Origin of the sequence: Nonomuraea salmonea, from assembly GCF_042428605.1 — a bacterium.
GTDB classification, from domain to species: Bacteria; Actinomycetota; Actinomycetes; order Streptosporangiales; family Streptosporangiaceae; genus Nonomuraea; species Nonomuraea salmonea.
Window position 1 is genome coordinate 111,452 of the sequence record NZ_JBHMCF010000041.1, and the last position, 45,646, is coordinate 157,097.

45 protein-coding genes (1 of these 45 only partly in view) are annotated in these 45,646 nt (G+C 72.1%); 18 read left to right on the forward strand and 27 right to left on the reverse strand.

The window, feature by feature from the left end; translation table 11 throughout:
* On the reverse strand, positions 1-78 hold the 5' portion of the coding sequence (locus ACFFR3_RS37925; RefSeq protein WP_364382084.1) for a carbohydrate ABC transporter permease. The gene continues 900 nt to the left of window position 1, outside the view; 78 of the gene's 978 nt are visible here — the first part of the coding sequence; its start codon is at positions 76-78; its stop codon lies beyond the left edge, outside the window.
* Positions 79-213: 135 nt separating this feature from the next.
* On the opposite strand from ACFFR3_RS37925, the gene ACFFR3_RS37930 reads away from it, so the two are divergent.
* The 3 genes from ACFFR3_RS37930 (at position 214) to ACFFR3_RS37940 (ending at position 2,634) form a co-directional block, all read left to right on the forward strand.
* Positions 214-993, forward strand: coding sequence for a DeoR/GlpR family DNA-binding transcription regulator (locus tag ACFFR3_RS37930; RefSeq protein ID WP_345385133.1), 780 nt, complete (start codon positions 214-216; stop codon positions 991-993).
* A gap of 162 nt (positions 994-1,155) precedes the next feature.
* Positions 1,156-2,274, forward strand: coding sequence for a chymotrypsin family serine protease (locus ACFFR3_RS37935; protein WP_345385132.1), 1,119 nt, complete (start codon positions 1,156-1,158; stop codon positions 2,272-2,274).
* Between the two features lie 51 nt (positions 2,275-2,325).
* Positions 2,326-2,634 (forward strand): hypothetical protein, encoded by a 309-nt coding sequence (locus tag ACFFR3_RS37940; protein WP_364382089.1) that lies wholly within the window; start codon positions 2,326-2,328, stop codon positions 2,632-2,634.
* A 104-nt stretch (positions 2,635-2,738) separates the two neighbouring features.
* On the opposite strand, the gene ACFFR3_RS37945 is transcribed toward ACFFR3_RS37940, so the two are convergent.
* The 3 genes from ACFFR3_RS37945 to ACFFR3_RS37955 form a co-directional block, all read right to left on the reverse strand.
* Positions 2,739-3,971, reverse strand: a complete 1,233-nt coding sequence (locus ACFFR3_RS37945; RefSeq protein ID WP_379484695.1) for a cytochrome P450 — start codon at positions 3,969-3,971, stop codon at positions 2,739-2,741.
* Between the two features lie 408 nt (positions 3,972-4,379).
* Positions 4,380-5,387: an aldo/keto reductase gene (locus ACFFR3_RS37950; RefSeq protein WP_345385129.1), complete on the reverse strand. Its 1,008-nt coding sequence runs from the start codon at positions 5,385-5,387 to the stop codon at positions 4,380-4,382.
* A gap of 85 nt (positions 5,388-5,472) precedes the next feature.
* Entirely contained in the window at positions 5,473-5,853 is a 381-nt protein-coding gene (locus tag ACFFR3_RS37955; RefSeq protein ID WP_364382096.1) for an SgcJ/EcaC family oxidoreductase, read from the reverse strand.
* Between the two features lie 101 nt (positions 5,854-5,954).
* Between ACFFR3_RS37955 and ACFFR3_RS37960 the strand changes: the two genes are divergently transcribed.
* Together ACFFR3_RS37960 and ACFFR3_RS37965 are read left to right on the forward strand one after the other, a co-directional pair.
* Positions 5,955-6,551, forward strand: a complete 597-nt coding sequence (locus ACFFR3_RS37960) for an NAD(P)-dependent oxidoreductase (protein ID WP_345385127.1) — start codon at positions 5,955-5,957, stop codon at positions 6,549-6,551.
* 18 nt (positions 6,552-6,569) lie between these two features.
* Complete coding sequence (locus tag ACFFR3_RS37965) at positions 6,570-6,890, forward strand: hypothetical protein (protein WP_345385126.1); 321 nt, start codon at positions 6,570-6,572, stop codon at positions 6,888-6,890.
* A 114-nt stretch (positions 6,891-7,004) separates the two neighbouring features.
* On the opposite strand, the gene ACFFR3_RS37970 is transcribed toward ACFFR3_RS37965, so the two are convergent.
* Entirely contained in the window at positions 7,005-7,316 is a 312-nt protein-coding gene (locus ACFFR3_RS37970) for a hypothetical protein (protein ID WP_345385125.1), read from the reverse strand.
* Between the two features lie 183 nt (positions 7,317-7,499).
* Here ACFFR3_RS37970 and ACFFR3_RS37975 point away from each other — a divergent pair, with 183 nt between their 5' ends.
* On the forward strand, positions 7,500-8,141 hold the full coding sequence (locus ACFFR3_RS37975) for a response regulator transcription factor (RefSeq protein ID WP_379484696.1): 642 nt from the start codon (positions 7,500-7,502) through the stop codon (positions 8,139-8,141).
* Positions 8,142-8,151: 10 nt separating this feature from the next.
* Here ACFFR3_RS37975 and ACFFR3_RS37980 read toward each other — a convergent pair whose 3' ends face one another.
* The 4 genes from ACFFR3_RS37980 to ACFFR3_RS37995 form a co-directional block, all read right to left on the reverse strand.
* Positions 8,152-10,809, reverse strand: coding sequence for an AAA family ATPase (locus ACFFR3_RS37980; RefSeq protein WP_379484697.1), 2,658 nt, complete (start codon positions 10,807-10,809; stop codon positions 8,152-8,154).
* Positions 10,810-10,904: 95 nt separating this feature from the next.
* Positions 10,905-11,507: a TetR/AcrR family transcriptional regulator gene (locus tag ACFFR3_RS37985; protein WP_364382115.1), complete on the reverse strand. Its 603-nt coding sequence runs from the start codon at positions 11,505-11,507 to the stop codon at positions 10,905-10,907.
* Positions 11,504-12,961 carry an FAD-dependent oxidoreductase gene (locus ACFFR3_RS37990; RefSeq protein ID WP_364382118.1) on the reverse strand — a complete coding sequence of 486 codons (1,458 nt, stop codon included), beginning with the start codon at positions 12,959-12,961 and terminating at the stop codon, positions 11,504-11,506. Before ACFFR3_RS37990 ends, ACFFR3_RS37985 begins: the two co-directional genes overlap by 4 nt.
* Before the next feature lie 83 nt (positions 12,962-13,044).
* Entirely contained in the window at positions 13,045-13,488 is a 444-nt protein-coding gene (locus ACFFR3_RS37995) for a CBS domain-containing protein (protein ID WP_345385121.1), read from the reverse strand.
* Between the two features lie 169 nt (positions 13,489-13,657).
* Between ACFFR3_RS37995 and ACFFR3_RS38000 the strand changes: the two genes are divergently transcribed.
* From ACFFR3_RS38000 to ACFFR3_RS38015, 4 genes are all read left to right on the forward strand, one after another.
* Positions 13,658-14,293, forward strand: a complete 636-nt coding sequence (locus ACFFR3_RS38000; protein WP_345385119.1) for a TetR/AcrR family transcriptional regulator — start codon at positions 13,658-13,660, stop codon at positions 14,291-14,293.
* Entirely contained in the window at positions 14,286-15,191 is a 906-nt protein-coding gene (locus tag ACFFR3_RS38005; protein WP_345385118.1) for an ABC transporter ATP-binding protein, read from the forward strand. The genes ACFFR3_RS38000 and ACFFR3_RS38005 overlap by 8 nt, the downstream gene beginning before the upstream one ends.
* Before the next feature lies 1 nt (position 15,192).
* A complete protein-coding gene (locus tag ACFFR3_RS38010) occupies positions 15,193-16,755 on the forward strand; it encodes an ABC transporter permease (protein WP_379484698.1) in 1,563 nt (520 codons plus the stop codon).
* 103 nt (positions 16,756-16,858) lie between these two features.
* A complete protein-coding gene (locus ACFFR3_RS38015) occupies positions 16,859-18,085 on the forward strand; it encodes a cation:proton antiporter (protein WP_345385115.1) in 1,227 nt (408 codons plus the stop codon).
* On the opposite strand, the gene ACFFR3_RS38020 is transcribed toward ACFFR3_RS38015, so the two are convergent.
* The 8 genes from ACFFR3_RS38020 to ACFFR3_RS38055 all read right to left on the reverse strand — a co-directional run bounded on the left by ACFFR3_RS38020 (position 18,080) and on the right by ACFFR3_RS38055 (position 25,877).
* Positions 18,080-19,279, reverse strand: coding sequence for a glycosyltransferase (locus ACFFR3_RS38020; protein ID WP_379484699.1), 1,200 nt, complete (start codon positions 19,277-19,279; stop codon positions 18,080-18,082). The two genes, ACFFR3_RS38015 and ACFFR3_RS38020, sit on opposite strands and share 6 nt — an antisense overlap.
* Positions 19,276-19,728 (reverse strand): GbsR/MarR family transcriptional regulator, encoded by a 453-nt coding sequence (locus ACFFR3_RS38025; RefSeq protein ID WP_345385112.1) that lies wholly within the window; start codon positions 19,726-19,728, stop codon positions 19,276-19,278. The genes ACFFR3_RS38020 and ACFFR3_RS38025 overlap by 4 nt, the downstream gene beginning before the upstream one ends.
* Before the next feature lie 45 nt (positions 19,729-19,773).
* A complete protein-coding gene (locus ACFFR3_RS38030) occupies positions 19,774-20,724 on the reverse strand; it encodes a cyclase family protein (protein WP_345385111.1) in 951 nt (316 codons plus the stop codon).
* Positions 20,725-20,742: 18 nt separating this feature from the next.
* A complete protein-coding gene (locus ACFFR3_RS38035; RefSeq protein ID WP_379484700.1) occupies positions 20,743-21,969 on the reverse strand; it encodes an FAD-dependent monooxygenase in 1,227 nt (408 codons plus the stop codon).
* Positions 21,966-22,538, reverse strand: coding sequence for a TetR/AcrR family transcriptional regulator (locus tag ACFFR3_RS38040; protein ID WP_345385108.1), 573 nt, complete (start codon positions 22,536-22,538; stop codon positions 21,966-21,968). Before ACFFR3_RS38040 ends, ACFFR3_RS38035 begins: the two co-directional genes overlap by 4 nt.
* Before the next feature lie 68 nt (positions 22,539-22,606).
* Positions 22,607-23,596, reverse strand: a complete 990-nt coding sequence (locus tag ACFFR3_RS38045; protein ID WP_379484701.1) for an alpha/beta hydrolase fold domain-containing protein — start codon at positions 23,594-23,596, stop codon at positions 22,607-22,609.
* A gap of 129 nt (positions 23,597-23,725) precedes the next feature.
* Positions 23,726-24,901, reverse strand: a complete 1,176-nt coding sequence (locus ACFFR3_RS38050) for an FAD-dependent monooxygenase (RefSeq protein WP_379484702.1) — start codon at positions 24,899-24,901, stop codon at positions 23,726-23,728.
* A 25-nt stretch (positions 24,902-24,926) separates the two neighbouring features.
* Positions 24,927-25,877 carry a hypothetical protein gene (locus tag ACFFR3_RS38055; RefSeq protein ID WP_379484703.1) on the reverse strand — a complete coding sequence of 317 codons (951 nt, stop codon included), beginning with the start codon at positions 25,875-25,877 and terminating at the stop codon, positions 24,927-24,929.
* Positions 25,878-25,949: 72 nt separating this feature from the next.
* On the opposite strand from ACFFR3_RS38055, the gene ACFFR3_RS38060 reads away from it, so the two are divergent.
* Positions 25,950-26,585: a TetR/AcrR family transcriptional regulator C-terminal domain-containing protein gene (locus ACFFR3_RS38060; protein ID WP_364382152.1), complete on the forward strand. Its 636-nt coding sequence runs from the start codon at positions 25,950-25,952 to the stop codon at positions 26,583-26,585.
* Positions 26,586-26,592: 7 nt separating this feature from the next.
* On the opposite strand, the gene ACFFR3_RS38065 is transcribed toward ACFFR3_RS38060, so the two are convergent.
* Positions 26,593-27,627: an amidohydrolase family protein gene (locus ACFFR3_RS38065; protein WP_345385100.1), complete on the reverse strand. Its 1,035-nt coding sequence runs from the start codon at positions 27,625-27,627 to the stop codon at positions 26,593-26,595.
* 152 nt (positions 27,628-27,779) lie between these two features.
* On the opposite strand from ACFFR3_RS38065, the gene ACFFR3_RS38070 reads away from it, so the two are divergent.
* Positions 27,780-28,397, forward strand: coding sequence for a TetR/AcrR family transcriptional regulator (locus ACFFR3_RS38070; protein ID WP_364382158.1), 618 nt, complete (start codon positions 27,780-27,782; stop codon positions 28,395-28,397).
* Between the two features lie 2 nt (positions 28,398-28,399).
* On the opposite strand, the gene ACFFR3_RS38075 is transcribed toward ACFFR3_RS38070, so the two are convergent.
* The 4 genes from ACFFR3_RS38075 to ACFFR3_RS38090 form a co-directional block, all read right to left on the reverse strand.
* On the reverse strand, positions 28,400-29,335 hold the full coding sequence (locus tag ACFFR3_RS38075; RefSeq protein ID WP_345385098.1) for an esterase/lipase family protein: 936 nt from the start codon (positions 29,333-29,335) through the stop codon (positions 28,400-28,402).
* Positions 29,336-29,481: 146 nt separating this feature from the next.
* Positions 29,482-29,688, reverse strand: a complete 207-nt coding sequence (locus ACFFR3_RS38080; protein WP_345385097.1) for a hypothetical protein — start codon at positions 29,686-29,688, stop codon at positions 29,482-29,484.
* 26 nt (positions 29,689-29,714) lie between these two features.
* Positions 29,715-32,018 carry an ABC transporter permease gene (locus tag ACFFR3_RS38085; protein WP_379484704.1) on the reverse strand — a complete coding sequence of 768 codons (2,304 nt, stop codon included), beginning with the start codon at positions 32,016-32,018 and terminating at the stop codon, positions 29,715-29,717.
* Positions 32,015-32,713, reverse strand: coding sequence for an ABC transporter ATP-binding protein (locus tag ACFFR3_RS38090; protein ID WP_345385093.1), 699 nt, complete (start codon positions 32,711-32,713; stop codon positions 32,015-32,017). Before ACFFR3_RS38090 ends, ACFFR3_RS38085 begins: the two co-directional genes overlap by 4 nt.
* A 117-nt stretch (positions 32,714-32,830) precedes the next feature.
* Between ACFFR3_RS38090 and ACFFR3_RS38095 the strand changes: the two genes are divergently transcribed.
* Both ACFFR3_RS38095 and ACFFR3_RS38100 read left to right on the forward strand, forming a co-directional pair.
* Complete coding sequence (locus tag ACFFR3_RS38095) at positions 32,831-33,751, forward strand: sensor histidine kinase (RefSeq protein ID WP_345385092.1); 921 nt, start codon at positions 32,831-32,833, stop codon at positions 33,749-33,751.
* Positions 33,748-34,434 (forward strand): response regulator, encoded by a 687-nt coding sequence (locus ACFFR3_RS38100; protein ID WP_345385091.1) that lies wholly within the window; start codon positions 33,748-33,750, stop codon positions 34,432-34,434. The genes ACFFR3_RS38095 and ACFFR3_RS38100 overlap by 4 nt, the downstream gene beginning before the upstream one ends.
* Here the strand turns inward: ACFFR3_RS38100 and ACFFR3_RS38105 are convergent.
* Positions 34,431-35,693 (reverse strand): cation:proton antiporter, encoded by a 1,263-nt coding sequence (locus ACFFR3_RS38105; protein WP_364382169.1) that lies wholly within the window; start codon positions 35,691-35,693, stop codon positions 34,431-34,433. The genes ACFFR3_RS38100 and ACFFR3_RS38105 overlap by 4 nt on opposite strands.
* A gap of 222 nt (positions 35,694-35,915) precedes the next feature.
* On the opposite strand from ACFFR3_RS38105, the gene ACFFR3_RS38110 reads away from it, so the two are divergent.
* The gene (locus tag ACFFR3_RS38110) at positions 35,916-37,907 is read left to right on the forward strand and encodes a carbamoyltransferase family protein (protein WP_379484705.1); all 1,992 of its coding nucleotides are present in this window, start codon (positions 35,916-35,918) and stop codon (positions 37,905-37,907) included.
* Here ACFFR3_RS38110 and ACFFR3_RS38115 read toward each other — a convergent pair.
* Genes ACFFR3_RS38115 through ACFFR3_RS38130 form a run of 4 tightly spaced genes read right to left on the reverse strand, consistent with a single transcriptional unit; the run spans position 37,904 to position 42,338 of the window.
* Entirely contained in the window at positions 37,904-39,307 is a 1,404-nt protein-coding gene (locus ACFFR3_RS38115; RefSeq protein ID WP_364382175.1) for an acyl-CoA carboxylase subunit beta, read from the reverse strand. The two genes, ACFFR3_RS38110 and ACFFR3_RS38115, sit on opposite strands and share 4 nt — an antisense overlap.
* A gap of 6 nt (positions 39,308-39,313) precedes the next feature.
* Positions 39,314-39,553 carry an acyl carrier protein gene (locus tag ACFFR3_RS38120; protein ID WP_345385088.1) on the reverse strand — a complete coding sequence of 80 codons (240 nt, stop codon included), beginning with the start codon at positions 39,551-39,553 and terminating at the stop codon, positions 39,314-39,316.
* Between the two features lie 40 nt (positions 39,554-39,593).
* Positions 39,594-41,507 (reverse strand): ABC transporter ATP-binding protein, encoded by a 1,914-nt coding sequence (locus ACFFR3_RS38125; RefSeq protein WP_379484706.1) that lies wholly within the window; start codon positions 41,505-41,507, stop codon positions 39,594-39,596.
* Between the two features lie 33 nt (positions 41,508-41,540).
* Complete coding sequence (locus ACFFR3_RS38130) at positions 41,541-42,338, reverse strand: alpha/beta fold hydrolase (protein WP_345385087.1); 798 nt, start codon at positions 42,336-42,338, stop codon at positions 41,541-41,543.
* A 234-nt stretch (positions 42,339-42,572) separates the two neighbouring features.
* Between ACFFR3_RS38130 and ACFFR3_RS38135 the strand changes: the two genes are divergently transcribed.
* The 3 genes from ACFFR3_RS38135 to ACFFR3_RS38145 all read left to right on the forward strand — a co-directional run.
* Entirely contained in the window at positions 42,573-43,787 is a 1,215-nt protein-coding gene (locus ACFFR3_RS38135; RefSeq protein WP_345385086.1) for a cytochrome P450, read from the forward strand.
* A gap of 96 nt (positions 43,788-43,883) precedes the next feature.
* On the forward strand, positions 43,884-44,096 hold the full coding sequence (locus tag ACFFR3_RS38140) for an MbtH family protein (RefSeq protein WP_345385085.1): 213 nt from the start codon (positions 43,884-43,886) through the stop codon (positions 44,094-44,096).
* Between the two features lie 134 nt (positions 44,097-44,230).
* Positions 44,231-45,646, forward strand: a 1,416-nt coding sequence (locus ACFFR3_RS38145; RefSeq protein WP_379484707.1) for a condensation domain-containing protein, incomplete at its 3' end; no start/stop codon positions are given.

Consider the following 45,646-nt stretch of genomic DNA (forward strand, 5'->3'; position numbering starts at 1 on the left):
CTGCCCGGTGTCGTCAGGCCGGCGGGCGCTGACGGAGAGTGCCGATCCCGATTCGAGATCGCTGACTCCACTGCTCACGGGCTACCACCCATCGCGTCGGGAACGAACGTGTGCCGACTTTACTGGCGGTTAAGTGCTCGATTCTGGTCATTTGGTGCCTAATCTGTGACCATTGCGCGAACGTTTCCATCACATGTGCAAGGGTGTCAGCAGATGTCGAGCGTGTTTCAAGGTCGTGCCTTCGACCGTCAGCAGCGCATCCTCGGTTACGTCCGCAGCGAGGGCCGTGCCGTCGTCTCCGAGATCGCCGACATGTTCGCGATCTCGCCCGCGACCCTGCGCAGGGACCTGCGGGCGCTGGAGGCGCAGCGGCTGATCGTCCGCTCGTACGGCGTCTTCTACCCCACCGACATCGGCCGGTACGAGACGCCGCTGGAGCACCGGCACAAGGCCAAGACCCAGGAGCGGGTGGCGATCGCGGAGGCGGCGACCGCGATGATGGCCGACGTCGGGACCGTGTTCATCGACGAGGGCGCCCTGCCGGAGGACCTGATCGGGCCGATGCGCCGGCTCAACAGGATGACGGTGGTGACCCGGTCGGTGACCGTCGCCGCCGAGCTCGGCCGGCACTCCGACCACGACGTCATCATCGTCGGCGGGCGGCTGCGCCCGGCGACCATGGGCACCGTCGACAAGTGGGCCACGGCGATGCTCGCCGAGCTGAACGTGGACCTCGCCGTCATGGGCACCAACGGCGTGTCGATCGAACGCGGGCTGACCACTCCCGATCCGACGGTGGCCGCGGCCAAGACGGCGGCGCTGCAGGCGGCCCGCCAGTGCGTGCTGGTGTGCGAGCACACCAGGTTCGGCGTGGCCAGCTTCGCCAAGTTCGGCGAGCTCGACCAGGTGACCTGGGTCGTCACCGGCAAGCAACTGCCCAGGGCGGCGGCGCAGCGCTACGGGGAGGCCGGCCCCAAGATCCTGCGCGTCTGACCAGGACCCGCCCCGGACACCTGAGGGCCGCGGACTAGGGATAACCCTGGGCCGGGCCCTGACGTCGGGCCGGTCGTACGGGAGGACACTGAGGCCCTCAGCGGCCCGGTAGGGGTGGCCGGGCCGTCCCCGTCAGCGGAAACCGGCCGAATCGAGGCAACGATGCCGAACGAAGAGTTTCTCGCGCCCTCAGGACTGCCCGAGCCCTTCCCGTCCGTCGCCGACGACGTCATGGCCCGCGCCGCCGGCGCGGTCACCGACGCCGCGCTGCGGGACGTGACCAGTCCCATCCGCGACGCGCACGGCGAGCTCGAAGACGCGCTGATGCGCATCCACCGGGAAGGCCGTCCCGGGGCCCAGGACGTCGACAGCTTCCTGCGGCCCAGCGGCGCCGTCCAGGCCGTCGCCATCGGGCTCGGCGAGCCCGGCTCGGCGTTCGCGCCGGGGGAACCGGCGCTCACCGTCTACACCGCCGAGCCCACCGAGACGAGCACGGCACGCGAGATGGTGGTGGACGGGCTCGGCGTCTCCTCCGCGCGCGACGTCCCCATGATGGTGCGCCACGGCGTCTTCGACGCGCAGCCGCACCGCTTCCGCATCCGCCCGGCGCCCGGCGGCGTCTCCACCGGCCACACCGCGGTCACGGCCGGCACGCTCGGCTGCCTGGCCGTCGGCCGCAGCGCGCCGCGCAACCAGCGGCTGATGCTGCTCAGCAACAACCACGTGCTCGCCGACGAGAACAAGGCGTCGCTGAACGACCCCATCGTCCAGCCGGGCTCGTTCGACGGCGGCACCTCGCCGGCCGACCAGATCGCGGTGCTCGAACGCTTCCGCCCGATCGCCTTCGGCGGCGCGCCCAACCTGGTGGACTGCGCGGTCGCCTGGTGCTGGCCCGAGCGCGTACGCCGTGAGCTGACCTACGTCTGGGGCGGCGGCCAGGCGTTCTTCCGCATCTCCTCCGCGCCCGTCGCGCCGGCGTTCAACATGGTCGTCGGCAAGACCGGGCGCACCACGCAGCTCCGGCAGGGGGTGATCAACGGCCTGGCCTGGTCCGGGTTCGTGAACTACGACAGCGGTCCCGCGTTCTTCACCAACCAGATCGCGATCAGGCCCATCGGCGCGCCCGAGTTCAGCGCGGGCGGCGACTCCGGCTCGATCGTGTGGGCGTGGAGCGGCGCGCTCCCGCCCGTGGGCCTGCTGTTCGCCGGGAGCACGTCCCAGACGCTGGCCAACCCGATCCGGCTGGTTCTGGACGCGCTCGACATCAACCTCCACACCTGACGCGGCCGTACGATGCCGGGGTAGGGGAGGCGTCTTCCTGAGGAGCCGCTCATGGCCGATGACCAGAACTTCGAGCCCCCTGGGCAGGTGGAGGGCGGGCTGCCGGAGCACACCGTGTTCACCGCGGACCTGCCCGACGCCACGCCCATCGCCGCAGCGGTCGAACGGGTCGCCGAGAAGTGGCTGGGGGTGCGCGGCGTCGAGGCGGTCACGCACGTCCAGGGGCCGGGCGGCGCGGACGTCGTCCAGGTGATGGTCCGGGATCAGGCGGCACTCGACCGGCTCGCCTCCCGCCTGCCGTCGGACGTGGACGGCTTCCCCGTCACGGTGGAGATCAGCGGCACGTTCCGCGCTCAGTGACGGCTCAGTGACGGCTCAGTGACGGCTCAGTGACGCCTCAGTGACATCCGGGGCCGGGCCCTCGCCCGGCCCCGGCCCACTGGCCCGGCGGCTGACCTCCGCACTCAGGTCCAGGCGACCGGTACGCTCACCGGGCCCGCGATGATCTGGCCGGTCTTGCGCTGGAGATCCTCCGCCGGTACGGCGAGCCTGAGGGTGGGCAACTCGCGGAGCAGCACGCTCATGGCCGCCGATATCTCGGTGTGGCTCAAATGGCGTCCGATGCAGTGGTGGGCGCCGTGGCCGAAGGACAGGTGGCGGTTCGGGGCGCGGGTGAAGGTCATGCGGTGCGGGTCAGGGAAGACGCGGGGATCGTAGTTCGCCGTGACGTGGGACGGGATGACGAGGTCGCCCGCTCGTAAACGGGCTCCGCTCGGCAGAACGGTGTCGCGGGTCGCGCGGCGCGGCAATGCGTCCGCCGCGGCCGTGGTGAACATGCGTTGCAACTCCACCAGCGCGGGCTCCACGCTTTCGGGATGCTCGGCCAGATAGGCGTAGGCGGTCTCGTGATCGTCGTACGGGTGGGAGAGCAGAACCTGCGTGAACGTGCCGATGCTGCTGGCCGTCGTCTCCCAGCCGCCCACGAGCAGCGCGAGCGGTAATTTGAGCAATTGGTCGGGAGGCAGAGCCGCTCCCCGCGCGGCGATCGTCGACAGCAGGTCGTCTCCGGGCCTGGAGCGCCGTCGCTCGATCAGGGTCGCGAGGTAGCCGACCATCGCGAGCTGGGCGTCGGCGGCCTCTGACCGGCTGAGGGCGCTGGTGGCCAGGAACGCCTCACCCCAGGCCCTGAACCGCGACCTGTCCTGCGCCGGCAGGCCGAACAGGTCGCTGATGACGTTCAGCGCGTAGGGCAGCGCGTACGACTCCATGAGATCCGCCGGCTCGCCCGCCTCCAGCAGGTGTGCCAGCTGCGCCGAGGCGGCGGCCTCGATCCGCGGACCGAGCCGGCGCACCGCCCGCGGCGTGAAATGGTCGGCGACGACGCCGCGCACGGCGGCGTGCTCGGCGTCGTCGAGACCGAGAATGGTGCCGTCGAGGTCGATGTCGTCCTCTTCGAGCGCCTCTTTCCGGGAGAAAGTCGCCTGATCTCTGAGCACGGTCAGCACATCGTCATAACGGGTCACCAGGAATGCCGGGGAACCGTTCGAGCGGACGACCCGATGCACGCCGTTTTCGGCCTCACGCAGCTCGTGATAAAGGGCGTGAGGATATAGGCCGGGACGATTGACCCCGTCGGGACCGAGGTCCAGCGGATGGGTGATCGGGCAGGCGGGCACGTGCGAGTTCGCTGCGGTCATCGCCGGAATTCCCCTGTTCTCGGACGGCCGCCGAGGCGGATTTTCCCGCCTGCGGCAAAAACCCCTACACGTCCGGCTCAGAATAAGAACGTGATCGCGATGACACATGTAGCGTCACGGTTGTATCGAACGAACCCTCCCGGCAAAAGCGCCCCACAAAGCTGACGACATTCGAAAATGCGCGCCGAAACGGTTCATCAGAGCGGACGGCGCACGCGCTCCACATCGGCGCGGGCGGTCCTGGCCAGGGTCTGCTGCCGGCCTGTCACGGCTGCCATGCGCCGGCCGGAGGACCCGGCGGCCCTGCCGCAGCGGGTCGAGGCCGCCTTCAGCCGTCCCGACGGCCTGGCAGGACAGCGGCGACCCCTCCGGCCCCGAGCGGGCCGAAGGGGTCGAGGTGCGTTGAGGTCAGGCGCCGGCGGTGGCGAGGCGGGCGAGCTGGTCGTCGGTGAGCTTGACGTCCAGGGCCGGTAGCGCCGCCTCGTACTGCTGAAGGGTGCGCGGCCCGATCAGCGGGACGATGCTCGGCGCGCTCTGGTGCATCAGCCACGCGAGGACCAGCGCGTTCGGCGTCACCCCCGCCTCCGCGGCCACCTCGGCGACCGCGGCCAGCCTGGCCTCGGCGTCCGGGCCCTCGTACGGGTCCATCGCCCAGTGGCCGCGCCGCTTGGCCGGGTCGTCGTAGATGCCCTTGAGGATGGGGGAGTAGGCGACCAGCGTGAGGTCGTCGTGCGTCTCCAGGTAGTCGAGCTGCTCGTCGTCCACGATCGAGGCGTGCCGCAGCCCGGCCCGGCGGCGCAGGTAGGAGTGCTGCTGCTGGAGCGCGACCGGCGCCGGCCAGCCGTGCTGCGCGCAGAGCTGCCTGATCCGCTCCAGCCGCCAGGTCCGTACGTTGGACCAGCCGATGTGGCGGGCCTTGCCGGCCTGGACGATGCCGGCCAGCGCCTCCAGCGTCTCCTCAAGCGGCGTGGCCCGGTCGTCGACGTGCACGTAGTACAGGTCGACGTGGTCGGTGCCGAGCCGGCGCAGGCTGCCGTCGATCGCGTCGCGCAGCGTCTTGGCCCCGGCGCCGACGAAGGTGCGGTAGGCCGCGTCCCAGTCGGGCCCTTCGTCGGTCCAGACGGCGTCCAGGTCGCGGACGACGGCGCTGCCCTTCGTGGCGAGGAACACGTCGTCACGCTTGCCCGACCGGCGCAGCCAGCGGCCGATCAGTTCCTCGCTCTCGCCGCCGAGACTGCCCCGGTTCTCCCACCAGCAGTAGCAGTCGGCGGTGTCCAGGAAATTGCCGCCGGCCGCCACGTACCGGTCGAGCATCGTGACGGACTCGTCCTCCGGCGTGACGGTTCCCATGATCATGCAGCCCAGGGCGAGCCTGCTGACCTGCTCGCCGGTACGTCCCAGCTCTACGGTCTTCACGCGACTTCTCCTGTCGTCGGTGACGGTCGGATGCCCGCGGCGCCTCACGGTGAGATCGAGGCTAGGAGCTGAAGTGCGCTCCAGGTCAAGGCGTGCTCACCCGGGTGTTCTGGAAGGAGGCGAACCGCCACCCTTCTGGGGTGCGGACGGCGGTGAAGGAGACGGTCGAGCTGCGCAGCTGCCCGCCGACGGCGGTGCCGCCCTTGGAGACCACGAGTACGGCCCCGTCGGCCAGCCGCTTGAACCGGGGCTCGGCGGGGGCGGGCATGGTGGAGCCCTTGAGCGGCCCGTCGAACAGCCACCGGTGCGCGGCCTCGATGGCCGCCCTGCCCTCGGTGTGGGTGCCGTCGAAGGTGATGTAGTCGGCGTCCTCGGTGAAGAGGGCGGCGTAGGCGGTGGCGTCGCCCGCGTTCCAGGCGTCGGCCAGGCGGGTGAGCAGGGCGGTGATCTCGGCGTTCTCGGACATGGTCGCGGCTCCTTCTCTGGCGCCCCTTCATTATTGCGATTTGCACTATAACCTGATCGTATGGCTATAGTGCAAATCGCTATAAGGAGAGGTGCCATACCATGAAGATCCTCGTCATCGGCGCGACCGGCCGTACCGGAAAGCACGTCCTGGCCCAGGGCGCCGCGCGCGGCCACGAGATCACCGCCTTCGCCCGCCGCCCCGAGCTGCTCACCGACCGCGGCGGCCTCGCCGGCGTGATCGCGGGCGACGCGCACGACCTCGCGACCATGCGCGCGGCCGTCCAGGGGCAGGACGCCGTCATCTCCGCGGTCGGCGGCAGCGGCATCGCGCGCACGCTCATCACCGCCATGCGCGAGGCCGGCGTGCGACGGGTGGTGATGACCAGCAGCAGGTCGGTGCCGGCCACCCGCCCCAGGCTCGCGGTCACCCTGGCCTGGCTGTTCTTCCGCGCGGCCTACGTGGACCTCGCGCGGGCGGAGGGCATGCTGCAGGTCAGCGGGCTCGACTACACCATCGCCCGCGCGACCATGCTGAACGACAAGCCGCCCGCAGGACGGGTGCACATCGACTTCGCGGACAACGCCACGGGCGGGGCGGCGCAGCTCGCCCGCGCCGACTACGCGATGGCGCTCCTCGACGCGGCCGAGGATCCCGCGCTGGCCGGCCGGGCCATGGGCATCTGCGGCCCCAAATGACGCCTTAAGGTATCGATCATGATGAGCCCGGATGAACACTTCCAGCAGGTCGGCGCCGAGCTGGCCGACCTCGGCGTACGGATCTCCACGATGATGGGCAGGCCCGCGCTCAAGGACCAGGCGGGCAAGGTGTTCGCGAGCCTCCAGCGCGACGGCGCGATGGTGTTCCGCCTGGTCAGGGACACTCCCGAGTACGAAGACGCGCTGGAGCTGGACGGTGCGTCCCTGTTCGACCCGATGGGGCAGGGCAAGGTGGTGAAGGACTGGGTGGTCGTGCCGCCTTCCGCGTCCGAGCGGTGGACGGACCTCGCGGAAGCCGCTTTGAGCCGCCCGCGCTGACCCGTTGCGACGAGGACGATCCGCTGGCGGCCGGGCACCTTCGCCCCAAGGCGCTCGTGGGGGAGCCGACGGGGCTCAGGCGGCGGCGCGGCGCTGACGCGGTGAGGAGAAGCGCTAGCGACGACGTTGTTCCTCCTTCTTGAGCGCCTCGATCAGACCGTCGAGAAGGAGCCCGCCGGCCTCGACGATCTGCTGCCAGAACTGACCGTCCTTGAGGTCTTTCCGGATGTCCTCCGTCGAGATCGTCTCTACCGACTCCCCCTTCTGCAACGCCATCGCTCTGAGCCGGATCACGTCGCTGATGGCTCCCGTGACGGTCCTCGCGAGTTCCAGCGGAAGCTCTCCGACCAGCTCAGGTTGCCCGGGCTGTGCCTGCCAGGGCCCGTCCTTGGCCAGCAGGGCGTAGTGCGGCGGTCCGGCGACCATGACGACCTCCTCCGCAGGGATCATCCTCGACGCTAAGGAGCGTTCGCGCCGCAGGTCCACGAACGGGTATGGTCGCGAACCTGACGGCAGGCGGCAGGGATCCGCCAGGAAGCGGCACACTCGTGAGCGCTCGGCGATCTCGGTGTCTAGGCTCGAGCGATCCAGAAGGGATTCCTGTCAGCGGTGGCCGTCCACGTCGCGGTTGTCGACCCCCTGCCCATGTTCCGGCAGGGGGTCGCCACCGTGTTGTCCGCCGCGGGTCACGACGTCGAGACCCCTGCCGACGTGCTGGCATGGGTGCGTCGCGGACAGCGTCAGGTGGTCCTGCTGACCCTCGTGGGGGAGCCCGACTGGGAACTCCTCGGACGGCTGCGTGACGCGGGCGGGACGCACGCCGTGATCGTGCTCATAGGTGCGGACGACCCCGGCGCGCTCCTCGGAGCCAGGGCGGTGCGCTCCGGTGCGCGCTCGGTCCTGCCACGCGAGGTGACGCCGGGAGCGCTGCGCCGTACGGTCGAGGCGACGTACGACGGGCAGGCGGTGATGCCCGCGGCGGTGGCGAGCGCGCTCAGCTCAGCACCGAGGGCCGACGCCGTCCCGGAGTTCCTCGGTGCGCGGCGACTGTCGTGGCTGCGGCAGCTTGCGACCGGAATGACGGTCGCCCAGCTGGCCAGGCGGTCCGGATACTCCGAACGCGCGATGTTCCGCATGTTGCAGGCGCTCTATCAGGAGATGGGCGTCTCGACCCGCATTCAGGCGATCGTCCGTGCCCAGGCGGAGGGCTGGTTGCGGGCCGACGCCGACGCGCCGGGATCGCGCGGCTGAACGGGCGGGCTCAGGCTCCGGTGGGACGCGCGCCGGCCGTGCGCAGATCGTGAATGACCGGCTGCAACCGGCCCGGCGTCGCGCTCCGCCGATCGAGTAGCTCGATCATGGCGATCAGGTGGCCGGCCCGGTTCGGCGCGGGCCGCAGGGCCATCTTCTCGCGTGCCGAACGGAACGCCTCGATGGCGTCATCCGCGCTGAAAGCCAGACCACACCTGGCGAACCCGAGGTAGTTCCAGGCCGAGACGTCGTCGTCATCGCGGCCGATCCGCTCGCCGGCCTCTTCGAGGAGCTGCGTGAAGCGCGCGCGGGCGTCATCGGCGCCCGGTGCGACCAGCGCTCGGAGCGCCGGGACGAGGAGCGGGCCCCCCGGCCGCCGGTACCGTGCCGCGCTCTCGATCTGCCGGGTGGCCTCGGCCACGTCGGCGGTCTCTCCCAGCAGGTACGCGTAGGACAGGCTCGTCCGCGCCCGGAGCAGGGTCAGCGGGTCGCCGAACGCCAGCGCGTCGTCGACCGCCAGATTCGCCACCGCTCTCGCCTCGTGGAAGAGCCCCCGCAGGAGGTTGATCCCGGCGGCTTCCGCGTAGTAACGCGCCCAGAGATCGGCCCGCTGCCCGCCCTTTGGTTGCCGGATCCGTATCTCCGTCCTCGCGATGGCCAGGAGGCCGTCGGCCTCCTTGTCCTCGGCGAGTTCGCTGTGCCAGCGGGCGAGCTTCAGAGCGAGGTCGACGCGCCGCCCGGCGGTCCGTTCGCCTTCCGCCGTGTGCGGATACGCGGGGTCGTCGGGCTCGCCCATGGCCTGACGGGCCAGATCCAGAGCCTCGTCGTAGCGTCCATGGTGCCGATGGCAGTCTGCCATCCCCTCAAGGGCCCCCATCCGCACCGGCCGGAGCTCTGGATCGTCGCGGATGATCGCGTCGCAGTCCTTCCTGGCCTTGTCGTACGTGGTGAGGGCCTTCTTGACGTCGCCCTGCCACCAGGAGGATCCGGCCAGGTTCACCTCGATGCGGATGCGGTTGGGCTCGTCTTCCAGAGCGTCGGCACGGAGCATCGCGTTGCCGTACGCCTCGATCGACTCGGTGAAACGTCCTTGCGCGGCATAGAGATGCCCGAGCGCGTTCTCGTTCTGCTGCGCCCAGATCGGTTCGTCGAGCCGTCCCCTGAGCGCCTCGCGCTGCTCGGTGAGCAGGAACTCGCAGTTCCAGACGCTCAGCTTCGCATCGAGGTACTCGATCAGCTTGTACGCGTGGAAGAAGGTCACGCCCGTACGGAGATGGGCCCGCACACCGGCGAAGTCGACGCGCAGGTCCTCGATGCCGCTGGGATTCCGAACCCGGCGCTTGTACAGCTGATTGGCGCTGTCGAACAGCAGGATGCTCTGCCGCGCTTCACTGAGCCGGACGTCCGGCGCGCCGCGTCCGAGCCAGTCGGCCCCGGACGGCGGCAGGTGGTATTGGCCGTCCGGGGTGGTCTGGACGACGCCCTTCGCCACCAGCGTCGACAGCATCTCCTTCACCTCGTCCTCGGGACACATGTCCTTGAGGACGGCGCACACCCCGGCGGCGTCGATCGCCGTGCCGAAGGCGTCCAGGGCTTCCAGGACCCGCCGTGCGGTCAGGCCGAGCACGTCGGCCAGCTCGTCGACGAGGGCCCATGACAGGCCGTCGGCCCCGGGGTCCAGCAGGACGGCGTTGAGCCTGCGTCCGTCGCACGCGGGGGAGGCGAGGATCGCGTGGGCCAGCTCGGCGTGCCGCGGGTTGCCGTGCAACCGCTCGTACCGGGCGGTGAGGAGGCCGGCCAGGTCATGCCCCGTCGCTTTGTCCAGCTCGTCCAGGTAGCGGGTGAAGTGCTCGACGGGGAGCGCGCCGATCTCGAGCGAGGCCGCCATGGCCGGCCAGACGTGTCGTTCGGACGCCTTCGGCGCGGTCCGGGTCACCAGAACCGCGTGGACCCGGTGGCCCGGCGTGGTGGCGAGGATCTCGAACGCCTGATTCAGCTCGTCGCTCGCGATCTCCCCGGTCCCGGTGTCCATCAGATGCTCGGCGTTCTCGACGACGATCACCAGGGGTCGTTCCCCGAGCGCCTCCACCGTCGCTCGGAAATGGTCGGGCGGAGCCGCGCCGTCTGGAAGGTGCTCCCATGCGATGGCCTGGACCCCGCTCAGCCGTTCCATGTCTTCGACCAGCGCCTTCAAAGGTAATCGCCGGTCGGGAGCGGCCTGGTAGGAGATGATGTGCGGGCGTGCCGGTGATCGACGCCTTTTCCGCAGCTCGTCCAGGACCGCGTTCACGAGCCGCGACTTCCCGGCGCCGCCTGCACCGCTGACGATGACCACGCCACCCGGCTTGCCGAGCAGCCGCTCCCGCAGGGCGGTCTGCTCGGCCTTCCGGCCCTGCATCGGCATGGCCGGGGCGACCGTCTCGACAGGAGGCAGGGCGGCGGGACCGACTCGCGGCGGCGTGCCGCGCTCGACGTGCCCGGCCTCATTCGCGGCCCGGGCCGGGGCCTGCTCGTGGCGGGTGGTTCTGTTCTGGAGGAAGAAGAGGAGGAACGCGACCGCCGGGCCCAACGCGCCGGCCACCCAGCCCGCCTGGTCCACCAAGCCGTTCTCCTGGGGATTGACCAGCAGCGCGACGGTAAATGGTGTGACCGCTATGCCCCCGGTCAACACCCACCGTCGCCACCCGTCTGGCCCCACCCCGTCATCATCGCGCCATCGACATCACCGAAAAAGTCAGGTTTCTGCCACCTTTTCGTGCTCCGTCACCGGGGGTACAGCCCGATCTGCCGGTAGACGCTCTTGAGGTAGTCGAGCATGCCGTCGGCATCCGGTGGGTCGGGCTGGAGGACGCGCCAGGTGACGGCTCCGGCCATCATGTCGATGAGCACGTCGAGGTCGGCGTCCTCGGCCACCGTGCCGTCCTGCTGGGCGCGGCGGAGCATGGCGGTGGCCAGTTCGCGGCGGGGCAGGACGTGGTGCCGCCAGTAGACGGCCATGAGCTGCGGGTGGCTGACGGCCGCGCCCATCATGCGGGCGACCAGCGCGCGGAAGGCGGGGCTCGCGGTCGTCTCCGCCGCCGTCTTCAGCCCGGCCTCGATGATGTCCTGCGGCGCCAGCGCCCGCACCTCGCCGGTGGTGGGCACCATGTCGGCGCTGACGAGCTGCTCGACCGCCTGCGCGATCAGGTCCTCCTTGGTGGTCCAGCGGCGGTAGACGGTGAGCTTGCCCACCCCCGCGCGCTTGGCGATCTGCTCGATGCTGGTGCCCTCGACGCCGCGCTCGATGAACAGCTCCAGCGCGGCACGCAGGATGGCGGCGTCGGTCTCGGGGTCGCGGGGGCGTCCGCGTCCTCGGGCTGCGGTCAAGCGAGTGCTCCGTCCAGCCAGCGGGTGATCTCGGCGGGGCCGCCCTTGCAGGCGAGGTGGGCGTCCGGGCGTACGAGCATAGTGGGCGCGGGGCCGGTCGGCCGCAGGTGGACCACGAGGTCGCCGAGCCGCCGGCGGGCCGCGTCGAACGCGGCGCCGTCGCCGAGCACCGCCCAGCGGCCGCGCAGCTCGGCGTGCAGCCGGGTGGGGGTGCCGTCGGGGCGCGTGCAGTCCAGGTCGGGGATCCGGTCGCCGGGACGTGGCCGCCGCCCGCCGCCCCCGAGCGGCCCGCGCCGGTAGCTGACCCACAGCTGGGACGTCGTGTACGTGACCCGCCGCTGCAACCAGGCGATGTTGAGCACGGGAACGAGAACCCGGTCGCGCAGGAAGCGGCCGAAGGGCCCGGAAGCGATGTTGACCTTGGTGGTGGCGCTGCTGCCGCGCAGCACCTGGGTGGCCAGCGGGCGCCGCTCGGCCTCGTACGTCTCCAGCAGCCGCTCCCCGGCCCCGCCCCGCACGACGAGGGCCAGCTTCCACGCGAGGTTCTCGGCGTCGCCGACGCCGGTGAGCATGCCCTGCCCGCCGAACGGCGCGTGCACGTGGGCCGCGTCCCCGGCCAGCAGGACGCGCCCGCGCCGGTAGGTGTCGGCCAGCCGGCGATGCACCCGGAACAACGACGCCCACGACGCGTCGAGCAAGCGGATGTCCCGCAGGCCCGTGCGCTCGGGCAGGATGCGGCGCATGCGCTCGACGATCTGCTCCTCGCCCGGCTTGTCGTCCTGGAAGGCGGGGTCGTAGGCGAGCAGCCGCCAGTGCCCGCCCGGCATGGGCATCGCGCCCAGCATGCCTTCCTGATGCACCCAGCCGCTCGTTCCCGAGCGGTCGAGGGCGGTGTCGAGGCGGGCGTCGACGAGCAGGAAGCGTTCGCTCAGCTTGACGCCGGGGAAGCCGATGCCGGCGAGCTTGCGTACGGTGCTGCCGCTGCCGTCGCAGCCGACCAGCCAGCGCGCCCGCACGGTACGCCCGTCGCCCAGCACGGCGGTGACGCCGTCGGCGTCCTGATCGGCGGCGACCAGGGCGGAGCCCCACTCCGGTGCGCCGCCCAGCTCGGCCAGGCGGTCGCGCAGCCGCGCCTCGACGCGGGCCTGGGAGATCACCATCGGGGGAGCGGCGGTCTTCATGCCGGGGTCGCCGAACCTGATGCGCATGATGGCGCGGTCGCCGGCGTAGGTGGTGATCGTCATCGCCCTGACCGACTCCTCGGGCAGGCCGCTGAGCGCGTCGAGCCGGTCGAGCACCTCGGAGCCGCGCGCGTGGACGAAGTTGGCCCGCGACGTGGTGGCCGGGGCCGCGGCCCTGTCGATCACGCGTACGGAGACGCCGTGCTGCAGGAGAGCACACGCCAGAGCCAGGCCGACCGGCCCGGCACCCACTACGAGAACGTCGGCGTCCATCGCCACCCCCTCAATAATTAACGGAACGGTATCGTAAACAAAATAGAGCGCCGCTGTCCATGGCCCTCCGCGTCAGAGAACCGTCAGTCCGCGACCGCCCAGTCCATGAGCGCCTGCAGCGTCACCGCGCCGATCAGCCGCCCGTCCTCCACCACCGCCACCAGCGGGCTGTGCGTACGGGCCATCAGCGCCGCCATCTCCAGCACGGTCGCGCCCGGGTCGGTGATCGGCAGCTCGCGCGGCTGCTCGGGAAGGGCGTCGCGGACCGTGCGGCCGGTCAGGGAGCGCAGGAAGCGGTCGGCGTGCGCCTCGTCCACCACTCGCGCCAGCGCCGGGTCGTCCTGGCAGTACGCGGGCACCGCGAGCCGCAGCACCTGGGTGCCCGGAAGGATGCTCAGTGGCCGGCCTCGCTGGTCGAGCACGATGAGGCCGGGCAGCTTCTGCTCGGCCAGCAGCTTCGCGGCCTCGTGCACGGAGGCGTCGAGCGTGACGGTGGGGAAGGGCGCGGTGAGATCGCGGGCGCGCATGCGAGGGGGCCTCTCATGATCGACGGTTACGGCATCGCCGACCAGACTTCCCGGCACACCGACCACGAACGTACCAACAAGGAGCGGTCCGGCGTGGTGAATTCGATCAGCGGCGAAAAACTCGGCCGGTATCTAGATATGGGAAACCATATCTGTATATGGTCGCGGCATGAAGGACAGCAGCGAGAGACCGCTCGACGACCTGACGGCGCGCGCCAGGATCAGGGACGCCGCGCTGGCCCAGTTCGCCGAGCGCGGCGTCAAGGCCGCCCGGCTGCAGGACATCGCCGCGGCAGCGGGCGTGTCCGTGGGGCTGGTGCAGCACCACTACGGCACGAAGGACGGGCTGCGCGACGCCTGCGACGCGTACGTCCTCGACCGGCTCGTCGGACGCTCGAAGGACGAGGTCGCCAAGCCGGACCCGGGCGGACTGGCCGCCCTGTACGACGGCAGCGAGCCGATGGCCCGCTACCTCGCCCGCGCCCTGGTGGACGGCAGCCCCGCCGCCGACGCCTTCTTCGAGGGCGCGGTCCGGGTGACCGAGGAGTTCCTGACCGGCACCTGGCCCGACCGCTTCCCCGCGGGCTCGGCCAAGGCCCGCGACGCGGCCGCCGTGATGAGCGCGATGCATGCGGGCACGATCGTCCTGCACGGCCACCTCGGCCGCAGGATGGGCGTGAACGTGCTGTCGGGCGAGCACGCCACCGCCATCGGCGCCGCCATGGCCGACGTGTACGCCGCCATGGGCGACTTCGTCCGCTCGCCGGCCGGCCGCCGGATCACCGGGGAGCACGACGATGACTGACCCGATCGAGATCACCGGCCTGGTCAAGACGTACGGCAGGACCCGGGCCCTGGACGGCCTGGAGCTGTCCGTCCGCCAAGGAGAGGTGCACGCCTTCCTCGGCCCCAACGGCGCGGGCAAGACCAGCACGCTGCGCATCCTGCTCGGCCTGCTGCGCGCCGACGCCGGCCACGTCCGGCTGCTGGGCGGCGACCCGTGGCGGCAGACCGTCGAGCTGCATCGCCGGCTCTGCTACGTGCCCGGCGACGTGCGGCTGTGGCCGGGCCTGACCGGGGGAGAGGTCATCGACGTGCTGGCCAGGCTGCGCGGCGGCGTCGACCCGGCCCGCCGGGCGGAGCTGATCGAGCGCTTCGAGCTTGACCCGGGCAAGAAGACCCGCGCCTACTCCAAGGGCAACCGGCAGAAGGTGGCGCTGATCGCCGCCTTCGCCTGCGACGCCGAGCTGCTGCTGCTCGACGAACCGACCTCCGGCCTGGACCCGCTGATGGAGGCCGTCTTCCGCGACTGCGTGGCGGACGAGCGAGCGCGCGGCAGGACGATCCTGCTGTCCAGCCACCTCCTGGCCGAGGTCGAGTCGTTGTGCGACCGGGTGACGATCATCCGCGCCGGACGCACGGTCGAGACCGGCACGCTCGCCGACCTGCGCCGGCTGACCCGCACCGCGATCACCGCCCGGCTGCCCGGCCCGCCCGGCGGGCTGGCGGCGCTGCCCGGCGTGCACGACCTGGCCGTGGACGCGGACGGACAGGTGCGCTGCCAGGTGGACACCGGCGAGCTGCCCGGAGTGCTGGCCCGGCTGGCGGCACTCGGCGTCCGCGAGCTGACCGCCGGGCCGCCCACCCTGGAGGAGCTGTTCCTGCGCCACTACCAGGCGCCGCTCTCCGGCAGGGCGGGCTGACATGGCCGGGACGACCGCGCTGATCCGGCTGATCCTGCGTCGCGACCGCGTCTGGCTGCCGCTGTGGCTGCTCATGGTCGCCGGCTTCGCGTACGCGACCGTCGCCACCATCGAGACCCTGCTGCCGACCCTGGAATCGCGCCGCCAGTACGCCGAGCAGATCGCCGCCAACCCCGCCGTGCTGCTCATGCAGGGCCCCGCCTACGAGCTGAGCGTCGGCGCCATCGCCGCCCAGCAGCGCGCCGCCGCCACGATGATCTTCGCGGCGCTCGGCAGCGTGCTGTTCCTGGTCCGCCACACCCGCTCCGACGAACAGGCCGGGCGGCGCGAACTCCTCGGAGCCGCGCCGGTCGGCCGGCACGCGCCGCTCACCGCCGCGCTGACCGTCGTTCTGGCCGCGAACGCCGTCCTCGCCGTCCTGATGGCCGCGCTGCTGACGGCGGCGGGCGTGCCGGCGGCCGGCTCGCTGGCCTGGGGCCTGGTCGCGGGCTGCGGCGGCGCCCTGGCCACGGGCATGGCCGCCGTCGCCGTGCAGCTGACGCGCGGCGCCCGGCCGGCCGCGGTGGGCACGCTCACCCTGTTCTTCGCGCTGTACCTGGTCCGCGGGGTCAGCGAGCTGACGGGCGCCGCGTGGCTCGGCTGGCTGGTGCCGACCGGCTGGCTGCTGCGGGCACGACCGTACGCCGGCGAACGCTGGTGGGTGTTCGCCGCGGCCGCCCTGGTCGCCGCCGGGCTGGTGGCGCTGGCGTACCGGCTGGCGGAACGCCGTGATCTCGGCGCCGGGCTGCTGCCCGATCGCGCGGGCCCGGCGACGGCGGCGGCCTGGCTGCGCACCCCGCCGGCCCTGGCCTGGCGGATGCAGCGCGCGGGGGTGGTCGCCTGGCTCGCCGCCGCCGTGCTGTTCGGGCTGGTGCTGGGGTTCGGCGGGCAGGAGGCGATCGAGCGGTTCGGCCGGAGCCCCGGCCTGGCGGTGTGGGCGTCCAGGATGGGCGCCGCCGGCGCCGCGGAGGTCTTCTACGGGCTGGTGATCTACGTCTTCGGCGCCTACACCGTCGCGCTCTGCTCCCTGCTGATGCTGTCCAGGCTGTGGCGGGAGGAGGCGGACGGCAGCGCCGAAGCCCTGCTGGCGGGGCCGACCGGGCGGCTGCGGTGGGCCTCGGGACACGTGGTGATCGCCCTGGCCGTGCCCGCGCCGCTGCTGGCTGTCGTCGGCGTGCTGTGCGGGATCGGGGCCGGTGACGTGCCCGGCATGCTCGGCATGACCATGGCGCTGCTGCCCGCCGTCTGGGTGCTCACCGGTCTCGCGACCGCCGCTTACGGGCTGCTCGGCCGGGCCGGAGCCGTCGCCGCGTGGGCGGCCTTCGCGCTGGTCGTGCTCCTGGAGTTCGGCTGGGAGATCGGCGTGCTCGGCGACGGCGTCTTCCGGCTGTCCCCGTTCGCGCACGTGCACTACTCGGCGCTCGCCGACCCGGGGCCGGTCACCATGGCCGCGCTGAGCGGCGTCGCCGCGGCTCTGCTGAGCGTGGGCCTGGCGGCGCTGCGGCGGCGTGACCTGATCGGGTGAACACCGGCGAATCGGGTGCTGTTACGGTAGGTCCCGGTGTGCCGGGAAGTCTGGTCGGCGAAAATCTCCAGCTTCGGATGTCGACCGGAGGTCTCCGCCCCCCATGCTCCTGACAGCGTTCGCTCTCCTGCTCCTGCTGGCCGTGCTGCTGTCCAGCCTCGCCCACCGCACCATCCTGTCCACGGCGGCGCTGTTCCTGGTCGCCGGGTTCGTCCTCGGCGACGGGGCCCTGGGCGTGGTCTCGCTGACGGCGGCCGACCCGCTGGTGGCCACGCTGGCCGAGCTGGCGCTGTTCGCGGTGCTCTTCACCGACGGCATGCGCGTGGGCTGGCAGGATCTGCGCAGCGCGTGGCGGCTGCCCGGCCGTGCCCTGGGCTGGGGGCTGCCGCTCACGCTGGTCATCACCGCGGTCGGCGCGCACTACCTGCTCGGGCTGGGCTGGATCGAGGCGCTGCTGGTCGGGGCGATCCTGGCGCCCACCGACCCGGTCTTCGCCGCCGCGCTGGTCGGCAACGAGAAGGTGCCGCCCCGGCTGCGGCAGCTGCTCAACGTCGAGTCGGGTGTCAACGACGGGCTCGCGCTGCCGTTCGTGCTGGTGTTCCTGGCCATCGCCGCCGGCTCGCACGACCTGCACCTGGGGGAGCTCGGTCTGGAGCTCGGCCTCGGCGTGCTGATCGGCGTGGCCGTGCCGTGGCTGGCCATCAAGCTGGAGCAGACCCGCTGGTTCGCCGCCTCCACCCAGTACGAGCCGCTCAACGCCCTGGCCATCGGCCTGCTCGTGCTCGCCATCGGCAAGGCCACGCACGGCAACCTGTTCCTGGCCGCCTTCTCCGCCGGCATCACCGTGGCCACCTTCGGGCCGCGGCAGCGCGAGTCGTTCGAGCATTTCGGCGAGCTGATCGCCGAGCTGTTCAAGCTCGCGGCGCTGCTGGTGTTCGGCGCCCTCATCACGCCCTCCCTGCTCGCCGTGGGCTGGCAGGGCTGGCTGTTCGCGCTGGGCGCGCTGGTGCTGGCCAGGCCCATCGCCATCTGGGTGTCGTTCCTGCGCGCCGGCCTGTCGATGCGCGAGCAGGCCGCGGTGGCCTGGTTCGGCCCGAAGGGCTTCGCCTCGGTCGTCTACGGCCTGCTCGTCCTGGCCTCCGGGATCGGCGCCGCCCAGCAGGTGTTCCAGATCGTGGCGGTGACCATCGTGGCCTCGATCCTGCTGCACTCCTCGACCGACATCGTGGTCGCCCGCTGGTTCGACGACGAGCGCGAGCTGCCCGCCTGGTACGGCGTCGCCCGGCGGATCCGCGGCTCGAAGGAACGACGCGACGAGCCGGCCTCATGAGGTGATGCGGGCGATGGCCGTCGCGACGCCGTCCTCGGCGGTCACGCGGGCGGCCAGCCCGACGGCGGCCGGGGCCAGCGGGATCGCCGCCTCGATCGCGGTGGCCAGGAGGTCGGGGGTGAGGCGGCCGGTCACGGGGGCGGGTGCGACGCCGAGCCGGTGCAGGTGGCCGGCCCAGAACGGCTGGTCGCCCAGGAACGGGCGCACCACCTGGGGGACTCCGGCGCGCAGGGCGGCGGCCACCGTGCCGATGCCGCCGTGGTGGACGGCGACCGCCACGCGCGGGAACAACCACTCGTGCGGCGCCTCCTCGATCACCAGGACGCCGTCCGGCTCGCCCTCGGGGCGCAGCGCGCCCCAGCCGGTGGACAGGACGGCGCGGCGCCCGGTCAGCCGTACGGCCTCCAGCACCGTGGCCGTCAGCGTGCCGGGGTCGCCGCCGGCGGAGCTGCCGAAGCCGACGTAGACGGGCGGGTCGCCGTCGTCGAGGAAGCGGGCCAGCCGCTCGGGCGGCGTCCAGTCGCCGGTGGGCAGGGACCAGAAGCCGGTCGGCCGGGCGGCGGCGGGCCAGTCGGCGGGGGCGGGCAGCAGGTGCGGGCTCCACGCGTGCAGGACGTCGCCCGCCTCGACCAGTGCCGTCACCGGCCTGGGCGTGCCGCGCAGGCCGAGCTTGTCCGCCCGCCAGCCGCGTACGGTGCGCCGGTACGGCGCCTCGACGGCCCCCGAGATCCGCCAGCTCGCCCGGTTGAGGCCGCGTGGCACCCGGAAGGGGAGGATCGGCGAGGGGAAGGCGGCGGTGGGCAGGTAGAGCGGCACCAGCAGGCCGGCCAGGGCCGGGACGCCGAGCTTCTCGGCGATCGAGGGGCCGCCGAGCGATTTCGGGTGATATATCACGACGTCGGCCGGCTCGGCGGTGAGCGCCGCCTGGTCGTCGAGCATCCGGCGCAGCATCGGCTTGACCGAGCGGGCGGCGGTGATGGCGGCGCGCACGCCCTGCCCGCGGACGGTGTCCTGCAACCCCAGCATCTCGTCGTTCAGCGGCGCGAACTCCACGCCATGGGCGGCGGCGAGCGGCGCGAAACGGCGCGGCGCCGCCAGCAGCGGCCGGTGCCCGGCGGCCCGCAGCCCGAGGGCCAGCGCGAGGTACGGCTGCACGTCGCCACGGCTGCCCACGGTGATGAGTAAGGGTCTCATCGGCGGTCCTTGAGCTCGTCCCACTCGTCGAGCAGCCGGGGGAAGCGGTCCATCATGAACGCGTACATGTCGCGCATGAGCTCCAGCCGCCGCCGCCGGACCGGGTCGTCGCCCACCGCGCGCAACCCCTGCTCGGCCAGGGCGCGGAAGCCGTCGAACTCGGCCAGCTTCGCGCGGAAGGCGCGGGCGAAGACGTCCTCCGCCAGGCGGTGGCGGTCGCGCCGCTCGCCCCTGACCCTGAACCGCTCGATCAGCCCCGCCTGCTCCAGCTGCCGCAGGGCCACGCTCATGCTGCTCTTGGCCACGCCCAGCGCCTCGGCCAGCTCCGGCGCGTCGGCGCCGCCCGAGTCGGTGGTCAGCAGCAGGCCCATGACCCGGCCGGACGTGCGGCTCAGCCCGAGCCGCTCGTAGAAGAGGCCGGCGTCCTCCACGAACTCATCGACGCTCATGCCCCGATGCTATCGCTTTGTTCGGGTTGATCCGAACAAAGCGAATCAGAAGGTGGCGATCGGGTTGACGGGGCTGCCGGAGGTGCCGGCGAGGCGGAGAGGGGTGAGGGCGAGGTGGAAGTCCCACTGGCCCAGCTCGGCGGCCGTGGCCGCGCACGCCTCCAGGTCGCAGTTGTCCAGGAGCCACAGGCCCATCGCGACGAGGGCCACCGCGTGGACGGGCATCAGCACGTCGTCGTAGCCCGACGGCTGGACCTCCTGCGGCGTGTCGGCGCCGATCAGGGCGACGCCGCGCTCGTGGAGCCACGGCAGGCAGGAGGCGTGCCAGCCGGCCTGCGTCCAGCCGTTGTCCGACGCGCCTTCGTGGCGGGCCCGGCCCTGGCCGGTGCGCAGGAGCACGGCGTCTCCTGGGCGTACCCGGACGTCCTGGCGGCGTTCTGCCGCCTCCAGGTCTTCGGGGAAGACGCCCTGGCCCGGCTCCAGCCACGGCACCTCGCGGACGGCCGCGACGTCGAGCAGGACGCCGCGGGTGACGATGCCGTTCGCGGCGGCCGTGACCGTGCCCCACCCCGACCCCGTGGCGGCGTCGACCAGCTCGTGCGACCGCCCGTTGTAGAGCTTGCCGTCCCAGAAGATGTGGCACGGCGCGTCGAGGTGGGTGACGGTGTTGCCGTGGAAGGTGAGGCCGAGCCGCTCGGTCGAGAAGCCCCAGCGCCGGTCGTTGGCGAACGTCGGCGACGGCATGTTCGCGGCGCCCGGCATCTCGGCCGCGCACGGGCAGGCCATCGTCGAGCGCTCCATGTCACCGGGCGCGGCGACCTCCCACGCGCACGACACGCTCCTGCCGTGCCGCACGGCCCGCGCCGCCGCCAGGCGGACCTCGTCGGTGATGTGGTTGAGCGTGCCGAGCTGGTCGTCCTCGCCCCAGCGCCCCCAGTTCGACAGCGTGTCGAAGTAGCCGAGCACGTCGTCCTGCGTGCGTCGCTGCGTGGTCATGCGGGCATCCCTCCGGCCTCACGCGGGCGTCAAAGGCACGCTACCGCTCACCGGGCCGAGCGGGCGATCACCGGCGCGGCGCAGGACGTCGGCGAGCGTGACGTCCTTGCCCGTGAGGAGGGTGGCCAGGCGGTCCATCACGAAGGGCACCCGGCTCAGCCTCAGCATGAGGCGCCGGATCCGCAGGTCGGCCGGGGTGGCGGGCAGGAACCAGCGGGCCAGCGAGCGGGCGTTGCGCTGCCGTTCGGCGACGACCGGCCGCCACAGCCGCTCGAAATCGGCGAAGGCCGCCTCGATCGACGGCACGCGCACGAGCCGGTCGGCCAGCAGGTACGCCCCCGCGATCCCCAGCGACGCGCCCTGCCCGGCGATCAGCGACACCGCGTACGCGGCGTCCCCGAGCAGGACGACCCGGCCCGAGCTCCACCGCGGCAGCTCGATCTGCGCGACCTGGTCGTAGTAGATCTCCTCGGCCGGCGGGCACTGTTCGAGGGCGCGCGGCGTCACCCAGCCGAGGCCGGCGTAGGCCCGCCTGATCTCCGCCCGAGGGTCGCCGGGCAGCGCGGGGTCGGCGCTGCGGTGCACGGTGAACGCGGCGACGCGGCCGTCGCGCAGTGCGTAGAAGCCCATCTGCCGGTCGACCGAGTCGGTGAGGCGGAACGCGTGCTCGGTGGCGGCGTGCACGTCAGGCGCGTCGAAGGTGAACGCCGCCGTGTGCAGCCCCAGGTGGCGCAGGTAGCGCTCCTCGGGCCCGAACACCAGCCGGCGCACGGTCGAGTGGATCCCGTCGGCGCCCACCAGCAGGTCGGCGTCGAGGACGGTGCCGTCCGCGAGCGTCGCGGAAACGCCGTCGGGGCGCTCGGTCACGCCGGTCAGCGCGGTGTCGTAGTGCAGCTCGACCTCGGCGGGAAGGTGCTCGGCCAGGACGGCCTCGATGTCGGGGCGCATCATGCTCATCAGCCGGCCGCGCGCGAAGCTCTTCGTCAGGACCGTGGCCCTTGGCCGGCCGTCCGCGCCGACGAGATGCCCTTCCTCATAGTGGTACGCCGCCCGCTCGAACGCGGGCAGCAGCCCCATGGCCTCGACCGCCTCCAGCCCGGGACCGAAGAAGTCGATCATGTACCCCTGGGGGCGGCGCCCGGGAGCCCGTTCGACCAGCACCACCTCGCCGCCCTCGGCCGCGAGCCGATGGGCCAGGGCCAGCCCGCTGATGCCGGCTCCGCAAATCACTGTGCGCACGGTCATTCCTCCTTGGCAGGGTCGGTGAGCAGCCTGCGCAGCACCGCCGAGGTGTCGTCGGCGGTCAGGCCGAGGCCGCGGTGCAGCAGCAGGCCGTCCACGCAGGCCGCGAGCACGGCGGCGGTCGCGTAAGGGGCGGGCACCCCGTGCCGCTCCAGCGCCGCGCCGAACCGCTGACGGAACCCGGTGATCAGCGCGGCGATCCGCTCACGCAGCTCGTCGTCGCGGGTGCTCGCCAGGTAGGCCTCGACGAACAGCAGCGAGGTGGGGTCGGTGCCGGTGTAGGCGTCGATCGAGGCGAGCATCGTCCCGATCGCGGCGCCGGGCTCGGGGGTGCTCGCCAGCAGCCCGTCCATCTCGGCGAGCATGGCGCTCATCCTGCTGATCGCGGCCTCGTTCAGCAGGCTCGCCAGCGAGGGGAAGTGGTAGTGCACCACGCTGGGCGTCACCCCGGCGCGCTCGGCGAGTGTCCGGGTGCTGACCGCCGTCCAGCCGCGTTCGGGGATGAGCTCGGCCGCCGCGTTCAGCAGGCGTTCCCGTACGGCGCGCCCGCGCTCAGCCGCCGGTGATCTCATGGCACCTCCGAATCAGGGCAGTCGTCCTGTACGACTGCCCTGATTCTACGCACGCCCGGCGCAGAAGCTCAAGCCGGGCCTGGTTCGCGGGGGCGTTCGAGGAGGAAGTGGCGCTCGGGCGCGTCGTAGGCGGCACGCAGGTGCCGGCCGATCATCGTGATGGCCGCACGCGCGGTCTCCACCGGCCTGACGTGGGTGAACCCGTGATCGGAGCGGGCGAACTCGCGGTGCTCGACCTTCGCGCCCCGCGCCCGCGCCCGCTCGGCGAACGCGCGCATGTCATGCCTGAGGGCGTCCAGGCCGCCGGTGAGGACGAGCAGCGGCGGAAAATCCCCGAGCCTCGGGTACGCGGCCGGCGACACGACGGGATCGGCCAGGTCGGCGCCCGCGAGGTAGGTCGCGCGGACCATCCGCGGTATCCAGGCGCCGATCATCGGGAACCGCAGCGGCGACGTACGGCTCTCGTCGGGCAGCGTGAAGTCCGACACCCCGTACTCCAGGCTCGCCGCCACCGGCGCGGGCCTGCCGTCCTGCAACGCCTGGACGATCACGCTCAGCGCGAGCTTCGCGCCCGCGCCCGCCCCGCCGGCCGAGACCCGGCTCTCGTCCCAGCCCCACACGCCCGCCTGGCCGAGGATCCACGCATAGACGTCGTAACACTGCTGCTCGGCGACCGGGAAGCGGACCTGCGGAGCCACGTCGTAGTCGGGCAGGACGACGTAGCAGCCCACCTCGCTCGCCAGGTACCTGGCGACGTTGTCCGCCTGCTCGGGACGGCGGGCCATGAACGCGCCGCCGTGCAGGAGCAGGTGGACGGGCGGCCGCCGCCCGGCCGTCCGCTGCGCCTCGATGTCGGCGGAGATCGGCCGGTACAGCAGGGCGCCGACGTCGCCGTGCCGGGTCGGGATCGTGATCCTGGCCGGCACGGTGAGCGGTTTCGTGGCGAAGCGCAGCTTCGGCGACTCCAGCAGCACCCGGCTCAGGATCGGGAAGCCGGCCTGGAACGCGCGGGCGAGCAGCGCGGGCCGCCAGGCGATGGCCGCGTCTTTGAAGGGCATCGAAGAAGCTCCTGGTGTCGGGAGGGCGGCCGGCTCGCCGATGGCGCCGAAGGGGCTGCACCGGCGAGCCCGAGGGGGGTCAGCCGAGCCGTCGCGCGCCCGGATGGGGCAGGCGTGCGATCACGGCCGTCATGCCGCCCGTGCCTCCTTCGCCCGTGCCTTGGCGAGCCTGCGCTCGCGCATGGCGCAGGCCAGCCGCACCGCCACCGAGCGGACGACCTCGATGGGCACGTTCGACGGCACGAACAACTGCCCCTTCACCCGGGCGAGGTGCTGATGCCGGACGACGGACGGCCGCAGCTCCGACTCCCAGGCGGTCAGCGCGGCGTCGAGGGAGTCAGGGTGCTCCCGCAACGCCCGGCCGAGCTCGGCCCCGCCCCGCAGCGCGTACGTGGCCCCCATGCCCGAGTAGAGGTTCAGGCACCACGCGGCATCGCCGGTCAGCATCACCCGCCCGCTGCTCCACCGGGGCATCTTCACCTGGTGCACCGAGTCGAACAGGAAGTCGGGCGTCTCCTCCAGGGCGTCCAGGGCGTGCCGCACCACGGGGTCGTCCATGTCGGCGAACACCTCCCGCAGCCGCTCGACCCTGGACCCGGCGAACTCGGCGTCGACGTCCGAGGTCCGGTACGTCAGCAGCACGGTCGGCGGCCGGTCGGCGAACCCGAACACCCACGCGGCCCGGCCCGCACGGGCGACCGTGATGCTGTCGGCCTCCTCGAACGACGGCACCTGCTCCTTGAGCTGGAACGCGCAGATCATGGCGTTCCACCCGACCATGTGGTCCTCGTGCGGCCCGAAGACCATGCGGCGCACCTCCGAGCGCAGCCCGTCCGCGCCGACCACCAGGTCGAAGCTCTCCCGGCGCACCTCGCCCGTCGCGGTGTCCTCCAGGAGCACGCGCACCTCGGCGCCGGTGTCGTCGATGGTCAGCGGCCTCGTGCCGAACCGCACGGGAACGTCCCCCTGCACGCCCTGCCAGAGCGCGGCCTCGATGTCCCCGCGGACCACCGCCGCCGGGTCGCCCGGCTGGTGCAGGAAGCCGAGGCCGGGTTCGAGGTCGCCGCGCCGGGTCAGCGACCACGCCTTGCCGCCGCCCGGCGGGTTGCGGGTGTGCAGGTGGTCGCGGATGCCGAGGTCCGTGGCCGCCTGCCGGCCCTCCGGCATGAGGCCGACGAAGTAGCCGCCCCGGCGGCGTTCCGGAGCCCGTTCGACGATGACCGGCTGCCAGCCGGCCTGCCGCAGCCCGATCGCCGCCGCCATGCCGGCGATGCCGAGCCCGGCCACCAACGCGCGTCTCGCCATGTTGGATCTCCCTTTCCGTGCGGCCTCAGCCGGGGACGACGACGGCGCGGGTGCGGCCCTGGTGCGCCCACGCCTCGCCGACGCGGCTGAGCGGGTAGGCGGTGTACGGCGCGTCGAAGGTGCCGTCCGCGAACCGGGTGATCATCTGGGGGAACTCGGTGATCATGTCGGCCTTGGAGACCGAGCCGAGCCCGCTGCCGGTGACCCGGAACCGCCGGCTGCGCAGCAGCGCCGCGGGCAGCGCCGTGTCGTTCCCGGCGAGCGAGCCGATCTGCACGTATGAGGTCGTCTCGCCGTCCTCGTCGGGGCGGAAACCGGCCAGAGCGCCGAAGGCGGCCTCGGCCACCCAGCCCCACACGAAGTCGAGGATCAGCGTGGGCTGCGTCTCGGCGAGCACGGGGGCGAGCGCGTCCAGGGCTCCGTCCTGGGTGAGCGGGACGGTGAGCGCGCCTACGCCGGCCAGCGGCTCCAGCGCCGCGCGGTCGCGGCCGGCCGCGATGACCTGCTTGGCGCCGAGCGCCACCGCCGCCCGTACGGCGAGGCCGCCCGACATGCCGGTGGCCCCGAGCACCAGCACGGTGCCGAGCCCGCCGGTCTCCTCGCGGTGGGCGGCCAGCGGCATCCAGCCGGCCGACGCGGGGTTCATGCCGGCGGCGACGGCGAGCGGGTCGGCCCCTTCCGGCACCTCCACCTCGAACGGGGTGACCATCGACTCGGCCATCGTGCCCCAGGGGCCGCGAGGCAGGCCCGTGTAGACCAGCCGCCCGTCCTCGGTCCTGGCGACCGCGTCCACGCCGGGGACGAGGGGGAAGGCGTCGCCGCTGCGGTAGTGGCGGCCGGTGGCCATGCCGCGGACGACGTGGTGCAGGCCGGCGCCCACGAGCCGGACGGGCGCCCGGCCCGGCTGGGGCTGCGGCTCGGGGAAGTCCGCGCACACGGGGGTGGCGTCGGGAGAGGTGACAACGGCAGCACGCATGACAGCGCCTCCTGAACTAAGTTCAATTCTGGACGCCGTCAACGGTGCCTGAACTTTGTTAAGGTGTCAACCGTGGCGAAGGGCATCACTCGGGAGCGGATCGTGGCGGCGGCCCTCGACCTGCTCAATGACAAGGGCATGGACGCGCTGACAGTCCGTGCGCTGGCGTCCAGGCTCGGCGTGGGGGCACCCGCGCTCTACTGGCACGTCCGCAACAAGCAGGAGCTGCTCGACGAGATGAGCACGTTCGTCATGCGCCGGGTGATCCAGGCGCTCTCGGAGATCGATCCCGGCGCGGGCTGGCGGGACGCGATGGCCGCGTACGCGCGCGTCCTGCGCTCCGAATACCTCAAGCACCGCGACGGCGCGCGCATCTTCAGCGGCACCCGCTTCTCCGATCCCTCGGTGGTCACGGCGAAGGATCCGTGGCTGGAGAGCCTGACCGGGGCGGGGTTCTCGCTGGCCGAGGCGGACGACGCGATCGATCTGATCACCGCGTTCGTGGTCGGCTTCGTGATCGAGGAGCAGGAGCGCAACCGGCCACGCGACGACGACCCCGAGCGCTACTCGCTGGAGGGGCGCGACGAGTGGCTGGGGGAGGGCGCCGACCTGGTCAAGGCCGCCGGGCATCTGCGCGACGACGGTGACCAGCGCTTCGAACGGCAGCTCGGCGTCGTCCTCGACGGGCTGGCGGCCCGGTTGCGCTGATGCTCGGCTACGCGCCGTTCAGGCCGAACAGACGCTCGGCGTTGCGGTGGGTGATCTGCTCCCGCTCATCGGGGGTGAGGCCGAGCCCGTCGATGAACTCACGCGTGCCGTCGAGCCGCAGGAAGGGGTAGTCGACCGACCAGATCACCCGGTCCAGCCCCACCACGGCGCGGACGAAGTCGAACTGGGGCCGCTGGTACATGCCGCTCGGGGTGACCCAGACGTGCGAGCGGTAGGTCTCGGTGATCGTCCGCGACAGGCCGGTGTCGCCGGGGGAGAGCACGTCGTCCAGGCGGCTGAGGTAGAAGGGCACCATCTCGCCCCAGTGGCCGCTGACGACCTGGAGGCCGGGGAGGCGGTCGAAGACGCCGGCGAGGACGAGCCGCAGCACGTGGATCCCCGCCTCGTGGTGCCAGCCCCAGCCGGCCAGCGAGAACTCGGTGGTCACCTTGTCGCCGAACCCGGCGTAGTAGGCCTGCTGGACCTGCGGCACCGGCGCGTACGGGTGCAGGTAGAGCGGCACCCCCAGTGCGGCGATCCGCTCCAGGGCTGGCAGGTACGCCGGATCGTCGAGGAACCGGGCGCCTGGGCGTCCCATGATGAGGACGCCGCGCAGTCCGAGGCCGGTCACGGCGCGGTCCAGCTCGTCCACGGCGGCGGCCGGGTCCTGCCACGGCAGCGCCGCGAACCCCTGGATCCGGTCGGGACGGGCGGCGGCCGCCTTCGCCAGCCGGTCGTTGGCCGCCCGGCACAGGGCGAGCCCCCGGTCGCCCGGCACGAGCTGCACCGGGTTGGTCCAGGAGACGATCTGCAGGTCGATGCCGTGCTCGTCCATCAGTCTGACGCGTCCTTCGCCGAGGTCGGCCCCGAGCTCGAACGCCTCGTCGATGTCCACGGCGGGCCGGCGTCCTGGGCCGGGACGCACGGGCGAGTCGCTGCGGCTCTGCAGACGCATGTACGGCGTCTCGCGGGCGATGGCCGGGCCCGCCGCCGCGGCGATCACCGGATCGACCGCGTGTTCCTCGATGCAGATGAGTGTCATGGATGGTCCCCGATCTCAGGCCCTCGTCGCGCGGTCATGCGGCTGGGTCTGGTGTCGATTTGCCTGGTCGGAGCGGTCGTCACCATCATGGTCGGTGGTTTCGACCAGCCAAGTAAACTCTACTGTACCGTTTACTTTTTAGTGAGGGTGGCATGGCCCGACGCGGGCAAGAGTTGCGCGAGCACATCCTGGAGACGGCGAAGTTCGCGTTCCTGGAGGACGGCTTCGAGCGGACTTCGATGGACGCCGTCGCCGCGCGGGCGGGCACGTCCAAGCGGTCCCTGTACGCGCACTTCCCGACCAAGGACGTGCTGTTCCACGCGGTCGTGGAGCACATCCGCGGCTCGTTCGGCGGCCGGATCCGCACCCCCGCCACCTACTCCGACGACCCGCGCGAGGCGGCCGTGCGCTACTGCGGGCGGTTCGTCCAGCTCCTGCACTGGTCGGCGGCGGCCAGGATGATCAGGCTCGGCATCGCCGAGGCCGACCGCCTCCCGGATCTGGCGGCCGGCCTCTACGACGTCCTCTTCGGCACCACGGCCGCGGACCTGGCGGCGTACCTGACGACCGCTCTGGACCTGACGCCCGGCCGGGCGGAGGCGATCTCACACGAGTTGTTCGGCCTCGTCCTGCATCCGACGCTGCCGCGCCTGCTGTTCGGCCTGGAGCCCCTCGTGGACGAGCTGCCTGACGAGTCCACGCTGGCCTCCGACGTGGACCTCGACAGGATCAGGCGGCTCCTGCGCGAGGTCCTGCCGGCGGAGGCGTGAGGCTACTGCGCCTGCTGGTCGTACAGGCCGTCCATCATCCGGACGAGCGGGGCCGCGTACGTCGAGCTCTCGCCCTCCTCGCTCGCCGACCCGCCGTACTCCACCTGCCAGTCGCCGGTCGAGGTGTTGCGGATGGAGGTGTGGCTCAGCGTGCCGCCGCTCGCGTTCTCGTCGTACAGGGCCCAGTGGTGGGCGGTGCGCTTGTTCGTCGCCGAGTCGACGCTGACGGTGTCGTCATGCCGCGAGGCGAGGAAGGTGTAGTCCGTGCTCATCTGCGACTGCGGCTGCTTGCCCAGCCAGCTGATGAAGCCGCTGCCGGGACGCATGTCGCTGCACTGCTCGTGGGTGATGGCGCACGCGGTCACCAGCGCGCTGCCGATGCCCTGGTGCGGGGTGGCGAAGGTGACCATGTCCTCGATGTAGAGGAACGGCGGCCAGTCACGAGGCCAGTCGGTGGCGCCGATGTCGTCCGGATCGACGGTCAGCCCGCTGATGTCGGGCGGCGTCTTGCCCACGCCGTACCTGTTGACGCCCTCGATGGCCGCCTTCGCGACGAGGCCGCCCATGGAGTGCGTCACCACGTCGATGGCGATGTCCTTGCTGGAGTACAGGTAGTAGACGGTCCACGCGAACTGGCGGCCGACCTCCTGGATGCGCGTGTCGGTCGTGCCTCTGAGCCTGAGGTCGCAGTTGGTGGCCTTGTTGTAGTAGCCGAAGGTGACGACGTCGCCCCAGCCGTTGCCGTTCAGCAGGTTCCTGGCGCTGTTCCACGCGCCCGAGCAGCTGATGTCCGCCTCGCGATCGAACCCGTGCACCATGACGGTGACGCGGTGCCCGTCGGCCCGTGCGGGCGCGGCCGACGCGGCCGTTGCGGTGGCGATGAGGGTGGCCGCGACGATGGCCCCGATCAAGGACAGGGATCTGGCTAACTTGTGCATCCACGGTCTCCGTTCCGTTGAGCCGGAGGCAGAGTAACGCGTGGACGATCATGGCGAGCCGCAGTTGAACGCGGCACCGGCCATGGGAAGGCCCGCCGCCACGGCGGCAGTTGAACACGTCCCCGCCGCACGCGGCGGGGACGTGTTCAGGGGATCGTGCCGTAGGCCAGCAGGTCCTCCAAATACGCCACGTGCGCCGGGGCGAGCTCCAGCCGGTACGTCTCGCCGTTCGCCGGATCGGTGATCGTCAGCACCGTCCGCGGCGCGTCAGGGCTGCAGTCGTGCACGCCGTCGACCAGTTCCTCCTGGAGGGTGAGGGCCAGTGACTGCGCCGCCGTGTAGGGGGTGTCCATCGGTCAGGAGTCCCGTCTCCGTCCGCTCATTCGGTACGCAGCGCTTCCGCGATCGTCAGGGTGGCCGCCGAGCGGGCGGGCAGGAACGCGCCCAGCATGGCGATGGCCACGCCCGCCACGACCAGCGCACCCAGGGCCGCGGCCTGCCAGACGTCGAGCAGGATCGCGGGCGCGTTGAGCCCGACGGCGTCGAGCATGGCCTGCACGATGACCCGGTGCGAGGCCATGCCGATCGGGATGCCGACCAGGCCCCCGATGGCCCCCAGCGCCGCCATGGACGTGATCATCATCAGCGTCACCTGGCGCGGCGTCATGCCGATGGACTTCAGCATGGCGAGGTCGCGGCGGCGCTCGCGGGTGTTGAGCACGACGGTGTTGAAGACGCCCAGGGTCGCGACCGTGCCGAGGAGCAGCGTGAAGAGCGAGGCCGCGCCGATGATGGCCACGCTGTTCTGGTCGACCTGGGACTTGGCCTGCGGATAGAGGCCGGGGTCGGCGGCTTTGACGGCGGCGTTGAAGGTGTCGACGTCGGTGCCGGGGGTGAGCTGCACCTCGTACTGGGTGGCGCGGGCGCCGGGGTCGATCGCGGTCAGCGTGGGCCAGCTCACCATGATGAGGTCGTTGGAGGCGTCCATGACCTCGCCGACGATCGTGGCCTGGGTGCGGGCGGCGCCGAGCGCGATCGTGAGCCGGTCGCCGACGCGCAGCCCGAAGCGTTTCAGGAACGCCGAGGGTGCCGCGACCTCGTTGGGGCCGGAGAAGTAGCGGCCCGACACGACCACGTCGCCGCGGGTCGAGGCGTCGCCGCGCAGGAACTGCGCCTTGCTACGGCTGGTGTGGCCGGGCAGCTGCACGTCGATCCAGGCGTCGGCGGTGACGTAGCGGACGCCGGGCTGGGAGCGCAGCAGCGCCTCGATGGCGGCGTCGTCGAGCTTGGGCCTGACCTGGTCGGGGCGTCCGACATAGACGACGGAGTGGACGTGGCCGACGCGCTGCGCGGTGTCGCCGTACGCGGTCATGGTCTGGAACAGGCCGGTGGCGAGCGTCACCGCGGCCACGCCGAGCACGATGGCGGCGAGCGTCAGCGCCGAGCGACCCGGCCGGGCGAACGGCATCCCCAGCCCGAGGCTCATGCTGCGGGGCAGCCGGGTGCCGGACAGCACGCGCTGGATCGCCTGCCCGCGGCCCGCCCTGGGCGCGCTGCCGGAGCGGATGGTCTCGGCGGCCGACAGCCGGTGCGCGCGCGAGGCCGGGATGAGCGCGGCCAGCACGACCACGGCCGGCACGCCGAGCAGCGCGGCGAGGTAGACCCACCAGCTGACGCCCAGGCCGATGGACGCGCCGATGCCGGCGAACACGCGATCGAGCAGCGGCTGCGAGATCAGCGCGCCGAGCCCGGTGCCGACGAGGCACCCGGCGAACCCGGGCAGCAGGACCATGGCCAGATAGACCGCCATGACCTGGTTGGGGGTGAAACCGAGCGACTTGAGCACGCCGATGTGCCGCTGCCCCGCGACGACGGCGCCGCTGATGACGTTGGCCACGATGAGCACCGCGACCAGCAGCCCGAGCAGCCCGAACCCGGCGAGGAACGGCAGGTAGGAGGTGGCCGCCCTGGAGACGTCCTGCTTGACGGTGAGGTACGGCTGCTGGTTGAGCACGCCGGCCGGCGGCAGGTCGGCGGTGACGTTCGCGGTGGCGGCGCGCACGTCGTTCTCGGTCTCGGCCTTGGTGAACCGGTAGAGCATCTGGGCGGTCGTGGGTTTCATCGCCTGCATCTGCGCGGGCGTGACCCAGGCCTCGGCCGTCCTGGTGACGCTGGAGGCCAGGCCCACGATGGTGAAGTTCAGCCCTTCCCTGGTCTGGACGGCGGCGCCGACCATGTCGCTGAAGAGCGGCTCGACCGGCCGGTTGACCACGATCTCGCCCGGCTTGGCGGCCCAGCGGCCCGCCCACAGATCGACCTGGTCCACCGGCCCGCCGGGGCCGGGCCGCCCGACGACCGTGAGCGGTCCCGACGGCAGGCTCTGCCGGGTGTCGGCGACGGTGAGCACGCTCTGTCCGTACGGCCCCGCCGCCGCCTCGACGCCCGGCTTGGACGCCGTCTCCGCGAGCCGCGCGTCGGGGACCTCGGCCCGGTCGAAGGTGACCACGACGTGGGGCCCGCGCTGCTCGGCGAAGGTGCGGTCGAACGGCCCCGACGAGGCCTCCAGCAGGCCGAGCGCCACGACGATCGCGACCGTGGAGCACAGGACCACCACGGCGAGGATCGTGCTCTGCAGCCGGCGCCGCCGCACCGCGGCCAGCGCGATGCGCATCACCACGTTCATGGGGTCCACTCCAGCGTGCGCTCCGCGGTGACTCGGCCGTCGGCCAGCTCGATCACCCGGCCGGCGCACCGCTCGGCGAGCCGCTCGTCGTGGGTGACCAGCATCAGGGTCTGCCCGATCTGGTGCAGGTCGAGCAGCAGGTCCATGACCTGCTCGCCGGAGTGGCTGTCGAGCGCGCCGGTCGGCTCGTCGGCCAGCAGCACGGCGGGCCGGTTCATCAGCGCGCGGGCGACGGCGACGCGCTGCCGCTCACCGCCGCTCAGCACCGCCGGGTACATGCGGGCGCGGTCGGAGATGCCGAGCTCGTCCAGCAGCTCCATGGCCCGCCTGCGTGCCTGGGCGGCGGGCGTGCCGGTGAGCTGCGCGGCCAGCGCCACGTTGTCCAGCGCGGACAGGTCGTCGAGCAGGTTGAAGAACTGGAAGATCATGCCGATGCGGCGCCGCCTGAACAGCGCGAGCCCCGTCTCGTTCATCCCGGTCAGGTCCTCGCCGTGGACGACGACGCGCCCTGCGGTGGGCCGGTCGAGCCCCGAGATGAGATTGAGCAGGGTCGACTTCCCGCAGCCGGACGGCCCCATCACCGCGACCGCCTCGCCGGCGCGGATCTCCAGCGAGACGCCGCCGAGCGCCACCGTCTCGCCGTATTGCTTGCGTACCTGATCAAGTTGTACGACGATCTCGGTTCCGGTTGTCATGAGAAGGAGGCTACAAACGGCGCGGGAGGCCGGTCATCCTTCCCCGGATGTAGATCCGCACCGATGTCATCCTGTGGATGTAGTGCGGATCTCCACGTCGTTTGCCAGGGTGGAACGGTGGGCGGAGTCTGGGCGTACGCCTTGGTCGTCGTCGTGGTGGTGCTGCTGGGAGTGACGCTGGCGCTGAGCGTCGCCCTCGTACGAGCGCAGCGGCGGCACCGCGCGGCCATCGAGGAGCAGGGCAGGTTTCTTGAGCGGGAGAGCGACCGGGCCGCGAGGGCGGCGGTCGACGCCGAGCGGGCGAGGATCGCCAGGGAGCTGCACGACATCGTCAGCCACAACGTCAGCCTCATGGTCGTCCAGGCCAGCGCGGCCCGCGAGGTGATGACCCTGCAGCCGGAGGCGTGCGCGGAGGCGCTCAAGGCGGTCGAGAACGCCGGCCGGTCGGCGATGTCGGAGCTGCGCCACCTGCTCGGCCTGCTCGCCCCCTCGCCCGACGGCGTCGAGGACCCCATGGAGGACGCGCTGGTGCCGTCGCCGAGCCTGAGCGGGCTCAACCCGCTGATCGACCGCTTCGCCTTCGCCGGGCTCACCGTCGAGACGCGCATCCTGGGCGAGCCCAGGCCGCTGCCGCCGGGCATCGACGCGACCGTCTACCGGATCATCCAGGAGGCGCTGACGAACGCGCTCAAGCACGCCGAGCCGGACACGAAGGCCGAGGTGACGATCCGCTACGCCGACAACCAGATCCGCGTGGAGGTGCTCAACACCGGCCCCAGCGCGCTCACCGCCGACCAGCCGCCCGAGCGGGGCCGCGACGTCCCGCAGGACCGGCAGCGCAAGGGCGACGACGGGGCCGGGCGCGGCCTGCTGGGGCTGCGCGAACGGGTCGCCGTCTACGGCGGCGACCTCGACGCCAGGCGCCGGCTCGGCGGCGGCTACCGCATCCGCGCCCGCATCCCGCTGAACGCGCCGCAGGCCGGCGACCCGCAAGGCCCGCCCGGTGCGGGCGCCGCACTCCGACAGGACGGCCGATGACCCCCGAGCCCTCGCCCCGCGTGCTGATCGTCGACGACCAGGCGCTCATCAGGACCGGGTTCCGGCTGATCCTCACCACCCGCGGCATCGACGTGGTGGGGGAGGCTGCCGACGGCGTGGAGGCGGTGACGGCCGCGCGGGAGCTGCGGCCGGACGTCGTGCTCATGGACATCCGCATGCCGAACCTCGACGGGCTGGAGGCGGCCAGGCGGGTGCTGGCGCAGGACCCGGACTGCCGGGTGCTCATGCTGACCACGTTCGACCTCGACCGCTACGTCTACGCCGCGCTGGCACTCGGCGCGAGCGGCTTCCTGCTGAAGGACGTCACGCCCGAGCATCTGGCCAACGCCGTGCGGCTGGTCACCACCGGCGACGCCCTGCTGGCCCCGTCGATCACCCGCAGGCTCGTCGAACGCTTCGCCGCGCAGGACCAGGCAGGGGGTGCCACGGCCACGAGCGTGCCCGCCGACCTGGCCGTGCTGACCGCGCGCGAGCTGGAGGTGCTGACGCTGGTGGGGCGCGGGCTGTCCAACGCGGAGCTGGCCGAGGCGCTGACGCTGAGCGAGACCACGGTGAAGACCCACGTCGCGCGCATCTTCACCAAGCTCGGCCTGCGCGACCGCGCCCAGGCCGTGGTGGTCGCCTACGAGAGCGGGCTGATCAGCGCGGGCTCCGCCGGTTAGCCCGCCCGGCCGGCGGCGGCCCCCTCTTCGGCCCCGGCGGTGGTCCCGGCCGCGGGCGCCCGCTGCTCGGCCGGGTGCAGCCGGTTCAGCAGAGGGCCGGTGAGCGCGGTGGTGACGACGGCCATCACCACCATGAGCGCGTAGAGGCGTTCGTCCAGCACGCCGAGCTCCAGCCCGACGCCGAGCACGACCAGCTCCGTCAGCCCGCGCGTGTTCAGCAGCGCCCCCAGGGTGACCGCGCCGCGCGCGTCCAGGCCGCCGATGCGGGCCCCCGCGTACGCGCCGGCGAACTTGGCGGTCACCGCCGTGACCAGGATGACGGCCAGCTCTCCCCACTCGCCCGCGCTCAGCCCCGACAGGTCGATCGTGAGCCCTGCCATCACGAAGTAGACGGGCAGCAGCAGCGTCCCGCACAGCGGCTCGACCCGCCGGATGACGCACGCGCGCACCTCGTCGCCGCCGGACGTGGACAGCAGCACGCCGAAGAGGAACGCCCCGAAGATGTAGTGCAGCCCCAGCCAGTCGGTGAAGGCGGCCGACAGCAGCAGCCCGGCCAGCACGACCGCGAAGAAGAGCCCGCCCCCCGCCTCGCCGTTCCCGCGCAGCCGGGCCGCGCGGCGCAGCAGCGGGCGCACGAGCGTGACCATCACGACGACGTACGGCACGAGCAGCAGCAGCCACCACTGCAGGCGGGCGCCGGTGGCGAGCGCGACCACCAGCGCGAGCAGCGCCCAGGCCAGCACGTCGCAGACGGCCGCGCAGGTCAGCGCGGTCGAGCCCATGCGGGTGCCGGTGAGCCCGCGGTCGGCGATGATCCGCGCGAGGACGGGGAACGCGGTCACCGACATCGCCACCGCGAAGAACAGCACGAACCCGGCGGCCGACCCCCTCTGGTGCCCCGCGAGCAGCGTCGCGGCCAGCAGCGCGCCCAGCGCCAGCGGCACCGCCGTGGCGAACAGCGAGGTCCACACGGTCACCCGGCCGCCGCCCCGCAGCGCGCCCACGTCCAGCTCGGTGCCGACGACGAACATGAACAGCGCCACCCCGACCCCGGCCAGCGCGCTCAGCACCGGCCGCACCTCGACGGGGAAGATCACGGCCGTGACGGCGGGGCTGAGCAAGGTGGGGCCGAGCAGGACACCGGCCACGATCTCGCCCACGACGGCGGGCTGGCCGAGCCGGCGGGCGAGCCCGCCCATGACCTTCGCCAGCACCACGACGAGCGCGAGATCCAGCAGCAGCATGTGCGTGGGAAACACGGGGAAACCCATTCTCGGAGTGACGCCGCATTGATTGCCGGGCGCCGACTCTATCCGGGTCGCCCGCCGTCCGTCTGCGTTCAACCGGGGTGCGGAGGCGGTTGAACGCGCCGCCCTCCGAAAATAGGCTCCGGGCGGCCGCTGAATGCCCTTTCACCGAGGTGTGCCGGCCGGAGATGTCGTCCGGCGACACGGCGGGAAACAACGGTTACCGTGACGGGCATGCTGGTACTGGGGCTCAGTGGAAACTTTTCCGACGGGGACGTCGATCTCGCGTCCCGCATGAACGACGATTTCTTCCACGACGCGGCAGCCTGCCTGATCCGGGACGGCAAAACCATCGCGGCGGTGGAGGAGGAGCGGTTCAACCGCATCAAGAAGACCACCAAATTTCCGACCGAGGCGATTCGCGCCTGCCTTGACCTGGCCGGTGTGACGCCGTCGCAGATCGACGCCGTCGGGCACTATTTCCAGGAGATCTTCGTCGACCGGGCACTGCACGAGCTGTATCTCCAGCACCCGGAAGCGCCCATCCGCTATTCGCGGGAACTCATCACCGACCAGCTCGGCGCGGAATTCGGCATCGAACTCCCGGCCGAGCGGCTGGTGTACGCGGAACACCATGTGTCGCACGCCGCGTCCTGTTTCCTGCGCTCGGGAATGAAGGACGCGCTCGTCGTCGTCATGGACGGCCGCGGCGAAATGCATTCGACGACCGTGTTCCGCGGCGGGCGCGGCGGGCTGGAGCCGCTCGCGACGTACGGCATCGACAAGTCGCTCGGGCAGTTCTACGAGGCGGCGACCCATCTGCTCGGTTACCGGATGGGCGACGAGTACAAAGTCATGGGGCTCGCGCCGTACGGCGACGCGAACGTCCACCGCGACATCTTCGACTCCCTCTACACGTTGAAGAGCGGCGGCGACTTCGAACTGCGGCCGATCACCGGCGCGTTCTTCGTCAACGGCTTCGTCCCGCGCAGAAAGGGCCAGGACTTCACCCGCGAGCACATGGACTTCGCGGCCGGCGTGCAGCGCACGCTGGAGCGGATCGCCATGCACGTGCTCGGCTACTGGGCCGACTACACCGGGCTGACGAAGCTGTGCTTCGTCGGCGGCGTCGCGCACAACAGCAGCCTCAACGGCGTGATCCTGCGCTCGGGAAAGTTCGACGAGGTCTTCATCCACCCCGCCGCGCACGACGCCGGCGCCGCCGAGGGCGCCGCGCTCGCCGCCGCCACGCAGCTCGGCGAGGCGCCCGCGCGCCGGTCGCGGCTGTTCAGCGCGAGCCTCGGGCCCGCGCTCGGCGACCAGGAGGACGTCCAGCGCGAGCTGGCCTCGTGGGGCGACCTCGTCCTGTTCGAGCGGCCCGCCGACATCGTGGAGTGCGCCGCCGAGCTGCTGGCCGGCGGCGCCGTGCTGGGCTGGGCGCAGGGCCGCTCCGAGTTCGGGCCGCGGGCGCTCGGCAACCGCAGCATCCTCGCCGACGCCCGGCCGGGCGAGAACAAGCACCGCATCAACTCGATGGTGAAGAAGCGGGAGGGCTACCGGCCGTTCGCGCCGGTGGTGACGGAGGAGGCCGCCGGCGCCTACTTCGAGCTGCCGCCCACGCGCGCCAACTACGACTTCATGTCGTTCGTCGTCCAGGTGCGCGAGGAACGCAGGGCGGAGCTCGGCGCGGTCACCCACGTGGACGGCAGCGCCCGGCTGCAGATCGTCACCCAGGAGGCGAACGAGCGTTTCCACCGGCTCGTCCGGCGCTTCGGCGAGCTGACCGGCACCCCCGTGCTGCTGAACACCTCGTTCAACAACAACGCCGAGCCGATCGTGCAGACCGTGCAGGACGCCGTGACCTGCTTCCTCACCACCGAGCTGGACTACCTGGTGATCGAGGACTTCCTGATCAGGCGGCGGTGGGGCCACTGGCTGGGCCTCGACGGCCTGGTGCCCAGGCACCGCCCGGTGACCAGGCTCGTCAAGCGGGTCCGCACCACGCCGGCCGGGCACCGCGACGTCGTGCACGAGATCTTCCTCGACTACACGAACGGGCCGCGCGCGGAGATCTCGCCCGCCGCCTTCGCGGTGCTGGAGGCGGCCGACGGGAAGCGGACCCTGGAGTCGCTGGCCGGTGACGCCGGGGTGAGCGACGACCTGCGCAAGGAGCTCCACCTGCTGTGGCAGGGCAGGTTCTTCGTCCTGGCCCCCACCGGCCGTTAGAGCGGGATGTTGGCGTGGTGCCCCCGGCGTGGTGCGGCCTCGGCGATCACCTTGGCGATGGCCTCGCGGCTCTTCGCCGGGTCGATGACCTCGTCCACCACGCCGAGCCGCACGGCCGCGTCGAGACTGCCGGTCTCCTTCTCGTGCTCGGCGGCCAGGGCCGCCTCGAGCAGCGGGCGCTCCTGCTCCGGCGCGGCGGCCAGGGCCTGGCGGTGCAGGATGCGCACCGCCGAGACCGCGCCCATGACCGCCATCCGCGCCGTCGGCCAGGCGAGGACCCGGGTGGCGCCCAGGGCGCGGGAGTTCATCGCGATGTACGCCCCGCCGTACGCCTTGCCCACCATCAGCGTCACCCGGGGGACGCTGGCCTCGGCGAAGGCGTGCAGCAGTTTCGCGCCCCGCCGGACGACGCCGTCCCACTCCTGCTTGACGCCGGGCAGGTAGCCGGGGACGTCCACCACGACCACCAGCGGCACCCCGAAGGCGTCGCACATCCGCACGAACCTGGCGGCCTTCTCGGCTGACGCGGCGTCCAGGCAGCCGCCCAGCCTGATCGGGTTGTTGGCCACCACGCCGACCGTGCGCTCGCCGAGCCGGCCGAGCGCGGTGACCACGTTCGGGGCCCAGCGCGGGTGCAGCTCGGCGCCCGGCTCGTCCAGCAGGCCGTCGAGCAGCGGATGCACGTCGTACGCACGCTTGGGGTTGTCGGGAAGCAGCGCGGCGAAGTCCGTCCCCGCGGTCTCCGGCATGCGCGCGCACCCCTGGTGCCCGAGCAGGGCGGCCAGGCGCCGCGCCGCGGCGACCGCCTGCGCGTCCGTCGTGGTGACCACGTGCGCGACGCCGCTGCGCCGCCCGTGCACGTCGGGGCCGCCGAGCCCGGCCATGTCGACGTCCTCGCCGGTCACCGAGCGCACCACGTCGGGGCCGGTGACGAAGATGCGGCCCTGGCCCGACAGGATGACGACGTCGGTCAGCGCCGGCCCGTACGCGGCGCCGCCCGCCGCGGGCCCGAACACCGCCGAGAGCTGCGGCACGACCCCCGAGGCCCGCGTCATCGCCGCGAACACCAGCCCGACCGCGTGCAGCGAGCCGACGCCCTCGGCCAGGCGGGCGCCGCCGGACTGCCACAGCCCCACGACGGGCACCCGGTCGTGCAGGGCGCGGTCGTAGGCGCGCACGATCCGCTCGCACCCCTCGGCGCCCATCGCGCCGCCCTGGATCCTGGGGTCGCTGGCGAAGGCCACGACGGGCGTGCCGTGGACGCGGCCCACACCGGCCAGCACGCCGCTGCCGTCCGCGGGCCCCAGCAGGCACAGGCTGGAGTCGTCGAAGAACGACTCCAGCCGGGTACGCGGGTCGCGCGCGTCGGGCACGCGCACCCTGTCGAGATCGTCCAGCACCGGTCCCTACCCCCGGATGAAGGCGACGGCGTCCTTGACCGTGCGCAGCTCCTTGAGGCGATCGTCCGGGATCTCCACCCCGAACTCCTCCTGCGCCGCCAGCGCCACCTCCACCATGGACAGCGAGTCGATGTCCAGGTCGTCCACGAAGCTCCGCTCGGGCGCGACCTCCGCCGCGGGGACGCCGGTGACCTCCTCGATGATCCGCCCCAGCCCGTCGAGGATCTCTTGCTCGGTTGCCGTCATGACAGTGCGCTCCCATCGGTGTTCGGTGTGGACGAGCCGGTCAGGCCGGCTCGGGCCGGGGCGCGGCGTTCACCGCCGGCCCGGCGAACTGCGTGCGGTAGAGGTGCGCGTAGAGCCCGCCGGCGGCCAGCAGCTCCTCGTGGCGGCCGCTCTCCCTGATCCGGCCCGCCTCGACGACCAGGATCTGGTCGGCCTCCCTGACCGTGGACAGCCGGTGCGCGATCACCAGCGAGGTCCGCCCGGCCAGCGCGCTCTTGAGCGCGCGCTGGATCGCGGCCTCCGACTCCGAGTCCAGGTGCGCGGTGGCCTCGTCGAGCACGACGATCGGCGGCGACTTGAGCAGCAGCCTGGCCAGGGCCAGGCGCTGCTTCTCGCCGCCCGACAGCCGGTAGCCGCGGTCGCCGAGCACGGTGTCCAGGCCGTCGGGCAGGCTCGCCACGACCTCCCAGATCAGCGCCGCCTCGCACGCCTCGACCAGCTCCTTCTCCGTCGCGTCCGGGCGGGCGTAGAGCAGGTTCGCGCGGATGGTGTCGTGGAACATGTGCGCGTCCTGGGTGACGACGCCGACCGCCTCGCGCAGCGAGGCCAAGGTCAGGTCCCGTACGTCGTGGCCGCCGATGCGCACGGCCCCTTCCGTGACGTCGTACAGGCGGGGCACGAGCTGGGTGATCGTGGTCTTGCCCGCCCCGGAGGGCCCCACCAGGGCCGTCAGCCCGCCCGCGGGGGCGGTGAAGCTCAGGCCGGACAGCACCAGGCTCTCCTCCCCGCCGTTCCGGCGCAGGGCCGGGGGCTCCAGCGAGGCCAGCGAGACCTCCGCGGCGGCCGGGTAGCGGAAGGAGACCCCGTCGAACACGATGTCCAGCGGGGCGCCCCCGCTCACCGCCGGCAGCGGCCGTGCTCCCTTGCGGTCCGCGACCAGCGGTTCGAGGTCCAGCACCTCGAAGATGCGGTCGAAACTGACCAGCGCCGTGAGCGCGTCCACCTGCAGGCTCGACAGCTGGTTGATCGGCCCGTACAGGCGGAACAGCAGCGCGACCATGGCGACGAGCGTGCCGATCTCCAGCCCGCCGCCGATGACCAGGCCGCCGCCGACGCCGTACACCAGGGCCGTGGTGAGCGCGGTGAGCGCGGTGACCACGATGTGGAACAGCTGGCCGTAGACGACGCTCAGCACGCCGACGTCCCTGACGCGGCCCGCCTTCCTCGCGAACAGCGCCTCCTCCTCTGCGGGCCGCCCGTACAGCTTGGCCAGCAGCGCGCCCGCCACGTTGAAGCGCTCGTTCGTCAGCGAGCTCAGCTCCGCGTCGACGTTCATCTCCTCCCTGGCCAGCCGCTGCAGGCGGCGCCCGACGAGCTTGGCGGGCAGCAGGAAGAACGGGATCATCACCAGCGCGGCGAGCGTGATCTGCCACGACAGGTAGAGCATCGTGCCGATCACGATGACGAGCGTGATGACGCCGGAGGTCGCGCGGGTCAGCAGCGAGGTGACCGCCTGCCTGGCGCCCATCACGTCGGTGTTGACGCGGCTCACCAGCGCCCCGGTCTGGGTCCGGGTGAAGAACGCGACCGGCTGCCGCTGCACGCGGGCGAAGACCTCCGAGCGCAGGTCGTAGACCAGGCCCTCGCCGACCTGGCCGGACGAGCGGGCCTCGGCGTACAGCGAGAGCGACTCCAGCAGCGCCAGCCCGACGATCGCCAGGGACAGCGTCAGCACCACCCCGGGCCGGCCCGGCACGATGCCGTCATCGATGATCATCTTCAGCAGCAGCGGGGTCGCCGCGGTGATGGCCGCCGTGAGCATCGTGCTCGTCAGCAGCATCGCCAGCGGCCTGCGGTAGCGCCTGACGTACGGGACGATGCGCCGCACGGTCCCCGGCCTGACCCGCTGTCGGGTGATCGAGTCGTCGTCGAACGACACCTTGGCCATCATTTCCGGACCGCCCACAGTGGCCACGGCCGTGTCCCTCGCTTTCGGCAGGAGATCGGGTCAGTGCTTGTCGAGAAACTCGATGAGCGCGAGATTGACCTCCTCGGGGCGCTCCAGATAGCCCATGTGGCCGCAGTCGCGGATCTCCACGTAGTCGCAGTCCGGGATGCCGTCGGCCACCTCCGCGCACAGGTGCGGCGGGCAGATGAGGTCGTCGGTGAAGGCGATCACCCGGCAGGGCGCGGTGATCGAGCGGAGCCGGTCCCTGCGGTCGCCGACCGGGTCCACCCACGCCTGCCCGCCACCGCCCGCGCCGCCGGCCAGCTCGAAGATCTCCAGCCACGAGGAGACCGCGGCGTCGTTCCTGAGCGTCGCGGGCGACAGCATCTCCATCACCGACCGGGTCGCCGCGTAGCCGGGCGGCACCGTGACGCCGCTGTCCAGCAGCGCGTGGTCGGCGACGGCCAGAGCGCGCCTGAACACGTCCTCGCGCCCGCGCGTCGCGATCAGCGCAGCGCACCTGACCAGGTCGGGCCGGTCGATCGCCACCTCCTGGGCGATCATCGCGCCCAGAGACGTCCCGACGATCCGGCACGGGCCGAGCGCCAGCGCCTCGATCAGGCCCACGGTGTCGGCGACCATGTCGGCCAGCGCGTACCTGCCCGGCGGCACGTCGGACGGCGGGATGCCCCGGTTGTCGAAGACGATCGTCTCGTAGCCCGCCCGTTGCAGCGCCGGCGTCTGGTACGTCGTCCAGACGCGCCCGGCCGCCGACGACCCCATGATCATCAGTACGGGCTCTCCCTTGCCGGAGCGCTCGTAGGCGAGTCGGATTCCGTTGGCTTGAACAAAAGGCATGATCCGTCCGCGCTCTTCGTATTCACCACGCCGCATGACGGCGAAAGGCCCCGGTCGAACGCTCACTATGGCAGCGGGGGAGCGGCCCGGCAATGCGCGGACCGGCGGCCGTTCAACTGCCGCCGGGCGTCGGTTGACCACCCCCCGGCGGAAAACCTTGACCCCGGCGCCGCGCATTCCGCTGAATTGAACGTGCTTTCACGCGGCCATTTCTGAATACGGTGAGGTAATCGAATGCCCGACGGTACGCCGCGGATCAATCTGGTGGACCCCGAACTCTACGCGACGGGCGATCCCTATGTGCAGTGGCGGTGGCTGCGCGCCAACGCGCCCGTTTATTGGCACGAGCCGACGGAGCTTCCCGGTTTCTGGGCGCTGACCGCGTACGCGGACGTGCGCGCCGCCTATCGCGACGCCGAGACGTTCAGCTCGGCCCGCGGAATCCTGCTGCGGCCCGCCGACCACGGCGCCGACCCGGGCGGCGGGCGCACGCTCGCGCTGACCGACCCGCCGCGCCACCGCGACCTCAGGAGGCTGGTCGACGAGTGGTTCGCGGTCCGCTCCGTGCGCAGCATGGAAGGCGAGATGCGCGAGGTCACCGGGCGGGTCGTCGACCAGGCCGTCGAGCGCGGTCGCTGCGACTTCGTCGCCGACGTCGCGGCCCGCGTCCCGCTGTACGTGATCTGCAAGATGATGGGCGTGCCGGCCGGGGAGTGGGAGCGGCTCTTCACCCTGACCAGCCAGGCGTTCGGCGCCGGCGACCCGATGGCGCGGCGCTTCGCCCACCTCGAGATCATGGGCTACTTCGAGACGCTGGCGGCGGAGAAGGCCAAGGACCCCGGCGACGACCTGGTCAGCGTGCTCGCCACGGCCACCGTCGAAGGCGCTCCGCTCAGCCCGGACGACGTCATACTCAACTGCGACAACCTGCTGGTCGGCGGCACCGAGAACACCAGGATCGCCGCCTCGGGCGGGATGCTCGCCCTCATGCGCCACCCGGCCCAGTGGCGGCTGCTCCAGGACGACCCCGGCCTGCTGCCCGGCGCGGTCGAGGAGATCCTGCGCTGGACCTCCACCGCCACCCACATCATGCGCACCGCCACCAGGCCCGTGGAGATCCGCGGCCACCGCGTCGAGGCGGGCGACCGGGTGACGCTGTGGCTGCCGTCGGCCAACAGGGACGAGTCCGTCTTCGACGACCCTGACCGCTTCGACGTGCGCCGCCAGCCGAACAGGCATCTGGCGCTCGGCTTCGGCGAGCACTTCTGCCTCGGCAGCGTGCTCGCCCGGATGGAGCTGCGGCTGCTCTACGAGGAGATTGCCGGCCGCTCCCTGCGCGTGGAGCCCGACGGCGAGCCGACGATGCTCAGCTCCATCGTGGTGAACGGACCCGAGCGGCTGCCGGTGACCTTCGCCCCCGGCGGGCCCGCTCCCGCGGTGTTCAACTGACGCGGAAACGCGGTTGAGCGGTCACCGAACTGTTGCGCGCCCGCCGAACGGCTCCCTTTACTACGAATGACGATCCAGCAGAGAAAGGACCGTGTGGTGACGAATCCGTTCGACGATCCGGACGCCGAATTCCTGGTTCTGGTGAACGACGAGGGGCAGCACTCGTTGTGGCCCGTTTTCATCGATGTGCCAGAGGGCTGGACCTCCGTTTTCGGTAAGGCGAGCCGCGAGGAGTGCCTGGCCTACATCGAGAAGTCCTGGACCGATATGCGGCCGAAGAGCCTGATCGCCGCCATGGAAGGAAAGTAGGCTCGCCCCGTTCGCGCGGCCGGAGTCCGGCCGCGCGACGCCGAGCAGTACGCCGCCGCCCGATGCGCACGGTCCGGGCGCTTTTTTGAATCCCTTTGCATTGCGCTGCGAATCCGAATGGGGTGTTTCACGGCATGCCTGAATTCCGGGAACTGATGGCGGGTCAGCTCGGCATCTGGTATGCCCAGCAGCTCGCCCCCGAGAATCCGGTCTACAACATCGCCGAATACCTGGACCTGCGCGGCGAGCTGGACGCGGGCCTGCTCCTCGAGGCCGTGCGCCGCATGCTCGACGAGATCGACGGCTTCCGCGTGCGCTTCCGCGAGATCGACGGCGTGCCGCTGCAGTACGTCGACGACAGCCGCGACTACGCCGTCCAGCTCGTGGACGTCAGCGCCGAGCCCGATCCGGAAGCCGCCGCCCTGCGCTGGATGCAGGCGGACGTGCGGCGCAACGGCGACCTGCGCGCGGGCTGGCTGTTCAGCTTCGCCGTGCTCGTCCTCGCGCCCGACCGCCACTACCTGTACGAGCGCAGCCACCACATCGTCATGGACGGCCACGGCGGCGCGATGATCGCCGCCCGCACCGCCGAGATCTACACCGCCCTCCTGGAGGGCCGCCCGTCGACGGGTGACGGCCCGGAGTCCGTCCACGCGCTCATCGACGCGGAACGCGCCTACCGCGACTCCGCCGACTACGCGCGCGACCGCGACTACTGGCTGAACGCGCTGGCCGACCTCCCCGAGACCACCAGGCCCGGCGGCTCCCCGCACTCCGGCCACGGCGCCAGGAACCTGCCGAACCCGCCGGAAGGCTGCTTCGCCGGCATCGACCAGGAGCAGGCCGCGGCGCTCAAGGCCACCGCCCGCCGCATGGGCACCAGCCTCGCCGGCCTCATGATCTCCGCCGCCGCCCTCTACCAGCACTGCCTGACCGGCGACCGCGACGTCGTCATCGGCGTGGCCGTGCTCGGGGCGGGCCCGCGCGAGCGCGCCATCCCCGGCATGAAGGCCAACCTCGCCCCCATCCGCGTCCAGATGGGCCCGCAGACCACCATCCAGGACGTCGTACGGCAGACCACCCGCGCCGTCCGTGACGGCCTGCGCCACCAGCGCTACCGGTACGAGGAGATCCTGCGCGACCTCAAGCTCGTCAACCGCGAGGCCCTCTGCCCCGTCGAGGTGAACTTCGCCTCCTTCGACCACCCCGTCAGGTTCGGCGAGTGCACCGCCGAGTCGCACAACCTGTCCACCGGGCCCATCAACGGCACCCGGATCAGCGTCTACGCCGGCTCCGACGACATCGACATCAAGATCGACGCCAACCGGGACGCCGACGGCGTCGCGCCCGCCGCGGACATCTCCCGCCGCTTCCGCACCATCGTGCGCTGGCTGGCCACCGCCGAACCCGCCGACACCATCAGCCGGGCCGGCCTCCTGGACGAGGAGGAACGGCGGCAGGTCGTGGAGGAGTGGAGCGGGGCCGAGGCCGGTTCGGTGGGTGGGTCGGTGGTGGAGTGGTTCGGGGTGCGGGCTGGTGAGGTGCCGGGT

What these genes read in the sequence shown, in the direction of transcription:
- ACFFR3_RS37930 (WP_345385133.1), top strand. Translation starts at nt 214, where the DNA reads ATGTCGAGCGTGTTTCAAGGTCGTGCCTTCGACCGTCAGCAGCGCATC.
- ACFFR3_RS37935 (WP_345385132.1), top strand. Translation starts at nt 1,156, where the DNA reads ATGCCGAACGAAGAGTTTCTCGCGCCCTCAGGACTGCCCGAGCCCTTC.
- ACFFR3_RS37940 (WP_364382089.1), top strand. Translation starts at nt 2,326, where the DNA reads ATGGCCGATGACCAGAACTTCGAGCCCCCTGGGCAGGTGGAGGGCGGG.
- ACFFR3_RS37945 (WP_379484695.1), bottom strand. Translation starts at nt 3,971, where the DNA reads ATGACCGCAGCGAACTCGCACGTGCCCGCCTGCCCGATCACCCATCCG.
- ACFFR3_RS37955 (WP_364382096.1), bottom strand. Translation starts at nt 5,853, where the DNA reads ATGTCCGAGAACGCCGAGATCACCGCCCTGCTCACCCGCCTGGCCGAC.
- ACFFR3_RS37960 (WP_345385127.1), top strand. Translation starts at nt 5,955, where the DNA reads ATGAAGATCCTCGTCATCGGCGCGACCGGCCGTACCGGAAAGCACGTC.
- ACFFR3_RS37965 (WP_345385126.1), top strand. Translation starts at nt 6,570, where the DNA reads ATGATGAGCCCGGATGAACACTTCCAGCAGGTCGGCGCCGAGCTGGCC.
- ACFFR3_RS37970 (WP_345385125.1), bottom strand. Translation starts at nt 7,316, where the DNA reads ATGGTCGCCGGACCGCCGCACTACGCCCTGCTGGCCAAGGACGGGCCC.
- ACFFR3_RS37990 (WP_364382118.1), bottom strand. Translation starts at nt 12,961, where the DNA reads ATGGACGCCGACGTTCTCGTAGTGGGTGCCGGGCCGGTCGGCCTGGCT.
- ACFFR3_RS37995 (WP_345385121.1), bottom strand. Translation starts at nt 13,488, where the DNA reads ATGCGCGCCCGCGATCTCACCGCGCCCTTCCCCACCGTCACGCTCGAC.
- ACFFR3_RS38000 (WP_345385119.1), top strand. Translation starts at nt 13,658, where the DNA reads ATGAAGGACAGCAGCGAGAGACCGCTCGACGACCTGACGGCGCGCGCC.
- ACFFR3_RS38005 (WP_345385118.1), top strand. Translation starts at nt 14,286, where the DNA reads ATGACTGACCCGATCGAGATCACCGGCCTGGTCAAGACGTACGGCAGG.
- ACFFR3_RS38010 (WP_379484698.1), top strand. Translation starts at nt 15,193, where the DNA reads ATGGCCGGGACGACCGCGCTGATCCGGCTGATCCTGCGTCGCGACCGC.
- ACFFR3_RS38015 (WP_345385115.1), top strand. Translation starts at nt 16,859, where the DNA reads ATGCTCCTGACAGCGTTCGCTCTCCTGCTCCTGCTGGCCGTGCTGCTG.
- ACFFR3_RS38020 (WP_379484699.1), bottom strand. Translation starts at nt 19,279, where the DNA reads ATGAGACCCTTACTCATCACCGTGGGCAGCCGTGGCGACGTGCAGCCG.
- ACFFR3_RS38025 (WP_345385112.1), bottom strand. Translation starts at nt 19,728, where the DNA reads ATGAGCGTCGATGAGTTCGTGGAGGACGCCGGCCTCTTCTACGAGCGG.
- ACFFR3_RS38030 (WP_345385111.1), bottom strand. Translation starts at nt 20,724, where the DNA reads ATGACCACGCAGCGACGCACGCAGGACGACGTGCTCGGCTACTTCGAC.
- ACFFR3_RS38035 (WP_379484700.1), bottom strand. Translation starts at nt 21,969, where the DNA reads ATGACCGTGCGCACAGTGATTTGCGGAGCCGGCATCAGCGGGCTGGCC.
- ACFFR3_RS38040 (WP_345385108.1), bottom strand. Translation starts at nt 22,538, where the DNA reads ATGAGATCACCGGCGGCTGAGCGCGGGCGCGCCGTACGGGAACGCCTG.
- ACFFR3_RS38045 (WP_379484701.1), bottom strand. Translation starts at nt 23,596, where the DNA reads ATGCCCTTCAAAGACGCGGCCATCGCCTGGCGGCCCGCGCTGCTCGCC.
- ACFFR3_RS38050 (WP_379484702.1), bottom strand. Translation starts at nt 24,901, where the DNA reads ATGGCGAGACGCGCGTTGGTGGCCGGGCTCGGCATCGCCGGCATGGCG.
- ACFFR3_RS38055 (WP_379484703.1), bottom strand. Translation starts at nt 25,877, where the DNA reads ATGCGTGCTGCCGTTGTCACCTCTCCCGACGCCACCCCCGTGTGCGCG.
- ACFFR3_RS38065 (WP_345385100.1), bottom strand. Translation starts at nt 27,627, where the DNA reads ATGACACTCATCTGCATCGAGGAACACGCGGTCGATCCGGTGATCGCC.
- ACFFR3_RS38070 (WP_364382158.1), top strand. Translation starts at nt 27,780, where the DNA reads ATGGCCCGACGCGGGCAAGAGTTGCGCGAGCACATCCTGGAGACGGCG.
- ACFFR3_RS38075 (WP_345385098.1), bottom strand. Translation starts at nt 29,335, where the DNA reads ATGCACAAGTTAGCCAGATCCCTGTCCTTGATCGGGGCCATCGTCGCG.
- ACFFR3_RS38080 (WP_345385097.1), bottom strand. Translation starts at nt 29,688, where the DNA reads ATGGACACCCCCTACACGGCGGCGCAGTCACTGGCCCTCACCCTCCAG.
- ACFFR3_RS38085 (WP_379484704.1), bottom strand. Translation starts at nt 32,018, where the DNA reads ATGAACGTGGTGATGCGCATCGCGCTGGCCGCGGTGCGGCGGCGCCGG.
- ACFFR3_RS38090 (WP_345385093.1), bottom strand. Translation starts at nt 32,713, where the DNA reads ATGACAACCGGAACCGAGATCGTCGTACAACTTGATCAGGTACGCAAG.
- ACFFR3_RS38100 (WP_345385091.1), top strand. Translation starts at nt 33,748, where the DNA reads ATGACCCCCGAGCCCTCGCCCCGCGTGCTGATCGTCGACGACCAGGCG.
- ACFFR3_RS38110 (WP_379484705.1), top strand. Translation starts at nt 35,916, where the DNA reads ATGCTGGTACTGGGGCTCAGTGGAAACTTTTCCGACGGGGACGTCGAT.
- ACFFR3_RS38120 (WP_345385088.1), bottom strand. Translation starts at nt 39,553, where the DNA reads ATGACGGCAACCGAGCAAGAGATCCTCGACGGGCTGGGGCGGATCATC.
- ACFFR3_RS38130 (WP_345385087.1), bottom strand. Translation starts at nt 42,338, where the DNA reads ATGCCTTTTGTTCAAGCCAACGGAATCCGACTCGCCTACGAGCGCTCC.
- ACFFR3_RS38135 (WP_345385086.1), top strand. Translation starts at nt 42,573, where the DNA reads ATGCCCGACGGTACGCCGCGGATCAATCTGGTGGACCCCGAACTCTAC.